This window comes from Bacillus sp. JZ39 (genome assembly GCF_053903145.1).
The window spans coordinates 2,452,912-2,509,659 of sequence record NZ_CP096389.1 but is presented as its reverse complement, the minus strand read 5'-3'; the positions used below and the strand labels follow the sequence as shown (position 1 = coordinate 2,509,659).

Annotated in this window: 64 protein-coding genes and 8 pseudogenes (1 of these 72 only partly in view); 53 read left to right on the top strand and 19 right to left on the bottom strand. The window is 39.1% G+C overall.

Features of this window, described 5'->3' with window-relative positions:
- Positions 1-48: 48 nt before the first annotated feature.
- The 4 genes from M1D65_RS12925 to M1D65_RS12910 form a co-directional block, all read right to left on the bottom strand.
- Entirely contained in the window at positions 49-750 is a 702-nt protein-coding gene (locus tag M1D65_RS12925) for a FadR/GntR family transcriptional regulator (RefSeq protein ID WP_038829685.1), read from the bottom strand.
- Positions 751-1,262: 512 nt separating this feature from the next.
- Positions 1,263-1,970 (bottom strand): YrpD family protein, encoded by a 708-nt coding sequence (locus M1D65_RS12920; RefSeq protein ID WP_032726255.1) that lies wholly within the window; start codon positions 1,968-1,970, stop codon positions 1,263-1,265.
- Positions 1,971-2,350: 380 nt separating this feature from the next.
- On the bottom strand, positions 2,351-3,148 hold the full coding sequence (gene murI, locus M1D65_RS12915; protein ID WP_124072919.1) for a glutamate racemase: 798 nt from the start codon (positions 3,146-3,148) through the stop codon (positions 2,351-2,353).
- Between the two features lie 344 nt (positions 3,149-3,492).
- Positions 3,493-4,536, bottom strand: a complete 1,044-nt coding sequence (locus tag M1D65_RS12910; protein WP_070547571.1) for a nitronate monooxygenase — start codon at positions 4,534-4,536, stop codon at positions 3,493-3,495.
- Positions 4,537-4,930: 394 nt separating this feature from the next.
- Here M1D65_RS12910 and aadK point away from each other — a divergent pair, with 394 nt between their 5' ends.
- Positions 4,931-5,785, top strand: a complete 855-nt coding sequence (aadK, locus tag M1D65_RS12905; RefSeq protein ID WP_046381214.1) for an aminoglycoside 6-adenylyltransferase AadK — start codon at positions 4,931-4,933, stop codon at positions 5,783-5,785.
- 219 nt (positions 5,786-6,004) lie between these two features.
- A complete protein-coding gene (locus tag M1D65_RS12900) occupies positions 6,005-6,508 on the top strand; it encodes a DinB family protein (protein ID WP_015251612.1) in 504 nt (167 codons plus the stop codon).
- A gap of 230 nt (positions 6,509-6,738) precedes the next feature.
- On the opposite strand, the pseudogene M1D65_RS12895 reads toward M1D65_RS12900, so the two are convergent.
- Positions 6,739-6,864, bottom strand: a pseudogene (locus tag M1D65_RS12895) (TetR-like C-terminal domain-containing protein); the annotation flags it as partial.
- Between the two features lie 475 nt (positions 6,865-7,339).
- On the opposite strand from M1D65_RS12895, the gene M1D65_RS12890 reads away from it, so the two are divergent.
- From M1D65_RS12890 to M1D65_RS12840, 11 genes and pseudogenes are all read left to right on the top strand, one after another.
- Positions 7,340-7,711 (top strand): YrdB family protein, encoded by a 372-nt coding sequence (locus M1D65_RS12890; protein WP_072174161.1) that lies wholly within the window; start codon positions 7,340-7,342, stop codon positions 7,709-7,711.
- A 228-nt stretch (positions 7,712-7,939) separates the two neighbouring features.
- A complete protein-coding gene (locus M1D65_RS12885) occupies positions 7,940-8,506 on the top strand; it encodes a cysteine hydrolase family protein (RefSeq protein WP_019712537.1) in 567 nt (188 codons plus the stop codon).
- Between the two features lie 663 nt (positions 8,507-9,169).
- A complete protein-coding gene (locus M1D65_RS12880; RefSeq protein WP_032726245.1) occupies positions 9,170-10,402 on the top strand; it encodes a cytochrome P450 family protein in 1,233 nt (410 codons plus the stop codon).
- 274 nt (positions 10,403-10,676) lie between these two features.
- Positions 10,677-10,952 (top strand): barstar family protein, encoded by a 276-nt coding sequence (locus tag M1D65_RS12875; protein WP_124072923.1) that lies wholly within the window; start codon positions 10,677-10,679, stop codon positions 10,950-10,952.
- A 333-nt stretch (positions 10,953-11,285) separates the two neighbouring features.
- On the top strand, positions 11,286-11,759 hold the full coding sequence (gene azlB / locus M1D65_RS12870; protein WP_021480168.1) for an azlBCD operon transcriptional regulator AzlB: 474 nt from the start codon (positions 11,286-11,288) through the stop codon (positions 11,757-11,759).
- 12 nt (positions 11,760-11,771) lie between these two features.
- A complete protein-coding gene (gene azlC / locus M1D65_RS12865) occupies positions 11,772-12,536 on the top strand; it encodes an azaleucine resistance protein AzlC (RefSeq protein ID WP_038829683.1) in 765 nt (254 codons plus the stop codon).
- Positions 12,533-12,865 carry a branched-chain amino acid transporter AzlD gene (azlD, locus tag M1D65_RS12860; RefSeq protein WP_003245988.1) on the top strand — a complete coding sequence of 111 codons (333 nt, stop codon included), beginning with the start codon at positions 12,533-12,535 and terminating at the stop codon, positions 12,863-12,865. The genes azlC and azlD overlap by 4 nt, the downstream gene beginning before the upstream one ends.
- A 164-nt stretch (positions 12,866-13,029) precedes the next feature.
- On the top strand, positions 13,030-14,352 hold the full coding sequence (gene brnQ, locus M1D65_RS12855; protein WP_456270589.1) for a branched-chain amino acid transport system II carrier protein: 1,323 nt from the start codon (positions 13,030-13,032) through the stop codon (positions 14,350-14,352).
- A 196-nt stretch (positions 14,353-14,548) separates the two neighbouring features.
- Positions 14,549-14,731: pseudogene (locus M1D65_RS12850) on the top strand (tautomerase family protein); the annotation flags it as partial.
- Between the two features lie 286 nt (positions 14,732-15,017).
- The gene (czcD, locus tag M1D65_RS12845) at positions 15,018-15,965 is read left to right on the top strand and encodes a CDF family zinc transporter CzcD (protein ID WP_021480165.1); all 948 of its coding nucleotides are present in this window, start codon (positions 15,018-15,020) and stop codon (positions 15,963-15,965) included.
- A gap of 87 nt (positions 15,966-16,052) precedes the next feature.
- Positions 16,053-17,090: a flavin-containing monooxygenase gene (locus M1D65_RS12840; protein ID WP_029318140.1), complete on the top strand. Its 1,038-nt coding sequence runs from the start codon at positions 16,053-16,055 to the stop codon at positions 17,088-17,090.
- Between the two features lie 119 nt (positions 17,091-17,209).
- Here M1D65_RS12840 and czcR read toward each other — a convergent pair whose 3' ends face one another.
- Entirely contained in the window at positions 17,210-18,076 is an 867-nt protein-coding gene (gene czcR / locus M1D65_RS12835; RefSeq protein WP_014480355.1) for a LysR family transcriptional regulator CzcR, read from the bottom strand.
- A 125-nt stretch (positions 18,077-18,201) separates the two neighbouring features.
- On the opposite strand from czcR, the gene M1D65_RS12830 reads away from it, so the two are divergent.
- From M1D65_RS12830 to M1D65_RS12820, 3 genes are all read left to right on the top strand, one after another.
- Positions 18,202-19,167 carry a DMT family transporter gene (locus M1D65_RS12830; RefSeq protein WP_038829688.1) on the top strand — a complete coding sequence of 322 codons (966 nt, stop codon included), beginning with the start codon at positions 18,202-18,204 and terminating at the stop codon, positions 19,165-19,167.
- Positions 19,168-19,184: 17 nt separating this feature from the next.
- On the top strand, positions 19,185-19,328 hold the full coding sequence (locus tag M1D65_RS12825) for a YrzO family protein (RefSeq protein ID WP_017697705.1): 144 nt from the start codon (positions 19,185-19,187) through the stop codon (positions 19,326-19,328).
- Positions 19,329-19,608: 280 nt separating this feature from the next.
- Positions 19,609-20,913 carry a hemolysin family protein gene (locus tag M1D65_RS12820; RefSeq protein ID WP_041850102.1) on the top strand — a complete coding sequence of 435 codons (1,305 nt, stop codon included), beginning with the start codon at positions 19,609-19,611 and terminating at the stop codon, positions 20,911-20,913.
- A gap of 156 nt (positions 20,914-21,069) precedes the next feature.
- On the opposite strand, the gene bltD is transcribed toward M1D65_RS12820, so the two are convergent.
- Both bltD and blt read right to left on the bottom strand, forming a co-directional pair.
- Positions 21,070-21,528, bottom strand: a complete 459-nt coding sequence (gene bltD, locus M1D65_RS12815; RefSeq protein WP_041850101.1) for a spermine/spermidine acetyltransferase — start codon at positions 21,526-21,528, stop codon at positions 21,070-21,072.
- A 199-nt stretch (positions 21,529-21,727) separates the two neighbouring features.
- Positions 21,728-22,930 carry a multidrug efflux MFS transporter Blt gene (gene blt, locus M1D65_RS12810; RefSeq protein ID WP_072174011.1) on the bottom strand — a complete coding sequence of 401 codons (1,203 nt, stop codon included), beginning with the start codon at positions 22,928-22,930 and terminating at the stop codon, positions 21,728-21,730.
- Positions 22,931-23,046: 116 nt separating this feature from the next.
- Here blt and bltR point away from each other — a divergent pair, with 116 nt between their 5' ends.
- The 14 genes and pseudogenes from bltR (at position 23,047) to M1D65_RS12740 (ending at position 31,744) form a co-directional block, all read left to right on the top strand.
- Positions 23,047-23,868 (top strand): multidrug efflux transcriptional regulator BltR, encoded by an 822-nt coding sequence (gene bltR / locus M1D65_RS12805; RefSeq protein ID WP_014480349.1) that lies wholly within the window; start codon positions 23,047-23,049, stop codon positions 23,866-23,868.
- Between the two features lie 82 nt (positions 23,869-23,950).
- Positions 23,951-24,061, top strand: a pseudogene (locus M1D65_RS12800) (N-acetylmuramoyl-L-alanine amidase); the annotation flags it as partial.
- Positions 24,042-24,187, top strand: a pseudogene (locus M1D65_RS12795) (hypothetical protein). The pseudogenes M1D65_RS12800 and M1D65_RS12795, both read left to right, overlap by 20 nt.
- 225 nt (positions 24,188-24,412) lie before the next feature.
- Positions 24,413-24,973, top strand: a complete 561-nt coding sequence (locus tag M1D65_RS12790; RefSeq protein ID WP_070547562.1) for a cupin domain-containing protein — start codon at positions 24,413-24,415, stop codon at positions 24,971-24,973.
- Positions 24,974-25,367: 394 nt separating this feature from the next.
- Positions 25,368-25,685 carry a sulfurtransferase gene (locus M1D65_RS12785; RefSeq protein WP_456270588.1) on the top strand — a complete coding sequence of 106 codons (318 nt, stop codon included), beginning with the start codon at positions 25,368-25,370 and terminating at the stop codon, positions 25,683-25,685.
- A gap of 21 nt (positions 25,686-25,706) precedes the next feature.
- The gene (locus M1D65_RS12780; protein WP_003237170.1) at positions 25,707-25,967 is read left to right on the top strand and encodes a metal-sensitive transcriptional regulator; all 261 of its coding nucleotides are present in this window, start codon (positions 25,707-25,709) and stop codon (positions 25,965-25,967) included.
- A gap of 146 nt (positions 25,968-26,113) precedes the next feature.
- Complete coding sequence (locus M1D65_RS12775) at positions 26,114-26,596, top strand: DsrE/DsrF/DrsH-like family protein (RefSeq protein ID WP_015251635.1); 483 nt, start codon at positions 26,114-26,116, stop codon at positions 26,594-26,596.
- 185 nt (positions 26,597-26,781) lie between these two features.
- Positions 26,782-27,339 carry a sulfurtransferase TusA family protein gene (locus M1D65_RS12770; RefSeq protein WP_124048081.1) on the top strand — a complete coding sequence of 186 codons (558 nt, stop codon included), beginning with the start codon at positions 26,782-26,784 and terminating at the stop codon, positions 27,337-27,339.
- Between the two features lie 20 nt (positions 27,340-27,359).
- A pseudogene (locus M1D65_RS12765) lies at positions 27,360-27,644 on the top strand (DsrE/DsrF/DrsH-like family protein).
- 29 nt (positions 27,645-27,673) lie between these two features.
- Positions 27,674-28,808: pseudogene (locus tag M1D65_RS12760) on the top strand (MBL fold metallo-hydrolase).
- Between the two features lie 33 nt (positions 28,809-28,841).
- Positions 28,842-29,069 (top strand): sulfurtransferase TusA family protein, encoded by a 228-nt coding sequence (locus M1D65_RS12755; protein ID WP_003156135.1) that lies wholly within the window; start codon positions 28,842-28,844, stop codon positions 29,067-29,069.
- Positions 29,070-29,128: 59 nt separating this feature from the next.
- Positions 29,129-29,914: a sulfite exporter TauE/SafE family protein gene (locus M1D65_RS12750; RefSeq protein ID WP_151870139.1), complete on the top strand. Its 786-nt coding sequence runs from the start codon at positions 29,129-29,131 to the stop codon at positions 29,912-29,914.
- Positions 29,915-30,496: 582 nt separating this feature from the next.
- Positions 30,497-30,973, top strand: a complete 477-nt coding sequence (locus M1D65_RS12745) for an HXXEE domain-containing protein (protein WP_004398792.1) — start codon at positions 30,497-30,499, stop codon at positions 30,971-30,973.
- A gap of 246 nt (positions 30,974-31,219) precedes the next feature.
- A complete protein-coding gene (locus M1D65_RS12740) occupies positions 31,220-31,744 on the top strand; it encodes an NAD(P)H-dependent oxidoreductase (RefSeq protein ID WP_003246192.1) in 525 nt (174 codons plus the stop codon).
- A 489-nt stretch (positions 31,745-32,233) separates the two neighbouring features.
- On the opposite strand, the gene M1D65_RS12735 is transcribed toward M1D65_RS12740, so the two are convergent.
- The 3 genes from M1D65_RS12735 to M1D65_RS12725 form a co-directional block, all read right to left on the bottom strand.
- Positions 32,234-32,791, bottom strand: coding sequence for a GNAT family N-acetyltransferase (locus tag M1D65_RS12735; protein ID WP_029318133.1), 558 nt, complete (start codon positions 32,789-32,791; stop codon positions 32,234-32,236).
- A 343-nt stretch (positions 32,792-33,134) separates the two neighbouring features.
- Positions 33,135-33,383, bottom strand: coding sequence for a hypothetical protein (locus M1D65_RS12730; RefSeq protein WP_154213107.1), 249 nt, complete (start codon positions 33,381-33,383; stop codon positions 33,135-33,137).
- Positions 33,302-34,519, bottom strand: coding sequence for a DUF418 domain-containing protein (locus tag M1D65_RS12725; RefSeq protein WP_038829696.1), 1,218 nt, complete (start codon positions 34,517-34,519; stop codon positions 33,302-33,304). The genes M1D65_RS12730 and M1D65_RS12725 overlap by 82 nt, the downstream gene beginning before the upstream one ends.
- A gap of 266 nt (positions 34,520-34,785) precedes the next feature.
- Between M1D65_RS12725 and yrkP the strand changes: the two genes are divergently transcribed.
- From yrkP to M1D65_RS12700, 5 genes and pseudogenes are all read left to right on the top strand, one after another.
- Positions 34,786-35,481 carry a two-component response regulator YrkP gene (yrkP, locus tag M1D65_RS12720; protein ID WP_021480140.1) on the top strand — a complete coding sequence of 232 codons (696 nt, stop codon included), beginning with the start codon at positions 34,786-34,788 and terminating at the stop codon, positions 35,479-35,481.
- Positions 35,468-36,766 carry a two-component system sensor histidine kinase YrkQ gene (yrkQ, locus tag M1D65_RS12715; protein ID WP_019712554.1) on the top strand — a complete coding sequence of 433 codons (1,299 nt, stop codon included), beginning with the start codon at positions 35,468-35,470 and terminating at the stop codon, positions 36,764-36,766. Before yrkP ends, yrkQ begins: the two co-directional genes overlap by 14 nt.
- Before the next feature lie 45 nt (positions 36,767-36,811).
- Positions 36,812-37,228, top strand: coding sequence for a phosphate-starvation-inducible protein PsiE (psiE, locus tag M1D65_RS12710; protein WP_003246154.1), 417 nt, complete (start codon positions 36,812-36,814; stop codon positions 37,226-37,228).
- 541 nt (positions 37,229-37,769) lie between these two features.
- Positions 37,770-37,948 (top strand): annotated as a pseudogene (locus M1D65_RS12705) (hypothetical protein).
- Positions 37,906-38,103, top strand: a pseudogene (locus M1D65_RS12700) (recombinase family protein); the annotation flags it as partial. The pseudogenes M1D65_RS12705 and M1D65_RS12700, both read left to right, overlap by 43 nt.
- Here the strand turns inward: M1D65_RS12700 and M1D65_RS12695 are convergent.
- Both M1D65_RS12695 and sigK read right to left on the bottom strand, forming a co-directional pair.
- Positions 38,069-38,185 carry a hypothetical protein gene (locus M1D65_RS12695; protein ID WP_041850087.1) on the bottom strand — a complete coding sequence of 39 codons (117 nt, stop codon included), beginning with the start codon at positions 38,183-38,185 and terminating at the stop codon, positions 38,069-38,071. The pseudogene M1D65_RS12700 and the gene M1D65_RS12695 overlap by 35 nt on opposite strands.
- Positions 38,185-38,913: an RNA polymerase sporulation sigma factor SigK gene (gene sigK / locus M1D65_RS12690; protein WP_013308023.1), complete on the bottom strand. Its 729-nt coding sequence runs from the start codon at positions 38,911-38,913 to the stop codon at positions 38,185-38,187. The genes M1D65_RS12695 and sigK overlap by 1 nt, the downstream gene beginning before the upstream one ends.
- 195 nt (positions 38,914-39,108) lie before the next feature.
- Here sigK and nucB point away from each other — a divergent pair, with 195 nt between their 5' ends.
- Positions 39,109-39,519: a sporulation-specific Dnase NucB gene (gene nucB, locus M1D65_RS12685; protein ID WP_009967785.1), complete on the top strand. Its 411-nt coding sequence runs from the start codon at positions 39,109-39,111 to the stop codon at positions 39,517-39,519.
- A 32-nt stretch (positions 39,520-39,551) separates the two neighbouring features.
- Here nucB and M1D65_RS12680 read toward each other — a convergent pair whose 3' ends face one another.
- A complete protein-coding gene (locus M1D65_RS12680) occupies positions 39,552-40,274 on the bottom strand; it encodes a YqeB family protein (protein ID WP_032726205.1) in 723 nt (240 codons plus the stop codon).
- Between the two features lie 251 nt (positions 40,275-40,525).
- On the opposite strand from M1D65_RS12680, the gene gnd reads away from it, so the two are divergent.
- Complete coding sequence (gene gnd, locus M1D65_RS12675; protein ID WP_046160611.1) at positions 40,526-41,419, top strand: phosphogluconate dehydrogenase (NAD(+)-dependent, decarboxylating); 894 nt, start codon at positions 40,526-40,528, stop codon at positions 41,417-41,419.
- Between the two features lie 19 nt (positions 41,420-41,438).
- Here the strand turns inward: gnd and M1D65_RS12670 are convergent, their stop codons facing one another.
- A complete protein-coding gene (locus tag M1D65_RS12670; RefSeq protein ID WP_103804079.1) occupies positions 41,439-42,065 on the bottom strand; it encodes a TVP38/TMEM64 family protein in 627 nt (208 codons plus the stop codon).
- Between the two features lie 186 nt (positions 42,066-42,251).
- Here M1D65_RS12670 and cwlH point away from each other — a divergent pair, with 186 nt between their 5' ends.
- Entirely contained in the window at positions 42,252-43,004 is a 753-nt protein-coding gene (gene cwlH / locus M1D65_RS12665; RefSeq protein WP_103804081.1) for an N-acetylmuramoyl-L-alanine amidase CwlH, read from the top strand.
- 251 nt (positions 43,005-43,255) lie between these two features.
- Positions 43,256-43,987: an SGNH/GDSL hydrolase family protein gene (locus tag M1D65_RS12660; protein WP_003229964.1), complete on the top strand. Its 732-nt coding sequence runs from the start codon at positions 43,256-43,258 to the stop codon at positions 43,985-43,987.
- A 305-nt stretch (positions 43,988-44,292) separates the two neighbouring features.
- Here the strand turns inward: M1D65_RS12660 and sda are convergent, their stop codons facing one another.
- Complete coding sequence (gene sda / locus M1D65_RS12655) at positions 44,293-44,433, bottom strand: sporulation histidine kinase inhibitor Sda (RefSeq protein WP_003226124.1); 141 nt, start codon at positions 44,431-44,433, stop codon at positions 44,293-44,295.
- Between the two features lie 361 nt (positions 44,434-44,794).
- Between sda and M1D65_RS12650 the strand changes: the two genes are divergently transcribed.
- The 8 genes from M1D65_RS12650 to M1D65_RS12615 are packed head-to-tail and all read left to right on the top strand — an operon-like array spanning position 44,795 to position 49,806.
- Positions 44,795-45,313, top strand: coding sequence for a YqeG family HAD IIIA-type phosphatase (locus M1D65_RS12650; protein ID WP_003226126.1), 519 nt, complete (start codon positions 44,795-44,797; stop codon positions 45,311-45,313).
- Between the two features lie 3 nt (positions 45,314-45,316).
- On the top strand, positions 45,317-46,417 hold the full coding sequence (gene yqeH / locus M1D65_RS12645; protein WP_003229966.1) for a ribosome biogenesis GTPase YqeH: 1,101 nt from the start codon (positions 45,317-45,319) through the stop codon (positions 46,415-46,417).
- 17 nt (positions 46,418-46,434) lie between these two features.
- Positions 46,435-47,277 carry a shikimate dehydrogenase gene (gene aroE, locus M1D65_RS12640; RefSeq protein ID WP_041850031.1) on the top strand — a complete coding sequence of 281 codons (843 nt, stop codon included), beginning with the start codon at positions 46,435-46,437 and terminating at the stop codon, positions 47,275-47,277.
- Positions 47,271-47,561, top strand: a complete 291-nt coding sequence (gene yhbY / locus M1D65_RS12635; RefSeq protein ID WP_003226133.1) for a ribosome assembly RNA-binding protein YhbY — start codon at positions 47,271-47,273, stop codon at positions 47,559-47,561. Before aroE ends, yhbY begins: the two co-directional genes overlap by 7 nt.
- An 11-nt stretch (positions 47,562-47,572) precedes the next feature.
- Positions 47,573-48,142: a nicotinate-nucleotide adenylyltransferase gene (locus tag M1D65_RS12630; RefSeq protein ID WP_004398676.1), complete on the top strand. Its 570-nt coding sequence runs from the start codon at positions 47,573-47,575 to the stop codon at positions 48,140-48,142.
- Positions 48,132-48,692, top strand: coding sequence for a bis(5'-nucleosyl)-tetraphosphatase (symmetrical) YqeK (yqeK, locus tag M1D65_RS12625; protein WP_014480316.1), 561 nt, complete (start codon positions 48,132-48,134; stop codon positions 48,690-48,692). The genes M1D65_RS12630 and yqeK overlap by 11 nt, the downstream gene beginning before the upstream one ends.
- A gap of 17 nt (positions 48,693-48,709) precedes the next feature.
- Complete coding sequence (rsfS, locus tag M1D65_RS12620; protein ID WP_014477391.1) at positions 48,710-49,066, top strand: ribosome silencing factor; 357 nt, start codon at positions 48,710-48,712, stop codon at positions 49,064-49,066.
- Positions 49,063-49,806, top strand: a complete 744-nt coding sequence (locus M1D65_RS12615; RefSeq protein ID WP_032726197.1) for a class I SAM-dependent DNA methyltransferase — start codon at positions 49,063-49,065, stop codon at positions 49,804-49,806. The genes rsfS and M1D65_RS12615 overlap by 4 nt, the downstream gene beginning before the upstream one ends.
- A gap of 65 nt (positions 49,807-49,871) precedes the next feature.
- Here the strand turns inward: M1D65_RS12615 and comER are convergent, their stop codons facing one another.
- On the bottom strand, positions 49,872-50,693 hold the full coding sequence (gene comER, locus M1D65_RS12610; RefSeq protein ID WP_032726195.1) for a late competence protein ComER: 822 nt from the start codon (positions 50,691-50,693) through the stop codon (positions 49,872-49,874).
- A gap of 83 nt (positions 50,694-50,776) precedes the next feature.
- Between comER and comEA the strand changes: the two genes are divergently transcribed.
- From comEA to M1D65_RS12595, 3 genes are all read left to right on the top strand, one after another.
- The gene (gene comEA / locus M1D65_RS12605; protein ID WP_103804084.1) at positions 50,777-51,394 is read left to right on the top strand and encodes a competence protein ComEA; all 618 of its coding nucleotides are present in this window, start codon (positions 50,777-50,779) and stop codon (positions 51,392-51,394) included.
- A 66-nt stretch (positions 51,395-51,460) separates the two neighbouring features.
- Positions 51,461-52,030, top strand: a complete 570-nt coding sequence (locus M1D65_RS12600) for a ComE operon protein 2 (RefSeq protein ID WP_003229978.1) — start codon at positions 51,461-51,463, stop codon at positions 52,028-52,030.
- Positions 52,031-52,033: 3 nt separating this feature from the next.
- Positions 52,034-54,364 carry a DNA internalization-related competence protein ComEC/Rec2 gene (locus tag M1D65_RS12595; RefSeq protein WP_103804087.1) on the top strand — a complete coding sequence of 777 codons (2,331 nt, stop codon included), beginning with the start codon at positions 52,034-52,036 and terminating at the stop codon, positions 54,362-54,364.
- 40 nt (positions 54,365-54,404) lie between these two features.
- On the opposite strand, the gene M1D65_RS12590 is transcribed toward M1D65_RS12595, so the two are convergent.
- Positions 54,405-54,539 (bottom strand): YqzM family protein, encoded by a 135-nt coding sequence (locus tag M1D65_RS12590; protein WP_003229983.1) that lies wholly within the window; start codon positions 54,537-54,539, stop codon positions 54,405-54,407.
- A gap of 76 nt (positions 54,540-54,615) precedes the next feature.
- Here M1D65_RS12590 and M1D65_RS12585 point away from each other — a divergent pair, with 76 nt between their 5' ends.
- Positions 54,616-54,729, top strand: a complete 114-nt coding sequence (locus M1D65_RS12585; protein WP_122060479.1) for a hypothetical protein — start codon at positions 54,616-54,618, stop codon at positions 54,727-54,729.
- Between the two features lie 39 nt (positions 54,730-54,768).
- Entirely contained in the window at positions 54,769-55,812 is a 1,044-nt protein-coding gene (gene holA, locus M1D65_RS12580) for a DNA polymerase III subunit delta (RefSeq protein WP_029317888.1), read from the top strand.
- A gap of 14 nt (positions 55,813-55,826) precedes the next feature.
- On the opposite strand, the gene rpsT is transcribed toward holA, so the two are convergent.
- On the bottom strand, positions 55,827-56,093 hold the full coding sequence (gene rpsT / locus M1D65_RS12575) for a 30S ribosomal protein S20 (RefSeq protein WP_003229989.1): 267 nt from the start codon (positions 56,091-56,093) through the stop codon (positions 55,827-55,829).
- 203 nt (positions 56,094-56,296) lie between these two features.
- Between rpsT and gpr the strand changes: the two genes are divergently transcribed.
- Positions 56,297-56,748, top strand: the 5' end (the start) of a protein-coding gene (gene gpr, locus M1D65_RS12570; protein ID WP_014480309.1) for a GPR endopeptidase. Its footprint extends 655 nt past the window's final position; the window shows 452 of its 1,107 coding nt (coding positions 1-452); the start codon lies at positions 56,297-56,299; the stop codon falls past the right edge of the window.

Here is a 56,748-nt window from a genome sequence, read left to right as displayed (position 1 = left end):
CCACTATACGCCAGATTTTTTTAAATAAAGGGCTTCTTCTAACAGAGTTTAGCTTTTCCAATATCGTTCATATAAGTTCTGCATGTGGGCAGTCATTCGCTCAACAGCTTCTTTTTCGTTACGGTCCTCAATTGCTTTAATAATCAGTTTATGTTCCTGAAAATTCACTTCGCGGTATTCTGAACGAGTAACGGTTCGGTCACGAATAAACCGCCACATTTCCTGCTGCTTCATAGCATTTGTGATAGCGGACATGAAGGTAATAAATAAATCATTATGTGATGCTTTCGCAATCCCCATATGCAATTGTTCGTCAGTTTCAGGAACGTACACACCAGACATCGTTTCTTCTTCCATTTTTTTTATTGTCTTCCTAAGCTCCTGAATATCATCGTCAGTCGCTCTCAAAGCCGCAAATTTTATAATTAAAGGCTCAATGTGCATTCTTGCCTCCACAATATCTTCCGGAGATGCTGACTCCATGGAAGCAGAAATCCCATTGGTTATTGTGGTATTCTTAACAAACACACCTTCTCCCTGGCGAGAATAAATGACCCCATTCATTTCCAAGGCACTCAAAGCCTGCCTAACCGGCGCGCGGCTGACACCAAACTGCTCACATAATTCCCTTTCTGAAGGCAGTTTATCACCTACTTTAAAAGAACCTAACTGAATTTCCGAAAGGATCTGATTATAAATTTGTATGTATAATTTTTTATTGGAAACAGGATTGAATTTAATAAAAATCATTCCTTTCAATTGTCATACAAGTATATTTATTATATACCTTTCAGATTTGAAGGGCAAAATAATTATTCCTCAAAATGTTTTTGTAATCGGGAACTAAAAGCCTCTGTGCTTACTAATCCTACGGAAATCAGAGGGGAATGAAAGCAAAAGAAGATTGATTAGAAGAGATGCCCGTCCAATGACTTTTATCCCTTAAGAGAGCGGTATGCATAGTAGACAACTGTAAAAAACAAATGAAGAGAATGTAAAGGGGAACCTTAATTTTTTCCGCGCTTATCACGTAGTATGTAGCTGAAAAGAAGGTGAACACAGACAAGTGATTCGTTTTAAAAAGAACCGCCTTCGACCATAATAAGTGTTAGCGGGTTTCCCGTACAATCAGCTGGCTGTCTAGCTGCCGGCAGGCTGCTTCTTAGACGGCATGAACCAAAGCTAACTGTTAAATCGAAATGAAAAAAGGGCCTTTTAAAGCCCCTTTTAAGCCAATTGCCGCACTGGTTGCTCAACATGTTTTAATTTTTCACAACGGACAAACTGACACTGTTGCCTGAGACTGTTACTTTAGCGAAGTCTTGTGTATCAATTACAGGTGTTATTGCTTTGTTGTCGATGGTGATGTTTGTAAAAGATGTTGAAAAATTTGATTTGATAGATTGGCGTGAACCTGTTGTTGCAACTGTAGCGAGCGCTTTCCATTTTGAGATGGAGCCGACATTTGTTTTGCTGATTTCTGAGATGAGACGGCCGTTGTATCCGGCATTGTTCGTGCCCCAGTATGTAGCGCGGGTATTGCCGTTAAGGTTTTTGTAGATGGTAAGTTGTACGGTGCTGCCGGGACGGAAGCCTTTCGTATTCGTGAATTGGCTTCCTCCTTCGAGGTACTGAACCTGATCCTGTCCTTTTGAACCAACTTTCATATATGGTTTCCATACATTATATTTATCACTGTACTGAAGCCCAATATCGGATTCTGTGCCTCCGCTAAAACCAGAGTAGATGTAGGCTGTCCCATTTGAAACCTGAGTGGAGCTAGGAAGCTGGATTTTCGTAACAAGAATGGCACCATTACTGTTCAAGTAAGCCCTCCCGCCGATTCCATCAGTTAGCTGTGATGCAGCTTCTGCGGTTTTTGGACTAATAATACCCGGTACATCTACTGCACATGTGCCAAAAAGCACGGTTGCCGTAAGCGCACCCGCAAGCAGACCTTTTTTCATCATCATTATTTCCCCCTATCATTATAATTAGAAAACGCTATCATCTTGTATTATAAAACATTATGAAAATAATTCCATAATAAACATGCACATAGATACAGAATTTACACATTATGACTTTGTGCATCTGGCAAACGGTCGATTCGCAATCGTGAAAAATCTCCTGTGAAGTGTAAATGTTACGATAACTTTTCAATCGAGACTTGTGTTTTATTGAAATAGAAAAGCTATAGAGAGGGGGGAGAAATAAGAGGGGAAAGAGAGAAAACACTGTAATCAGATATGTGTGTATAACTCAATTGTTTGTTAGAAAAAAAGTGGGCTTTTTAAGCCCGCTTCTTAGTTCATGTTTCTCTTCAGGAGATTGTCTTTTTCATTTACATTCAATGTCCAACATGACTCCTTTGAGTTTCATCTAATATTTCAAACAATCTTTTGTACTTTGATATGACTACTTGGTCCACAATTTTATGGCCAGAATTGAAAAAGGTGATTGAGCCCGATCCTTTACCAAGCTGGTTACGATCTGCAAGAACTTTTTTCAACTGTTTTGCAGTACCGACACTGCCTGAAATAATATCAACTTTTATCCCAAACAGTTTTTCAAAACTGTTTTTGAAAAACGGAAAATGAGTGCATCCTAACACAATCGTTCCATATTGTTTCAGATCAAAAGAAGATAGTTCGTTCTCTAGATATTTAATGATCTTGTCTTCACCAAAATCAAAGTTCTCAGCAAATTCAACTAGTCCTGGAAGAGCTAAGCAATCAACAAGGTCATGGTGATCAATTTCTTTAACTAGATTATGAAATTTCTCTTCTTTAAGGGTCAAATTAGTAGCAACTACCAGAACTCTTTTTCTTTCCTCTGTACATTTATTTATAGCAGGCTTTACAGCGGGTTCGATTCCGATTATCGGAAAGTCGAAATTTCTCCGAAGATCCTCTATCGCAATGCTAGTAGCTGTATTACACGCAATAACAAGAGCTTTGATATTTTGACTGGCCAGAAATTCAGCTGCATTGAAAATATATTCTTTAACTTTACCCTTTGATTTTTCACCGTATGGAACGTTTAACGTATCTGCATAAAAAATGTAATCTTCATAAGGAAGAACTTTTATGGCCTCATACAATACAGTCATGCCACCAATTCCAGAATCAAAAAATCCTATTTTCATCACTTCTCACGCTTTCTGTCTCATTCTTTTTTTTATCATATGACTTTATATCATCTAAATCAAACGAAAAAAAACCATTTTACTATTCGGATTTAATATGGGAGTTATCGATTATTCGAATAGGTAGCAAAACTTGAGAAGGGGAGATAAGATCGAAATGTTGGTGATGTATTGTGGTGAATTCATCAAGATCACACCAAATCAATGGGATGATTGATAACCCGAATCAATTAGCTTTGAAAATGTAGGAGTATTGAGATTTCCAGAGTCAGGGGATGAAATTACGAAAAAAAAAAGCAAACTGCCTGTCGAAGTTTGCTTTTTGCTCTATCAATGAGGTGCGCCTATATTTTTATATCCTCTTGGCAAAGCTGATTTAAAAGCTGCTTAACCGAAATTTCCTCAGTCAATGACCGTATCCCTTGACCTGCCCATAAAGACATCTGATCATGGTTATTTTGAAGTGAAGCCTTCTGTCTCATTGCCTTCGTTAGTGTATTTTGATAAGGGTACGGAAGGGTTTGTGTCTCAAACTGTTCTTTTTCTTCCATCCATTTATTTACGATTCCTCTGGCCTCTTTACCTGAAAATAATGTTGTAAGCTTTGTATCTGCTTCTTTTGCCTCTAGTATTTTCTGTTTATGTACTGGATGTGCGTTACTCTCGTGACAAATTAAAAAGGCAGAACCGATTTGAACGCCTTGGGCTCCAAGGGTTAAAGCTGCTTTTACTCCTCTGTGGTCTATCATTCCCCCAGCAGCTATGACAGGTACGCTCAGTGCATCTGCTGCTTGTGGAATCAGAGCCATTAAACCTACGGCAGATTCACCTTTGGAAGGTAAGAATGCTCCGCGATGTCCACCGGCTTCACTTCCTTGAAGGACTACTATATCCATTCCCCGTTCTTCCATTAACAATGCTTCTTCTACTGTTGAAGCGGTTCCTATTAAACAGCATCCAGCGGTTTTTAGCTCCTTTACTGCGTCTTCAGGCGGCAGATCAAAAGTGAATGAGCAAGCCTTAACCTTGTATTTTAAAATTAGATCAATTTTTTGATAGAAGTCATCCCACTCTTCTTGTACAGATGTGAATTGATTTACTTGATTAGCTAACGGTATGTTTTCTTTCCACTTTTTAATCTGATCTTTTGGTGGCATCTCTAGACCTAACGGAACAAACACATTAATTTGAAAAGGAGCGTCTGTCAGCTCAAACATTTCTTTTATTTGTTGTTCTAGGAGGTCTGGCGTAAGATACCCTGATGCTAAGCTGCCAAGAGCACCTTGATTCGAAACTGCAGATGCAAGTCGGGGCGTTGTAATACCGCCAGCCATTGGAGCTTGAATAATCGGTTTTGTTAAGGAAAACTTCTTCATAAATTCATTCATACCGAATCCCCCCGTTAAGACATGATTTTTGAAAAAAGTGTCATTTTAAAATTTGCTCAAAAACTCGTATTCGCTTAAATATATCGTTTTCCTTCTTTTTGTCAATCTCTCATACCAGTTAACATGACGATAAAGCAGGGGGGATTAAAGTGTATCAAAGATAGTGTCGTCCCATGGCGGCTCTACAAAAACTGAATATTCATGTAGTCCTTCATAGTTGATATCTGATATTGAGATGTCTTGCATCTTAATTTTGAATGATATATAGAAGGACTTCATGTAAAATAAAGCTTAGAAGAATACATCACATTCAAGAGTAAAAAAATCTATAAGACGTACAGATCAATATTCGGTTTTACAGTTAGATATTAAGGCTGAAACGGAGGAACATGCGATGCGAAGTGAGCAGGAAATGATGGACATTTTCTTGGACTTTGCTTTGAACGATGAGAGAATCCGATTGGTCACTTTGGAAGGGTCACGTACAAACAGAAATATCCCTCCTGACAACTTCCAAGATTATGACATCTCGTATTTTGTAACTGATGTAGAATCTTTTAAAGAAAATGATCAGTGGCTCGAAATCTTTGGGAAGCGCATTATGATGCAAAAACCAGAAGATATGGAGCTTTTTCCTCCCGAATTAGGTAATTGGTTTTCATACATCATTCTTTTTGAGGATGGCAACAAATTAGATCTAACCCTTATTCCAATTCGTGAAGCAGAAGATTATTTTGCTAATAACGATGGTTTGGTTAAGGTCTTGCTCGATAAGGATTCGTTCATCAACTATAAAGTGACCCCAAATGATCGCCAATACTGGATGAAAAAGCCGACTGCAAGGGAATTTGATGATTGCTGTAATGAGTTCTGGATGGTTTCGACTTACGTAGTAAAAGGACTAGCAAGAAATGAAATCCTTTTTGCCATTGACCATTTAAATGAAATTGTACGTCCTAATTTATTGAGAATGATGGCCTGGCATATCGCATCTCAGAAAGGGTATTCATTTAGTATGGGGAAGAACTATAAATTTATGAAGCGGTACCTTTCAAATAAAGAATGGGAGGAACTCATGTCTACATATTCTGTGAATGGGTATCAGGAAATGTGGAAGTCTTTATTTACTTGCTATGCATTATTTAGAAAGTATTCAAAAGCTGTATCAGAAAGTCTTGCATATAAGTATCCTGATTACGATGAAGGCATCACTAAGTATACGGAAGGTATTTATTGCTCAGTAAAGTGATAAGAATATAGGATTGTCTTCATATGATATTTGATTCTCGCTGACAATGGAGACCAAGGAGTCACCATGTTTGTAACAAGATGCGTAAATCGTTATGTTTAAGAATGTCTACGCATTTTACTATAATTATTCTTGTCCAAAATTTTTTGTTCTTTTTAACGAAACGAGGCATTATAATTAACCTATAGGCACATTGAAAAAACAAAAAGGAGGATTTTTGTGTTTCAAACCTTAGACCATTTTTTGAAATCTTGGGAGTTCGAAGCAGATGCTACACAGAAACTATTAAATAGTCTGACTGATGAATCACTTAAACAAGAAATAACTTCACAAAATTGGACTCTAGGCCGTATTGCTTGGCATACTGTTGCTGCCATTCGCATCATTACCTCAAACACAGACTTAACGTTCCATGCCCCAGCTGAAGATTATCCTGTTCCAACTTCGGCTCAGTTTATAGCTGACAGCTATCATCAAGCCAGTAATGCATTTGTACAGGCATTAAAAACCCAATGGACTGACCATACACTTCAAGAACGTATCAACTTTATCGGACAACAATTGCCTAACGGTTCACTTTTGATGTTTTTAATTCAACATCAAAACCACCATCGGGGACAAATGACTGTTCTTATGAGACAAGCAGGTTTAACTGTTCCAGGTATTTATGGTCCAGCAAAAGAAGAATGGGCAAAATTTGGTTTGGAAGCCCCGAAAATGTAATCAACCTTTTTATAAAAAGTTACGCTATGACAACATATAAGAAGATGTTTTGATCAATCTTTTTTCAAAACATGTTCTTTTTTTGTTCGTTTACCAATGATAAGAACATATTCGAATCATTTTTATTCCAAACCACTTCAAATGACAACGTTCTTCCGCTTTATTGTTGGCCTGTTCCCAACGATGTAAGTATAAATTTTAATGCTGTCAAATCTTCTAGATACACATGTCTATAGATTCCTCTCTAACAAAACTCCCGCTTTTTCTGCCATCACTCGAGGTGGGTAAGGCATTTCATTTTTCAACCACCATTCGACTACTCCTACGTATGCATTTGCAACAAATTCAGCAACGATCTATGGTTCAGAAATTCCAATCAAACATTCAGGTATTGCTCAATTTCGACTAGAAGCAGCTGCGCCAAAAGGAAGCCTATTGGAAGAGTCTAGCTAAGTTGCAACAAATGGATACAAGAGGGGAACGTTTTCTCAAAAGGGAAGGTAGTGTATTACTGTAATTCATACAATGAGTAAAGCCTCCCAGGTATAATCTTTACTTCGTTCGACAAATTCTGCAAATTGTAGACAACTTCCTGATTATTTGGATAATTAACTGGATAGGAGGGGAAAAGTTGTCATATTTCATTATACTTATCATCGTTCTATTATCGGAGCATTGGTAACAGCAGCAGTCGGTATCATCTCTTCAAAAGTAGAGGTAATCTCGCCGAAAAAAACAATAAAATCTAAAGAGGAAGAACAGAAAAGTTTTTATACGCTGAAATAAAGCAGAGAAAGAGCATCTCCTACGGGGGTGTTTTTTATAGAGGAGTTGGAAAAACTGAATCAGACTAATTTACTTTTAAGATTCACCCTTGAAATCGCTGCACTAATCTCCTTAGGGGTGTTTGCTTGGATAAGCTTTAATGGTTATTTTAAATATGTTTTAACTTGGGTTTTACCTATTGCAGTTATGATTGTCTGGTCTGTATTTGCAGTACCTAATGATCCTAGTCGAAGTGGACAAACTGTAATAGCTGTAAACGGGGTAACAAGGTTAGTTATTGAATTATTGATCTTTGCAATGGCTGTTGCAGCGCTTTATTTTAGTCATTTAAAACCAGTTGGTATTGTCTTTTTATGTCTAATAATACTCCACTACATCTTTTCAGCTGAGCGTATCAAATGGCTTCTAAATCAATAGTTTTTCATATCGGCACTCGTTATTAGAGTGCTTTTTATCATTCTCTGTAGAGCCAGTGATTCTCAGATTAGATTATTGAAGGTTAACGGCTTGGGCACAGTTGCAGTTTAGAACGCATTTTCCAATAAAGAAGGCGGTCAGTTGAAATTCATCATTAAACAATTGTACAAAAGTAAAATTTGTATTTAGAATGTAGTAATAAATAGAAATTCTATAGGAGGGTATCTTGTGGAAGAAAAGAAAAAAGCTTTAATCATTGTGGATGTACAAAAAGCCTTCGATGATAAAAAATGGGGAGAACGGAATAACGTAAAGGCGGAAGAAAACATTAGTAAAATACTAAAATTATGGAGAGAAAAAGGATGGACAGTCATATACATACAACACACTTCTGATAAACCTCATTCTTTATTCCATCCAAAGAATGAAGGGTTTGCGATAAAGGAAATAGTTAAGCCTATGGATGAAGAAGTCATTATAACCAAGACAGTAAATAGCAGCTTTATTGGTACGAATTTAGAAGAATTCTTAAAATTAAATGAAATAAACACTGTAGTCATAACTGGTTTAACCACGCCTCACTGTGTATCAACCACCACAAGAATGAGTGGTAATTTAGGGTTTGATACATACCTGATTTCAGATGCAACAGCAGCCTTCGGAATGAGAGACCAAAATGATACATATTATGATGCGGCGACTATTCATAATATATCTCTAGCTACATTGCATGATGAATTTGCCACAATATTGACAACTGATCAATTAATAAATGATTTTATAAAAACTCACTGATGAAAAACATTTTGGCACAGTAAAACGGCAGGCGCCTTTCCAATAGGAAGGGCGCTTTAATTCGATTTCCTGCTTTACTTGCTCAGAGGAGATGTATCAATGTTTCTTTATCGAATGAAGCAAAGTGGTAAAGCTATTCCATGAATCTTTCAATCAATATCCTTTTATGGATTTACTCGTAAAACGCGAAAAAAAGATCATTCATTTATTTTTGAAATGCATAAAGTACTGACAAGAGCATATTTTAAAAAGCATTTCTTTTTTGTTGACATTCAGAATGGTGAAATGGTTGTTGCTGCTCTATTAAAACATTGTGATAAACCAGACATTAACTTGATCGATTATATAGCAGCAGGGGGGATAACAAAATGGGGGATCCTCAGTATTGAACATGTTGGCGGTGACTAATGAGGCTGAAAAATCTTCCAAATCCTTATAAGAGTCGGCATGGTATTTAGAAGTATTAGGAGTTTCGCCATCTTATCAGGGAAAGAGTTTGGGCAGCAAAATGATTAATGACTGTCTCATATCTTTTATTTCAAAATGCGGGGCGGCATCTTGGCCCTTATCACGAATGCTGATCTCAATAGATCATTTTACAAATCGTATTGATTTTATATTTAAAGATTATCTTAACCTTTCATAAAGATGGAGGTCGAATGAATGTCTTCAAAAGAAAAAAATAGTGTAACCATTTTGACGGAAAGTCAATTGTCTTCGAGAGCATTTAAAGATGAAGCGTATGAATTTTATAAAGAAGTGCGAAAATCACAGCCTCTCTACCCATTATCTTTAGGAGCTCTGGGGAAAGGCTGGCTCATATCGAGATATGATGATGCAATATATTTATTAAAGAATGAAAAATTAAAGAAAAACTATGAAAATGTATTTACCGCAAAAGAAAAACGTCCTGCTCTATTGAAGAATGAAGAGTCTTTAACAAAACATATGCTTAATTCAGATCCCCCTGATCACAACCGCTTGCGAACTCTTGTTCAAAAAGCATTTACGCATCGGATGATTTTGCAGTTGGAAGACAAAATCCAGCATATCGCAGATTCTTTATTGGATAAAGTGCAGCCCAACAAATTCATGAACCTAGTAGACGATTATGCGTTTCCATTGCCGATTATCGTGATAAGTGAAATGCTCGGCATTCCCTTGGAAGATCGTCAAAAATTCAGAGTGTGGTCGCAAGCAATTATTGATTTTTCAGATGCCCCTGAAAGACTACAGGAGAATGACCACTTGTTAGGGGAGTTTGTTGAATATCTGGAATCCTTAGTTCGCAAAAAAAGGAGAGAACCTGCAGGAGATTTAATCAGTGCATTAATTCAAGCGGAAAGTGAAGGCACACAATTAAGTACAGAAGAATTGTACTCGATGATTATGCTGCTTATCGTTGCAGGTCATGAAACAACCGTAAACTTAATCACCAATATGACATATGCTCTGATGTGTCACGGTGATCAATTTGAAAAGCTCCGCCAGCAGCCAGACTTGATGAATTCAGCCATAGAAGAAGCATTGCGGTTTCACAGCCCTGTTGAACTAACGACAATTCGCTGGACGGCTGAACCGTTTATACTGCATGGGCAGGAGATTAAACGGAAAGATGTGATCATCATTTCTTTAGCATCAGCAAACCGTGATGAGAAGATATTTCCAAATGCCGACATATTTGATATTGAAAGAAAGAACAACCGCCATATTGCTTTTGGCCATGGCAATCATTTTTGCCTTGGTGCACAGTTAGCCCGCTTAGAAGCCAAGATTGCGATTTCCACCTTATTACGCCGCTGTCCAAATATACAGTTAAAAGGCGAAAAGGAACAAATGAAATGGAAAGGGAATTTTCTGATGAGAGCACTCGAAGAACTGCCGCTCAGTTTTTAATTTTTTTGGGGGATATGTGATTTTCAAACATATCTCGTTTTACTCCTCAATTAGATTAAACGATAGTAAAAGCTGTAACATAAAAATTTGATATGATAGCTTTTCAAAAACAAAATTTAGCATTATTTATGCCTACCGGGCATGAAAATGTCTTGCAAACACCAATAGTTTCATCCTATCGGTGTTTTTTATTTGTTTTCAGCCTCATTTGGACAAAAAGCTGTTACATAGTAAACGTTTGTTAAGATAAAATAAATGGAGGGCACAGTTTCTAATGAGAAAAATAATGATAGATGGAAGAGACTTTGAAAATATAGAAGTTTTACATGATGTTTTAAAAGATAAATTAGACTTCCCAAACTACTATGGGAGAAATTTAGACACTTTATGGGATTGCCTTACAGGGTGGGTGGATTTGCCGCTCACTTTAGTCTTGATAAATTTTGAGTTTAGTAAAAAGTTTTTAGGTTCATACGCTGATGATGTATTAGAAGTTTTACTAGAGGCTCAAGAGGAATTAGAGGACGAGTTTAAAATAATAATAGAGTAGACTTTCTGTTTTGTGAATTTTAACAATTTTCGTTCGCAGAAAAAGGCAATAGGGCACCACAAATTAAAATTTCGGTGAGACCGCAATAACTTTTTGGCTTCTGATAAGTTTCTTATGATGTTGGTATCAAGTCACACAAGTACATAACTCTCCCATGACTTCTTTCTGATGTAAGTTAATTTCATTATGAGTTAATCGCGAGGATAATTTCAATCTGTGAATAATACTTTAAAAGAATTTAAATTTAAATAATATTTAATTAACGAATAAAAATTCGTTATTATTTAAAATGGATGAAATATAATTCTGTTAAGTTGTATTGGGGGTTATCAAATGAGTATTATGCTTGACGAAACTGATAAGGCCATTTTAAGAGAATTGCAGGAAGATGCTTCAATATCAAATTTAAATTTATCTAAGAAAATTGGGCTTTCACCATCAGCTTGCCTTGCAAGAACAAAGAACCTAGTAGAAGCAGGTATAATTAAAAAGTTTACGACTATTGTTGATGAGAAAAAACTTGGAATCGAAGTCACAGCACTAGCTCTCATCAACTTATCACCCTTAAATAGGGAGACAATTCATTCATTTTTAGAGGATATAAACAAATTCCCACAGGTTCAAGAATGCTACACACTTACAGGAAGCCATGACTATATGCTTAAGATTGTGGCGAAGGACATGGAGAGTTATCGGAATTTTATCATTGATTCATTAATGCAGAACCCTGCTATTAGTGGAGTTGACACAAGCATAGTCATGAGTACAGAAAAAAGAACTGTCAGTGTGCCAATTGATGAAATGTAGGAGGTTGTTGATTTGAATAAAAATAAAGAATCGTTACATTTAAGCTCTCCTGCTATAAACACTCATATGAATAAGAGAGGTCAAATATGGGCTGCATTTCGTTCTGCATTCCCATATACAATTCCGATTTTTGCGGGGTTTTTATTTTTGGGGATAGCTTATGGAATCTTTATGCATTCTTTGGGATTTAGCGCAATCTATCCAATCATCATGAGTTTTATGATATTTGCGGGCTCAATGGAGTTTGTTGCAGCGAATTTTTTACTTGGTGCGTTCAACCCTATGAATGCTCTTTTTTTGACGTTAATGGTCAATGCCCGGCATTTGTTTTATGGAATTTCCATGTTGGATAAGTACAGAGGGACTGGAAAGAAAAAGCTCTATCTGATTTTCGGAATGTGCGATGAATCATTTTCTATCAATTATACCGCTAATGTTCCGGCGAATGTTGACAAGGGCTGGTTTATGTTTTTTGTGACACTGCTTAATCATTTATATTGGGTCGCGGGGGCAGCGATAGGAGGTATTTTTGGGTCGTACGTGAAATTTAATACCGAAGGGCTTGATTTTGTGATGACTGCTCTGTTTATTGTGATATTCATAGAACAATGGATGAAAGAAAAAAAGCATTACAGTGCTCTCACAGGACTTGGACTTTCAGTAGCCTGTCTTATCATTTTTGGCGGAAACCAATTTATTATTCCTGCTATGCTCGCCATTTTAGGGGTACTGACTGTTCTGAGAAAACCATTGGAGAAAGCTGAGGTTTCCGTATGACGATGACGATGACGCAGCAAATGATCACCATTGCAATGGTCGTGCTTGGAACAATGCTGACACGGTTCCTTCCATTCATGATTTTCCCGTCTGGCAAACCGACACCGAAATATGTACAGTATCTTGGTAAAGTGCTGCCATCAGCGGTAATCGGGCTTTTGGTCATTTATTGTTTAAAAGATGTGAGTCTGCTTTCTGGAAGTCATGGCATTCCTGAATTGGTTGGGGCAGCTGCAGTTGTACTGCTTCACTTGTGGAAGAAAAATATGCTTCTTTCCATAGCGGGGGGAACCGTTGTTTATATGGTTTTGGTGCAATTGGTTTTTTAACCGATATCGGAAACTATCAAAATGATCATGCTTTTATTGAACTTGATAAAAATATATAAAACTGACACAAACTTATTTTGGAATCAACACTGCGCCAGTGCAAATAGCATCTGTAATGTTTCCTGGCTATTCAAGAAGTGTCTACTTTAATCGGAGGCTATATAATGTCAAAAAAAGTGTCTGCTTCCTATATCATCATTATAGGATTAATGCTATTTGCATTGTTTTTTGGAGCAGGAAATCTCATTTTTCCGCCTATGCTTGGTCAAATGGCTGGAAAAAATGTATGGATCGCTAATGCAGGTTTCTTAGTGACCGGAGTTGGATTGCCATTACTGGCTATAACAGCATTTGTTTTTTCGGGTAAACAAAACTTACAGTCGTTAGCCAGCCGTGTTCACCCGGTGTTTGGCATTGTATTTACGACGATTCTCTATTTGGCAATCGGGCCTTTTTTCGCTATCCCGAGATCAGGAAACGTATCGTTTGAAATTGGGGTAAAACCTTTTTTATCAAATGATGCAGGCCCTGTCTCATTGATCATATTTACAATATTATTTTTCGGATTGGCATGCTTGTTATCACTTAATCCTTCAAAAATCATTGATATAGTTGGAAAATTTTTGACGCCAATTAAGCTGACATTTATCGGATTGCTTGTAGTGGTAGCTCTTATTCGCCCAATTGGAACCATTCAAGCACCATCAAAAGGGTACACATCACAAGCGTTTTTTAAAGGATTTCAGGAAGGATACCTTACTCTGGATGCCCTTGTAGCATTTGTTTTTGGAATTATCATCGTGAATGCATTGAAAGAACAAGGAGCTTCTACCAAAAAACAGCTGATGGGTATTTGTGCAAAAGCAGCCGCGATTGCAGCTGTACTCTTAGCAGTTATGTATACAGCCCTTTCCTATATGGGGGCTTCCAGCGTTGAAGAACTGGGGATTTTAGAAAATGGAGCAGAGGTCTTGGCTAAGGTTTCATCCTATTATTTTGGATCTTATGGTTCAATCTTATTGGGCTTAATGATTACAGTGGCGTGTCTGACGACAAGTGTCGGACTGATCACAGCGTGTTCTTCATTTTTTCATGAATTATTTCCGAACATTTCTTATAAAAAAATTGCTGTCGTTTTATCAGTGTTTAGTACACTTGTCGCAAATATAGGATTAACCCAGCTCATTAAGGTGTCAATGCCTGTCTTACTGACGATGTATCCTATCGCGATTTCCTTAATATTTTTAATGTTTTTGCATTCTGTATTTAAAGGGAAGACAGAAGTGTATCAAGGCAGTTTATTATTCGCATTCATCATCAGCTTATTTGACGGTTTGAAGGAGGCGGGAATAAAAATTGAAGTTGTGAATCATATTTTCTCTCAGATTCTTCCTATGTATAACATAGGGCTGGGGTGGCTCATTCCAGCTATTACAGGGGGAATATGCGGCTATATACTGAGTATATTCCGAACAAAAACAAGTTGATCAATCAACAGCAATATCACTCAGATCTGCAGGAAGGACAAAGTGCTTGTTCGCCGGTTGCATTGCTTATTAAATGTGTTCAACCAAATTTACAATCATCCTTCCTCTTGCTTCGCCTCTTCGTAAGGTAGGAAGAACATCCGGTAATTGATCAAGAGTTCCTTCATTCTGCACGAAATTTTCTAAATTTGCCGGCTTAAGTTCACTTTCAGTTACAAGTAAATCCCGACCGGAAGAGAAGAAACAAAAATTTTACAGGCTGTTAGCCGAAAGACTGGAATCTGAGTGTGGTATCGCAATTGTATCTATTGTTGAAAATGATAATGCTGACTGGAGTTTTGGACTTGGGGAGGCCCAATTTTTAACAGGTAAATTGTAGTTGAATACTACCCTCAAATGCTTGATTGAAGAAAAGGATAGAGAAACTAGGTTAGCGTAGCAAACCATGGGTTTGCTACGCTTTTTTATGTTTATAAGAGAATAATTAAGGAGGTATTGTGGATTTCTATAAAAATATTTTGACATTTCAGTAAAGAGTAGATATATTTATATATGAACACATGCTCATATATAAATATTATTTGCATCATGTTAGAATGCTTCATAACAGATTTGAAATAATAAATACATATGTATTAAAAACTTTAGTTAAGGAGGAGTTTTTTATGGGTCACAATCATAGTCACAATCATAATGAAGGAGCAAATAAAAAGGTTTTATTGATCTCTTTTATCATGATTACAGGTTATATGATTATAGAAGCTATAGGTGGATTTTTAACAAATAGTCTGGCGCTTTTATCTGATGCAGGCCATATGCTGAGTGATTCAATTTCATTAATGGTTGCCCTGATTGCTTTTACATTAGCTGAAAAAAAGGCAAATCACAATAAGACATTCGGCTATAAACGATTTGAGATTCTTGCAGCTGTGATAAACGGTGCTGCCTTAATTCTTATTTCTCTTTATATCATTTATGAAGCAATCGAACGCTTCTCTAATCCACCAGAAGTAGCAACAACCGGCATGCTTACAATTAGTATCATCGGGTTAGTTGTGAATCTATTGGTCGCTTGGATTATGATGAGTGGCGGAGATACAAAGAATAATCTGAATATAAGAGGAGCTTATTTACATGTAATAAGCGATATGCTCGGCTCTGTAGGTGCCATTTTAGCTGCCATACTTATCATCTTCTTTGGATGGGGCTGGGCAGATCCATTGGCTAGTATCATTGTGGCTATTCTTGTTCTAAGAAGCGGTTACAATGTGACTAAAGATTCCATTCACATCTTAATGGAAGGAACTCCAGAAAATATCGATGTCTCTGATATCATTCGTACAATTGAAGGGACAGAGGGAATTCAAAACATTCATGATTTACACATATGGTCTATCACAAGCGGATTGAATGCTCTTTCTTGCCATGCAGTTGTGGACGATCAACTGACCATTTCAGAAAGTGAAAATATTTTACGCAAAATTGAACATGAACTTGAGCATAAAGGCATTACGCACGTAACCATTCAAATGGAAACCGAAGCGCATAATCACGACAATGCGATCCTTTGTCAGCCCAAAATGGAGAAGCCGCGTGACCACCATCACCATTAAATTTTTTATCTAACTTTATAGTGAGGAGATCAACTAGCATTTTGCAGATTCTGTCTACTGACAATTTGAAATTGGCGGGGTGATAATGTGTACGACACTATAGTAATCGGGGCTGGTCAAGCAGGGATCTCGATAGGATATTATCTTAAGCAGTCCGATCAAAAGTTTATCATTTTGGATAAAAGTCATGAGGTGGGGGAGAGCTGGAAAGATCGGTATGACTCATTAGTTTTATTTACTTCTCGAATGTATAGCTCTTTGCCTGGAATGCATCTTGAAGGAGAAAAACATGGATTTCCTACAAAAAATGAAATTGTTGCTTATCTAAAGAAGTATGTTAAAAAATTTGAAATTCCAATCCAATTACGGACAGAAGTAATAAGTGTCCTAAAAATAAAGAATTATTTCTTAATAAAAACAAATCGGGAAGAATATCAAACGAAGAATCTTGTCATTGCTACAGGGCCTTTTCATACCCCTAGTATTCCATCAATATCAAAGGATTTAGCTGATCATATTAATCAACTACACTCATCACAATATAAGAATTCAAAACAATTGGCATATGGAAATGTACTAGTAGTTGGTGGTGGGAATAGTGGTGCTCAGATAGCTGTTGAATTATCCAAAGAAAGAGTTACATATTTAGCCTGTAGTAATAAACTAGTTTATTTCCCTTTAATGATCGGAAAAAGAAGCATCTTTTGGTGGTTTGATAAATTAGGAGTTTTACATGCAAGTCATACATCAATAGTAGGCAAATTCATTCAAAAGAAAGGTGATCCAGTATTTGGGCATGAATTAAAACATGCAATAAAACAGAAGGAGATCATCTTAAAAAAAAGAGTCATTGCCGCAAAGCAAAATGAAATCATTTTTAAAGATTCATCTACATTAGAAGTAAACAATATTATTTGGGCTACTGGTTTCAGGAATCCCTTATGTTGGATAAATATAAAAGGTGTTTTGGATCAAGAAGGTCGAATCATACATCATAGAGGTGTTTCACCTGTAGAAGGATTGTACTTTATAGGGTTGCCTTGGCAGCATAAGCGAGGTTCAGCGTTGCTTCAAGGCGTAGGAAATGATGCTGAATACATTGTAAAACAAATGAACGGTGGATAAACGAAGCAGAGCAGTAACTCACATGTTTACTGCTCTATTTTATTGTGAATAAGGGTAGCGAAGTGGAGATGCGCCTTCTCTTTTATTTAAGAAGTTAACATAGAAAGAGAAAAAGCACTTTAAGACATACTCATATTTTTATGTTCAACAATGGTCTTAAGGAGGCTGCGCATTGAATTTGTCAGGTACGCATCTTTATGGCGTATAAAGATTGTTGAGATACAGCTATCTTTCTCAGGTAATGGGTGACAATAAACCTTACCTTGTGCAGCTAGATGCATAACAGCAGATTCCGGTACCACTGTTATACCGAGTCCAAGTGCAACACTATTTAAGATTGTCTCCAGGATGTTAAATTCCATCATTCTGTTTGGGAGCACACCTTCATCTTTGAGCCATTGTTCAAGCCTAGACCGATACCCGCACCCCTGATTAAAAACAAGAATCGGAGTCGTTGAAAAATCCTCTATATTAAACGTTTTGTTACTGGTTACTAGAGTAAGTTTTTCAGTATAAACATCATACTGTTCCAGAATAGAATGTTTCAAAGGGCCTGAAATAAAAGCTCCGTCTAATTCGTGATTCATGACCTTTTTAATAAGTTCCTCTGTTAGACCAGCCTGCAATGATAAATCCACATTAGGATACTTTTTATAATAGGAAGCTATGATGGTCGGCAGTATCCTCACTGTTTCCACTGTACCGATTTTTAATATTCCAGATGGTATTTCAGTATCTAGAAAGACCTGCTCCAGTTCTTCAACATCTTTCAAAATTTTGTTAACGTATTCAATCATTTTTCGGCCCTCTGGGCTTAGTGAAACCCCTTTTTTATGGCGATTGAAAAGAGGTGTTTTGAGCTCATTCTCTAATTGCTTAATCCGCGCAGTTACATTAGATTGTACATAATTTAACTCTTTTGCAGCACCGGTAATACTCTTGTGATGGGCTACGCATTTGAAAATTTGTAAGTCTCGCAGTTCCATGAAGATCCCCCCTTCATTAAAGTATCATTATCAATGATGTTTTTCATCACTTTTGTTCATTTTACTTGATGCTTACTTCTTTTTATAATTCTCATTGTAATTTTAAAGAAAAGGAGGGGAATTCAATGAAAAAAAGTCAATTATTCATTGGTGCCCTTACATGTTTAGTGGCAAGTATGTCTTGGGGCGCGATGTTTCCAGTTGCAGATCATGCATTAGAATTTATTGATCCGTTTTATTTTTCATTTATTCGCTACGGTGTGGTAACAATTATGTTAGTGATTTTATTATTAGTGAGAGAAGGAAAAAAATCATTTCATTTAGAGGGTAAAGCAAAATGGATCATTTTATTTGGGGTGATGGCGTTTACTGTATACAATGTTCTTATTTTTTTAGGTCAAAGGTTGATGGGGAAGTCTGGAATTATGACAGCGTCCATTGCCGAGGCACTCATGCCGATGCTTTCAATTGTTATTCTATGGGGATATAAACATGTAAAACCTAAAAAATACACAATGATCAGTATATTGATTGCCTTTTTGGGGGCTTCGATGGTCATAACCAAAGGTAATATAAGTTTCTTTTTTTCATTAGGGGATCATCTATTCTCGCTACTCTTTATATTCATTGGTGTTTTAGGATGGGTTGTCTACACAATGGGGGGACAGTTATTCCAAGAGTGGTCCACACTTCGTTATTCAACATTGACATGTTTATTCGGCACAGCTATAACAGGAATCATGACAGCTATACTTACCGCGCAAGGTTACGTGTCGGTACCGAGTATTAAAGTAGTTGCAGCAATTAAGTATGATTTTTTATTTATGATTACTTTACCAGGTATCATAGCCCTCCTTAGTTGGAACTATGGCATTAAAATCCTATCATCCATTAACGGGATTTTATTTATTAACTTTGTCCCCATCACTACATTGTTAATCATGGTGATCAAAGGATATAACATAACTGCTTTTGATATAGTAGGAACACTGTTTGTCATTATTGGACTCATTTTAAATAACATATATCAGCGTAAGGAAGATTATAAGCAGGTATTGCAAAAAGAAAAAACACATTTGACTATCACTTAGACGGTGGGGGATTTAAAATGTTTGAAGGTTTATTGTTTTTCATTTCAGCTGGAATTGTCTGTGAACTTGCTGCAATTAATAGAAATGGCCGCAAAAATATAAAGCAACAGGCGGAATTGATTCAAATTTTAAGAGAAAACCTTAATAAAGACATCAAATAAATTAAGACGGTTGGGTATTATTGAACACACCAGAAAATTCAGGTGTGTTTTTATTTTGCTTTCTTTTTTAAGCCTTAAAACGTCACCAATCGCTAGTTAAATACTATGGGAACCACTCTTCATACGGAAAAAGATGATTATTTACATCATTCAGAGTTGATTTTAGGTTCTTTTGAACTTATAATGTTATATATACTGTTTTTTGTTTATTCAGAAAAAACGGGTTAGAAAAATAAATATTTATATCGGAGGTGTACGCCTTACTAAGTAAGGCAAATCATTGACAACCATTAACCTTATAATCTTTACTATTTTAATTGTCTTAACAGCATTTTTTGTTGCGACTGAATTTGCGATAGTAAAGATCAGGTCATCAAAAATTGACCAACTCATATTAGAGGGAAAAAAAGGTGCCGTATCAGCCAAAAAGGTCATTACTCATTTGGACGAATATTTGTCAGCTTGTCAATTAGGGATCACGGTTACAGCGTTGGGAATTGGCTGGGTTGGAGAATCGACTTTTGAAGTGATTTTGCACCCCTTATTTGCTCATTTTCATGTAAGTGAAACAGTCTCACATGTATTGATCTTAGTGATTGCTTTTGTGATTGCGACTTTTTTGCACGTTGTAGTTGGAGAACTTGCTCCTAAAACACTCGCTATCCAAAAAGCGGAAACCATCACTCTTTTGACTGCAAAGCCAATTATTTGGTTTTACCGCATCCTGTTCCCTTTTATATGGTTTTTAAATGGTTCAGCCCGGTTTATAGTAGGACTCTTCGGTTTGAAACCTGCATCAGAACATGAACTTGCTCATTCTGAAGAAGAACTGCGCATCTTACTGTCTGAAAGCTATAAGAGCGGTGAAATCAATAAAAATGAGTTGAAATATGTAAATAATATTTTTGAATTTGATGAAAGAATTGCCAAAGAAATTATGATTCCGAGAAGAGAGATCGTAGCGATTTCTAGTGAGGATTCTTATGAAACTATTGTTAAGACCATTAAGACAGAGAGTTATACAAGGTACCCAGTCCTAAATGGAGATAAAGATTCAATCATTGGTTTTATCAATGCTAAAGAATTCTTGTCAGCTTATATTGACACAGACCAGAAGATAAAAGAGGATTTCAAGTTAGAAAATCATATCACTCCTGTTATCCATGTTATTGAATCCGTTCCAATTCATGATTTATTGGTAAAAATGCAAAAAGAGCGAACACATATCGCTATTCTTGTGGATGAATATGGCGGCACTTCAGGTTTAGTCACTGTTGAAGATATTCTTGAAGAAATTGTTGGGGAAATCAGAGATGAATTTGATGAAGATGAAGTGCCTGATATTAGAAAAGTAAATGATAATCACTTTATCTTAGATTCGAAAGTGCTCATTGAGGATGTAAATGATTTATTGGGAACGACGTTAGCAAGTGACGAAGTGGATACGATAGGCGGCTGGTTTATGACTCAACAAATAGACGCTGCAGTTGGATCCGTTATAGAAGCCGATGGGTATATTTTTAAAGTACACAAAACAGTTGGCCGGCATATTAATTATTTAGAAATTGTCCGGAAAAAAGAATAACATCTGGATAAAGCACATGAGATTTTGACTAATAAGATGCTTAAAGCCTGAGATGAAATTTTCATCCAGGCTTTTTTAAACAATGATCTTGCAGTTTAAGCAGGTAATCATTATCGAAGTTCAAACGTTTCTCAGCAAACAAGGAGGCTTGGATATCTATAGCTCTTTTACCATTACCTTCTCACCATTAAAGTCGAGTTCACCATTAAATCGAAAACCAAACCTTTGATAAAGGCGTATAGCATGAATATTATTTTCAAATATACTTAAATAAATTCTCTTGCATTTATATAGCTCAGCAAGGTGCTGAATGAGGGCTTTAAGCATTTTCTTCCCTAATCCTTTTCCCTGATAGCGTTCGTCAATAAAAAATCGGTCAAGCCAGACTCGTCCGTTTTTATTATCTTCATCATACTCGGGAAACAATCCATACATTGCAAAACCGACTAGATCTCCATCATAGTAAAGCCCGACAGGTTTATAATAGTGACATTCTTTTGCATCCTCTAAACATACTTTTGTAGATTCAATATATGATAATTGATTCTGGCTGACATGCAGATCAAGAATTGCAGCACGATTATCATCAGTTACTGCTTTTATGTTTATACTCATACTACATTCTCCTTTTTTCTTATCCCGGTTAGGCTGCGGCTTAAGGTGATGGCAGATGAAATCCTGATATTGCTAAAACTCAGCATAAACTATTTTCACATCAAGCAACATGTAGCCTATCAAATTAAGTACCTTTTCTTATTGTGCCTAACCAGAGGCATTCCCTGCATCCAAATGACTTGACTTTATAGAAAATGAATTAATTCAAAGCTGCAGCATCATTCTTTTTTTCTTTCCAAACCATTGTAAGACCAAGGCCGACAATCATAACGAAACCTGCAAAAAGGAAAGGATAATGAATGTTAAGATCAAATAGTATACCGCCTAAAGCAGGTCCAAATATATTTCCCAGGCTGGTGTATGTGGAGTTCATGCCTGCTACGAAACCCTGCTGGTTACCGGCCATATTGGATAAATGAGCGGTTAAGGCCGGACGTAGCAAATCGAACGCTAGAAAAATAAAACAAGTTACAAGCAAAACAGTTAAAAATCCTGACATAACAGTAGACACGAAAGCCAAGATCGCACCGGTTATTAAGCACAGCTGAATCATTCTTTTCTCTCCAAGTTTGTTGACCAATTTCCCGAATAGTAAAACTTGAATAACTACCGCAACAATGGAGCTAATCGTAATAATGGCTGCAATATCTTTTGGTGTGAAGCCAAATTTATGATCAGAAAACAAGCTGAATACCGTTTCATAAGCTGATAAACCAAAAGCCATTACAAAGACGATAATAAATGCAATGAAATAGACAGGATGAATGGATCTCTTCAAGTCTTTAATAAAATTTGATTCCTTTGTATGAGATGAGAGTTGATGGCGTTCTTCTGTCGACAATGACTCTTTTAGTATAAAAACGGAAGTGACAGCTGCTATTAACGCGATGGCGGAGGCGAAGAAAAACGGCATGCGGATACCAAAGCCGGCAATAAATCCTCCCGCACCAGGCCCAATAATAAAGCCGGTGCTAATTGCAGCAGAAACATACCCCATAGCCTTTGACCTTTCCTTTAGGGTTGTAATATCAGCTACATATGCTGTTACCGCGGGCATGATAAAAGCCGCACTTATACCACCCAATATCCTCGAGAAATAAAATATTGAAACATGGGTCCCTAATCCGAAAATCAACTCAGATAAACTGAATATAAGCAACCCGAGAATAATCATTTTTTTTCTCCCGAAACGGTCAACCCACCTACCTGCAAAAGGTGAAGTAATTAACTGAGAAATGGCAAAAGCCGCAACAAGATAACCCATTGTGCTGCCGGATAAATGCATGATTTTCATAAAAGAAGGCATAACTGGAATGATTAAACCGATACCAAGAAATGCTACGAAGATGTTGCTTAATAGTATAATGAATATCGTTTTTTGCTCATTTATTGATTTTTTCATCTGAATTCCCCTTTTACTCAATTGAACCCTTTTTACCTATCCTTTTCGCTTGAAGCTTTTTTCAAGTACAATCAAATCATAAGGTATATGGTTACCGTATAGTCAAGGAGGTTTTTATGAGCGAAGATGTTAAGAAGTATTTCACAACAGGGGAGTTTTCGAAGCTCTGCCGTGTAAAAAAACAAACCTTATTTCATTATGATGAGATTGGTCTTTTCTCGCCGGAAATAAAAAAAGAAAATGGGTATAGATATTATTCCTATCATCAATTTGAGATTTTTCAAGTCATCAGTCTATTTAAAGAGCTTGGGGTTCCATTAAAAGAAATAAAGTGTCTAATAAAAGGAAAAACACCAGACAAGATCCTGCATGTTCTAAAAGAAAAGTCTATTGAGATTGATAAAAAAATAAATGAGCTTAAGCAGTTGCAAACGATCTTACAAACAAAAGTGACGCTTACAGAACAAGCACTTGAGACTGACTTTTCCTCAATTTCTTTTGAATATTTAAATGAAGAAACATTCATGTTAAGCCGAAAAACATTAAACTTACCGGAACGAAAATATGTGGCAGCCATTTCAGAACTCATTCATGAAGTTCAGCAATATGAATTAGATGAAGGATATCCGATAGGCGGAATCTTTGCACGGGAACAAATCTTAGAAAAAGACTTCTACAATTACAGTTACTTTTATATAAAAGTAAAAGATGGGGCAGAGAACATAAATTATCATGTACGGCCAAAAGGCCTGTATGCAGTTGGATATGAAATAGGCGGAAATACTGAAGAGGCATACCGGAGAATCATTGAGTTCATTGAAAGAAATGGAATGCAAATAGGGGAAAATGCATATGAGGAATATATGCTGGATGAGATGGTAGTTGACGGGTATGAAAATACATATGCCAAAATCCTCCTTCAAGTTAAAGAGGTGTAAGATTACGAGATTTTCATATGGAAAAATTGTTTCTGTTGTGTGCCCAAAAAGAATATAAACTGGTTTACTAAAAACGAGCCCACATACAGGTGACGGTACAAACGGCACTGGGAACCGCAAGTCTATCGGCGTTGAAATATGCTATAACGCTTCAGGAGGCGCTAAATACTACGCTGCTGAAAAGCTGGCCATCAAGGCGCATCCAAAGAGATAAATCTTAAAGAGCTGGGATAGGGGGGGGACAAACAACAGAATTCCGTATACTCTGTTGTTGTGCTATGTAAATGTTCAAAAGCCATTTAGGATCGTCGACCTTTGATAATCCATCATATAAAGGTGTCATTCGATGTCTTGTTAACAAAGGCTAGTGAAATTCAACATCCAGAAAACGATTACAAGGTCGGTGATAAATTATTCATCCGTGAATCAAACGGTGATCGAACATTCATTTTTGTGTTTAATCTGAATTTTCTTGATTTAGCACACTCCCTTAATAAATGCATAGGATACTATCACAAAAATTTATAATTGTGGGGATCAAAAAATGTACTATAACCCTTTTTCGCCTCAATGTTATTATTATGTGACTGTACCGATGTATAATGATGGAAGATCTGTTTATTGGACTATTCCAAATGAGATGGAGAACGTACACAGAGGTGCCGATTTGCGCTCTTCATATGAAGATAGAAACCTTCTTTTGAAGGATTATGGACCAAAACCATTTGTTGTAAATATCAATAGAGCCACAAAACAAAACAATACGTTCCGTACTGCTTTATGGACAGGAAAGCATTTTCAAGTTACTTTGATGAGTCTTGGTATTGGAGAAAACATTGGTTTGGAAATCCATCCTAACGTTGACCAGTTCTTACGGATTGAGCAGGGGCGTGGGATCGTCAAAATGGGAAAGAGCAAAGATCATTTGAACTTTCAAAGAAATGTTTATGATGATTCTGCCATTGTTGTACCTGCCGGCACTTGGCATAACGTGATTAATACAGGTAATACGCCATTAAAACTTTACTCCATTTATGCTCCTCCTAACCATCCATTTGGTACAGTTCATAAAACCAAAGCAGATGCAGTGGCTGCGGAAGATTAGCATAGTTATTCGCAGATTTCTGAGTAATTGGAGTCACATCCAGCATGAAACATGGGGAACCAGTACCTAAGAATTGTTTTTATGCAAATGAAACCCAATGTAATATCCAAGCAGTCTTGTGCTAATTTAAAAAGTAATTGATAAAATAAAGTCGATTTAAAATAAAATCGGCTTATTTCTTTATTCGAGTTCCTTTTAGCAGAATTGGCATTATCGAATGTAAGTATTTTTTCAATCCACGGATATCGAAATGAATCTATCAGCTCAAAGAAAGTAACTTTCACACTTGACTATATACCTATGGGGGTATATTATTGTTTTGTGAATAACAAAGAGTTAATAAGGTGGTGTAACTCGTATCAATTATTTAGTTATTGCATTCCTGCTTATTTTTGTGATTATCATTGCAACGTATAGACGTTATTATCCTATAGCCGGAATCTCTTGTATCCATAAAGATAAATTAGAGGCTATGGACATCACAATATTAGATATTCGTCATTATAACGATGTACCCAATTTTTCGGATAATATTATTTTAAACATCCCATATGCGTATCTAAAACGTTTTTATTTAGAGATTCCACGTGATAAAATACACATAATAGCTCGTGATCGGGTGGAATTAAATTTAGGAGTGCGTTTTCTAAAGCGCAAAGGTATCCATGTAAACAGTTATGAACTGGCAACATGTAAATGTAAAAATAAATGAAAGAAAGGATTTCATTGATATATGGAGTATGATCAAAAGATTAAAAACCGCTTACGACGGATTGAAGGACAAATTAAAGGTGTATTGACTATGATGGAACAAGGAAAAGATTGTAGAGAGGTTGTGACCCAATTAGCAGCTTCCCGTAATGCGATCGATCGAGCGATGGGTTTAATTGTGAGCACAAACCTTGAACATTGTGTTCGTGAAAGTTTAGAAAAAGGCGAAGACACACAAAATTTAGTAAAAGAAGCAGTTGACTTATTGGTAAAGAGCCGATAAAAATTCATCAACCTAAGGTTGACGAATTTTTATATGCGTCATATTATACCCCTACCGGTATTTAAAGAGTTGAATAATAGCAGATCTTTCGAAAAAATTTTTTGACTTTAATATACCCGCGGGGGTAATTAGTTAGGAGAATAAACATGACAGAACAAACAAAACGCACAACAATTGTTTTATTTAGCGGGGATTATGATAAAGCAATGGCAGCCTATATTATTGCAAATGGTGCAGCTGCCTACGATCATGAAGTGACGATCTTCCATACTTTTTGGGGATTAAACGCTTTACGTAAAGAAGAGCTGATTCCAGTGAAAAAAGGATTTCTTGAAAAAATGTTTGGAAAGATGATGCCTCGTGGTGCTGATAAGATGGGTTTATCTAAAATGAACTTTGCAGGTATGGGCCCTAAAATGATTAAAAATGTGATGAAAAAGCATAATGCACTTCCTTTGCCTCAGTTGATTGAGATGGCTCAAGAACAGGGGGTAAAGCTCGTAGCTTGTACGATGACAATGGATCTTCTTGGTTTACAGGAAAAAGAACTATTAGATGATATTGACTATGCTGGTGTAGCAGCTTATTTGGCAGATGCTGAGGAAGGCAGTGTCAACTTATTTATCTAATGTTACTCATTTACTCATTGCTAAGCGGAAGGAGAAGTTTAAAGGGAAGTAAAAATATTGAAGAAACAAGGATTTAAAGAGATCACAAATATAAAAGGGGCATGAATACATGGTATTAACTTCTAGTGAGAAACTTTTTGTATATTTATATACCCCCACCCCTATATGAGAAAAGGAGGAAAAAAATGATGAAAGCAACTATTGTACTAGACGCTAAAGGTTTGGCGTGTCCAATGCCTATCGTAAAAACGAAGAAGAGAATGAAGGATTTAAAAGCTGGTGAAGTATTGGAAATTCATGCGACAGATAAAGGTTCTACAGCAGATCTGGAAGCATGGGCAAAAAGTACAGGCCATGAATATCTCGGTACTGAAGCAGAGGGAGAAATACTTCGTCATTTTCTTCGAAAAGGAGGAGAGCATTCATCAGAAAATGCATCTTCAATTCCTGAGATTTCATTAGAAGCTTTCAAACAGAAAGTAGATAGTGACGAGTCTCTTAACATTTTAGATGTTCGAGAGATAGAGGAATATGAAAAAGCTCATATCCCAGGAGTTGTGCATATCCCTCTTGGTGAAGTGGAAAAGCGCTCTGACGAATTAAACGAAAATGATGAAATTTATATTATCTGCCATTCGGGAAGAAGGAGTGAAATGGCGGCCCGCACCATGAAAAAACAAGGTTTTAAAAAGGTTATTAATGTTGTCCCGGGTATGCGGGATTGGACAGGTAAAACCGAATAAATAAAAAGCATGATGAACAGATGAGTACAAGAGTAGCGATTATTGCGGCAAATAGCGGTCTGTTTGATGCTTATAAAGTCTGTAATATTGCGACAAGGAAAAGAGCATGTCGCAGAAGGTTGTAGGAACGCAAATGTGCCTTCTATTCTTAACTGATTGAAATGGGAGTTGCATGATTTGGTTGTCAAATAACGATGGACGTTATGGGTTTAACAAAAGATGATTTTATGGAAGGAATCGAAGTAGGCGGGGCTGTTACCTTTTTTGGTTTTGCTAAAGATGCTGATGTATCCTTAACGTTTTAGTCCCGCTAAAAGATTTGATATAGGAGGTATTGAAACATGACCGTAAAGGCAATGACCCCAAAAGAAGTGACAAAAAAAATCTTTAACAAAGAACCTTTATTTATTTTGGATGTGCGTAATGAAAATGATTTTAACGATTGGAAGATTGAAGGACATGACTTTGACCATTTAAATGTACCGTATTTCGATCTTTTAGATGGCGTAGAAGATATCTTGGAGAAAATTCCTTCTGATAAAGAAGTGCTGGTCGTTTGCGCAAAAGAAGGTTCATCCGTCATGGTATCCGAAATGCTTTCTGAAGCAGGTCATTCTGTATCCTACCTTAAGGGTGGAATGAAAGCATGGAGCGAACATTTAGAGCCGGTAAAAGTCGGGGATTTAAAAGATGGCGGTGAGATGTATCAGTTTGTTCGAATCGGTAAAGGCTGCTTGTCATACATGGTCATTTCCAATGGTGAAGCAGCAATTATTGATGCGACACGTATGGTGAATTTCTTTATAGATTTTGCGAAGGGGAAGGGTGCAACGATTACTCACGTATTTGATACACATCTTCACGCGGACCATATTTCAGGCGGCAGAGTCATTGCTGAAAAAACAAAAGCAACCTACTGGTTACCGCCTAAAGATGCTGAAGAAGTGGAATTCGATTATCAGCCGTTGGAAGAAGGAAATGACATGATCATTGGAAATACAACGATTAAAATTCAACCGATTTATTCTCCGGGGCACACGATTGGCTCCACTTCTTTCATCGTCGATGACCAGTATCTTCTTTCAGGTGATATCTTGTTTATTGATTCAATCGGCAGACCAGACTTAGCCGGTATGGCAGAAGATTGGGTAGGAGATTTAAGAAAAACGCTTTATAGCCGTTACAAAGCGTTATCAAAGGATTTAATTGTATTACCGGCACACTTTATGATCATTGACGAGCTAAATGAGAATGGAAGTGTTGGTAAAAAACTAAGTACATTATTTAGCGAGAACCATGGTTTGAACATTGCGGATGAAACAGAATTTAGACACCTAGTAACAGATCATTTGCCTCCGCAACCAAATGCATACCAAGAGATTCGAGAAACAAACATGGGGAAAATCAGCCCAGATGAAGAAAAACAGCGTGAAATGGAGATTGGCCCAAACCGCTGTGCAATACGGTAACACAAGTTTCTGCTGAAAAGAGGAGAGAAGAACATGAAATCAGATAAAGTATTAGACGCAAAAGGCTTGGCATGCCCAATGCCAATTGTCAGAACAAAGAAAGCGATGAATGAACTGGAATCAGGTCAAATATTAGAAGTGCATGCAACAGATAAGGGAGCTAAAAATGATCTTGCAGCCTGGTCTAAATCAGGCGGACATGACCTTTTAGAGCAAACTGATGAAGGTGATGTATTGAAATTCTGGATTAAAAAAGGCTAATAATGTGAAAGGGTATCGAATAAAAAGATACCCTTTTCCTTTGAAAGGAGGAAACCAAAGTGGATATTGCCTTTATCACAACTCTTTTCATTATAGGGTTTATTGGTGCCTTTATTTCCGGAATGATTGGTATTGGCGGAGCAGTTATTAATTATCCAATGCTATTGTACATTCCTTCTTTAGTGGGAGTGATGTCATTAACTGCCCATGAAGTTTCAGGGATAGGGGCTATTCAAGTTTTTTTTGCGACACTCGGCGGTGTTTGGGCTTATCGTAAGAGTGGTCTTCTAAATAAAGCATTAATGATTTACATGGGAAGCAGCATCCTTTTAGGGAGTGTATTGGGGAGTTACTTTTCTCATTATATATCTGAAAAAGGAATTAACTTTATATACGGAATTCTGGCTATTATAGCAGTTATTTTAATGTTTATACCTAAAAAAGGACAAAAAGGACAAGAACATAGCGAAGATAAGGAAGTGATATTTAATAAATGGTTGGCTTCTTCCTTAGCGTTTATCATTGGTGGCGTATCAGGTATTTTAGGAGCTGGCGGCGCCTTTATCCTAGTCCCCATTATGTTATCGATTTTAAATATTCCTGTTAGAGTCACAGTCGCTTCATCTCTTGCGATTACATTTCTTTCATCTATTGGCGCAACAGTTGGAAAAGTAATCACGGGCCAGGTTCTTTTTGTACCAGCTCTGGTTCTTATGATTGCTAGTTTAATTGCTTCTCCTATTGGTGCATCAGTTGGGCAAAAAGTAAACACAAAATTCCTGCAATGGATTTTAGCGCTATTAATAGGTGCGACAGCCATTAAAATTTGGTTAGAGCTCCTTTGATATGAGTCATCGGGTAAAATGAAAGATTAAAAGATTCATCACTTGTTGGTTTCTTATTAATGTTATGACACTTGGCCGCGTTCAATAAATATTTCAAGTGTTTGATGAAATTCTTTTTGATAATGGTGACTTGGACAAGTCTTGACTATAGTACCATGAAATGCATTTGACTTAGTGGTGTCCAGTGTTTTTTTGCATTAGGGCAGCGTTAAGAAAATAAAAAAGACCATAACGTCACCTTTGATCACCTTTTTTAAAACATTTTAATCCTGATTGGTTTAAGGGGTATGGTATGTGATGGGTATAATGAGTCAATATAAATTATGTCTATTTTGTGCCCAAAATAAATAGAGGGACTCGAACTAAAAAAGAGGATGCCAAACTATATAGGTATCTTTGTTTGCTTTAGAGTTATTATATTTGAATATGACATGCCACGTAACAACACGTTATTGCACATATAATTAAGAAGCAACTACTAAGGCAGATTCTTCTCTCTTTTAACACCATATCCAATCAGCCTCAAATGTAATATAATGTTGCCAAACCATATTGGTTGTGGCACCGAGGAGGAAATGATAGGTGGTTTATTTCGTAGCATTTTTTTGTTTTGCTATTACGCTGCATAATATTGAGGAAGCTATTTGGTTACCTGAGTGGTCACAACAATCTTCAAAGTTTCAAAAGCCAGTAACTTCAAATGAATTTCATTTTGCTGTCATTGTTATTACTATGTTGGCTTATTTATCTGCATTTGGTTTTTTATATATGCCAGAATCAGATATTGCAAAATGGATTTTCATTGGCTTTCTAGGTTCTATGGTTATCAACGCGATTTTTCCACATCTTATCGCAACTGTTGTAATGAAAAAGTATGCACCTGGACTTCTTACGGGCTTATTGCTTAACATTCCAGTAAACTCATTAGTTATTTATCAAATGTTTTTAAAGAATTTGATTGTATGGAAGGAGTTAATAATATCTACGTTGGTTGTAGGAATTATTTTATTAGCACTTATTCCATTATTATTTAAAGTTGGTGATAAAGTATCTCCTTAATGAGTTTAAATTGGTAAGGATTGAGGAAAAAGGTGGAAATTTTCTAAATGAGGGATTATTCTGTTATATCGTATTTCTACAAAACAATGTCTTAAGTCATCGTTGATTTTGGTGCCCAATTAGTTGCCCTGAATTCATGAAAAAGGATAAAATAGGTGTAAATAAAGTTGCTATTTTAAAATTAGAATCAATTCATTATCGTAAAAGCAATAATAACTATTTGGCAAAGAAAGGATAATCAGTCTAATGAAAACATTAGTTATCGTTATACATCCTAACTTGGAAACGTCTGTTGTCAACAAAACCTGGATGAATCGTTTAAAGCAAGAGAAAGACATTACGGTTCATGACCTGTACGGTGAATACCCTAATTTTATCATTGATGTAGAAAAAGAGCAGCAGCTCCTGTTAGATCATGAGCGTATCGTTTTTCAGTTCCCAATGTATTGGTACAGCAGTCCCGCGTTACTCAAACAATGGGAAGATGATGTGTTAACACATGGCTGGGCTTATGGAACTGGAGGAACTAAATTGCATGGAAAAGAACTACTCTTAGCTATCTCCTTAGGCGCACAGGAATCTGATTATCAAGCAGGCGGAGAATATAATATCACGATCAGCGAGCTTATCAGACCGTTTCAAGTCACTGCTAACTATATAGGAATGCGTTTTCTTCCTGCGTTTACACAATATGGGACACTTCATCTTTCAAAAGAAGATGTTAAGAACAGTGCGGAGAGATTGGTTGACTATCTTAAAGCCGAGCATTAATCCGGTATTCGCGAGGGAAGCTGAAACAAATGATGTGTTATGAAAATAAGGGTTTGTGACAGATTTTCATAAACTTAATTTCAAAGTTACATCGAATACTTAATTCAGGGGGGCATAGTGCGAGGGCTTAAAATTAATTAAAGCAGGGCAATGAGTACGTATTTCTTAATGAAATGTAGAGTTCCTTGGTCTCTAATAGGTACCCGATTAGTGTCCAGAATTCTGAAAAATGATGAAAATAAGTATAAATAAAGTAAACATATGCTTTGAATAAAAGCTTTTGTAACTCATGATATGTTTTTACTATGTTGAGGGACTAGTGGGCGTGGTATATGTCAGAAAAGAAACCGATGATTCAAAGGTGTTTTGACCCCTGTTTATGAGACAGGGATCAAAACACCTTTTAAACATCATTATTACCTTCCTCTGATAATGAAATATAAAAAAGTTACCAGCAACTCTCTGTGGCATCTCGCCGTGTTCAATTGTTTAGTCCTTTTTTTTCATAATCTTTACAAATCTGAAAAAGTCATCATCATTCAGTAGGGGCTTGTCATCTTCACGTCCATTGCGATGCATATGCGGATCAGAGTGATGTTCATTGTAGAACTCTACGATATGGAATCCACACTTATTCACATAGAAGTTGATATTTCGCTTTTCGAAATAAGGTGTCACGGTTTCCCAAAGCACAGTATCCGGATACTGTGCTTCAATGGCTTTCCAAGCAGAAAGACCAATCCCTTGGCTGTGATATTCTGGAGATACATAGAATAAATCTAGCGAATTATGATTTGTTTGGCTGTTGATACGTACTACTGCACCACCGACATTCTTACCATCCTGAAGAATATGATATACCACTGCTCCGGGAGCATTGAAAGACTCCTGAACATCATTGTCCGATGGAATCGGCCCATCTTCGCAATCACCGAACGTTTCAATCACGGCGATCGCAAAGGCTTCTTGTAATTTTTTTTGGAATTCTGGCAGATCAGATTCCTTTGCTAGTTCCAGAATAACTTTTGGTTCATTTTTAGTTTTCATGATTGTTCACTCCCTCAGTTGCTAAAATATAGAGTTCAGTCGTTCAGTAAAACATTCGAGATGCTCTGCGAAGTCTTTTCACAAAATGTGATTCCGTCGCTCTTTCTTCCGCGGTAAATTTGGCGTTAAAATACTTCAAAAGCTTTCTCCTGTCTTTTTGTATGATTCTTTTTCTTTGTTTCATTGGAAAACAAGCTGCATGTAACCCTAATTTACTATTGTTCACTACCGTATTAAGTGTCGTATGCGGGATTTGTCATCATTCTCGAATTTTTCCTGCGAAAAGTTACAAAAATAGTCGAATGAGGCGCCTTTGACTATGAACATGCGTAAAAGATTCAATTTAGATTCGATCATGAGCAATGCACATTGAGTAAACTCTGGTGGATTTATTAGCCCAAAGAAGCCTAAATGATATAAAAATAACTAGTCCATATATCAAATCTGTCCGTTTAATGCCCGCTTCATTCAACAACACTAATTTGAAGTCATGCAATCTGTGCAAGGGGGTTATTTCTGAATAGATTTTTCCGAATGCAGCGGAGTTGCTTTGGGACTTCCGTTTACTTTGCCGTACGTCAGCTTGCGCCATACTAATTCCATCGGACCGTACCTAAACCGTTTCAACCACAATGTACTAAAGCTCATAAGAACGAAGTACACGGCCAGACTGAACATGAACGTGCCGGCGGATTGAATATGATCCGCAAGCCCGAATCCGTACCTGAGGAACAGAACTGTTCCAATGATAGAGTGAAGCAGATAACAGGTCAATGACATTCGTCCGACTTTGGTGAATATCATCATAGGGCCTCGCAGCTGAGGAACGTATAGAAACAGCATTGCAAAAGTGCTCATATAAAACATACTTCCGGTTAAGCCGCCATTTTGACCCAAGACAGAGGAAATGTCCTTCCACAGCATATTCTCAGAAAGATTAAACATGTCTAGTAATATACTGCTTTGTGTTATTAGAAAAGCGATTGTGCTAATGATCCAGATACGCTTCCATATAGGCTTTTTCGCTTCCATGTCTTTGAAAAATTCCATCTTAACAAAGTACACGCCCAGCAGAAACATGAGAAACATGGAATAGATCATAGAGAAAGAGCCGGCAGCCATCGTGACCATATCTGTCCACCGAGTGCTGATAGATTCCATGTAGGTAAGGCTGCTGTGGCTAAACAAAGTAAACTCTGAAAAATTCGGGTTTTTTGACCCTGCAGTATTGATGACATTGTACAACATTGTGAAAACAGGAGTCAGGAATTGAAACACGATAAGTGCGATAATCCATCTAAGCACCGTTTTGGCCGTGCGTTTATAGAAGGCGAGTAACAGGAAGCCACTTACGGCGTAAAAGGCCAATATGTCACCGACCCAAACAAATGTGATGTGCAAAATGCCAAATCCCAACAGGATAGATAACCTGCGGGCAAACAGCTTGTTGGGACTCTCTACCTTCTGCGCGGCTCGATCCATAAAGATCATAAACCCGACTCCGAACAGGAAGGAGAATAACGTAACGAATTTCCCTTCGGCAAACCAGGAAACCAGCTTATGCAGTACGTCATCGGAGGCCATTTCGAATCCCTTTACTGAATCTACGATCAGAAAATAATTGACAATAATAATGCCAAGCAAGGCAAATCCTCGTACGATGTCCAGAAAATGAACCCGTTCCCGCAGACTCACCGGTTGCCCGCGTCCTTCTTTTTGTACAATCATATCAATACTCCTTTCCCATTTATCACGGCAATGTGTAGTGCGGATCTGAAAAACTTGAGCCTTACAATGGATAAATATAAAGACCGAATCTTAACAATTTATGAAGAGTCATCATTTTTTTAGAAAATGTGACAAATTTGTGGCGAGCATCAGCTTTCATAAATTGTTAAGATTTACGTAGTATCTTATAACGTACTTATTACTATGAACGATATATAGTAAGGACACACGAGAAATAACAACAAGAATCATGAGGTGAGAGAGACATGGCCTATCGAATATTAGTCGTAGAGGATGATGAGGATATTGGTGATCTTTTGGAGGAATCCCTTACACGTGCAGGTTACGAGGTGCTAAGAGCCAAGGATGGAAAGCGAGCATTGCAACTTGTGAATGACTCGCTTGATTTGGTTATTTTGGATATTATGATGCCAGGCATTTCGGGAATTGAAACATGTCAGCACATCAGGAAATCCTCTAACGTCCCGATTCTGTTTCTGACGGCCAGATCGAGTACACTCGATAAAACTGAGGGGTTACTCGCCGGCGGCGATGATTATATGACTAAACCATTCTCGGAAGAGGAACTTCACGCTAGAGTGATTGCTCAATTACGCAGATATACTATCTATCAGGAAAAGAAGGAACAGGAAGAAACATTTCTTATCGGGGGCAAACTAAGAGTGAGCGAAGAATTTAATGAGGTGTGGAAAGAGGAGAAGCAAATCAAGTTGTCAGATCTGGAGTATCGTATCCTGAAACTTCTGATGAGCAAACGCAACAAAATATTTTCTGCCCAAAATATATATGAGAGTGTGTGGGGACAGCCTTACTTTTACTGTTCCAACAATACGGTGATGGTGCATATACGGAAGCTGCGCTCCAAAATTGAGGATGATCCGGCACGTCCGGTTTATATAAAAACTGAATGGGGAAGAGGATATCGATTTGGCGCATCTTAAATTTACGCTAACCAAAAAACTGGCTTTGCTGATAATGGTTGCTGCGATTGTGAGTGGTGTGATCTTTCTGACGTTGCAAAAGATCACAGATGATCTGATCGAGGGATATCTGAGTTCGGAAGAGTATTATCACGAGGAGTCAGCAAGATACATTCAAAAATTCAGCAAGTACGTTTCAGAAAATGAGTTGTCTACATCAGATAGAAAAGCGTTTGGCGAGTGGGTCAAAAAAGAAAATTACATTAACCTCACCATATTCAAGGATCAGGAGCTGCAATATGATTCTATTTATTCCGAATCGGATTATGGAAAGGAAAAGCTGACTCAGTACGCTCAAAATCATTCACATCCTGTCAAGTTTAGCGATGGTGAAGGACGAGTCATTATCGACGGTTTCTACTCTTCCCGATATTATGATCTGGCCTTTGCATTGGATTTGCTCGGGGCAACCCTCATCTTTTTAATCATTGTTCTCTTCGGAATTCGCCAAAGTCTTCGCTACCTTAAAACGATTCATCAAGAGATTCATATTCTTGAAGGGGGCGAACTGGACTACGAGATGACGATAAAAGGGCATGATGAATTAGCGATGATTGCAAAGAGCATTGAGGATCTGCGGAAAGCTTTCCTGGATAAACTTAAAGCTATCGAGGAATTGCAAGCTGAGAGCCGCAGCCTGGTTACCGAAATGTCGCACGATATGCGCACACCGCTGACGTCGCTGATCATGAATCTGGAGTTTGCCAAAAAAGAGGGAGGCGAAGCGGGTGCCAGCAAAGATCGGTATGTAGCCAATGCTTATGGTAAAGCACTGCAATTAAAAAGCTTGTCTGACAATCTGTTTGCGTATTTCCTGCTGGACAAGGAATATGAGGCCGATCTGGAGACCGTTGCAGTGAAAGAAGTGATCTACGATCTAATATCAGATCAGATTGCTATCCTTCATCAGGAGCATTTTCGGGTTCATATTTCAGGCGAGCTGCCGGAAACCTATATTAACGTGAATTTGGAGGAGCTTGGTCGTGTATTTGATAATGTGATGTCAAACTTATTGAAATACGCAGATCCGGAAGAAAAAATCAGCATCACGTTTGTATCGGATCAAGAGATATTTGAGATCCATGTTAGCAATACGATTAAACTTGCAGATATAACACCGGAAAGCAACGGACTCGGTGAAAGAAGCATTGCGCGAATGATGTCCCGCATGCAGGGACAGTTTCACAGTATACAAAAGAATTCTAAGTACTACATTGTGCTACGATTTTGGAACACCAAGATGTAGGCTGAGAATAAAAACCACGAATATATTGAAATAGGAGACAACATGATGAGATTTTCTAACAAATTCAAAAAGGTGCCTTACCTGTTACAAGCGCTTCTCAACGTCTGTCTGTTCTTTCTGGCGTTAGCCTTAAGCGCACTTCTGATCAGCGAGACTTGGTACATTGTGCTATTCGTATACAAGTCACTGTTCAACAAAGTGGACAGCTATTATGAGATGCTTGGAGAACTGCTTATCTTCTTCATGTACTTTGAGTTCATTGCTTTGATTATCAAATACTTCAAATCAGACTTTCATTTTCCGCTTCGCTACTTCATTTATATTGGCATCACAGCTGTCATTCGTTTGATTATCATCGATCATGATCAGGCGATCTCAACGTTCTGGTGGGCGATGGCCATTCTTGCAATGATTTGTGGATTCTTTATTGCCAATAGACGAAATTCTGTTGTTGAACATTAATAAATTAGTTCGCATTATGCCGATACGCCGCCGAAATGTCCTAATTGTGAAAGGGAACTGGTACAGATTTTTATAAGTCTATCTGTTTAATGTCAGCAGAAATCTGTAGTGGATCAAATTGAATCGTGGTTGTAAGTGGATATCCGAATGTATTTATTGGCTACTTTAACAGACATGTCCCGATGAAATAGCATTAACTGTCTGGAGATGAAAATCGCTCTTTATTTTACAAGGAAGAGGTTAAAATTCTTAATAAATAAGATGAAAAAGTTAGGATGGACGTTTATTGGTTTTTTGTCACCATTTTTTACCATAATTGATATAAACGTATAGAAATGATAACAAATGAATATAGAGTGTGTAATGAAAATAAGCTTTCATAACCAATGAGCTAGATTTACTATATTGATGGCCCAGTGATATAGAAAACAGATCGATGGTTCAAACCATCGGTTTTTTTATTTGTTTTCATACTCATTGAAAATCACCTCATTAGGACAAACACTTATTACATAGCATTACCCAAGGGGTGATGCATTTTATGAAGGTAATAATCATCGAAGGAGCGCAAGCTGACAAATGCATGAACGATTGCTATCATTATTTAATAAAACTTTATAGGAAGGAGATCCAGGGTGATAGCAATATATGTAAGGGTATCGACCGAGGAACAAGCGATCAAGGGATCGAGCATCGACAGCCAGTTCGAGGCCTGTATAAAGAAAGCAGGGACTAAGGATGTGCTGAAGTATGCCGATGAAGGATTTTCTGGAGAGCTTTTAGAACGTCCGGCTTTGAATCGCCTGAGGGAGGATGCAAGCAAAGGACTTATAAGTCAAGTTATTTGTTATGATCCTGACCGTCTTTCTCGGAGAGCTTATCAGCGATGAAAAAAATGATTTTCATAACTCTTTCAAATAGAGAAAGCCGGAATATGAGATCCGGCCTCTTCTGCATTATTTCCCCTTCGCCTTCTTCCGCTTTTCCTTCTCAGCCCGATAAAACTCATGAAACATCTTCATCAGCGCCCTCTTTTCAATCCGCGATACATAGCTGCGCGAGATCCCGAGCTCTTTGGCAATCTCACGCTGCGTTTTTTCTTTCTTCAAATCAAGCCCAAACCGCCCGACAATCACTTCCTTCTCACGGTCATCTAAAATGTCAATGTATTGTTTCACTTTTTCAAGCTCCATATTGAGCTGGATCGTATCTATCACGTCTTCGTTTTCTGATTTCAAAACGTCAATCAGGCTTATTTCATTCCCTTCCTTATCCTGCCCGATCGGATCGTGAAGGGAGACGTCTTTTTTTGTTTTTTTCAATGCGCGCAAATGCATGAGGATTTCATTTTCAATACACCTCGCAGCATACGTCGCCAGCTTTGTCCCTTTACCAGCGGAATAGCTTTCAATTCCTTTTATCAGCCCGATCGTTCCGATGGAGATTAAGTCCTCTGCATCCTCACCTGTATTTTCGAACTTTTTCACAATATGGGCGACCAAGCGAAGATTATGCTCAATCAGCATGTTTCTGGCATGTTCATCCCCTTTAGCCATGAGCTCTAAGTATTTTTTTTCTTCGCTGCTTGAGAGCGGTTGTGGAAAGGCATTGTTTTTCACGTAAGATACTAAAAAGACAAGCTCTTTAACAACAAAGCCGAGCGCTGCGAAAACACCTGTCACCATCGTCACCTCCACAAAAGTATGTAGGCAAAAGCCTATATGTAAATGTATGTGACCGGGAGGCTGTCTGTGTCTGTACCGGGAAATTTCTCGCGGGGGAGTCCGGCTTTTGTAAGCAGCATACTAACTTCAAATGTTAAAAATAATCTTTATCAAGCGCCCATACATTGAAATGAACAAAGGTATGGGGGGATGGGAATGAAAAAATGGATGGCAGGCCTGTTTCTTGCTGCAGCAGTTCTTCTTTGTTTAATGGTTCCGCAACAGATCCAAGGCGCATCTTCGTATGACAAAGTGTTATATTTTCCGCTGTCTCGTTATCCGGAAACCGGCAGTCATATTAGAGATGCAATTGCAGAGGGACATCCAGATATTTGTACCATTGACAGAGATGGAGCAGACAAAAGGCGGGAGGAATCTTTAAAGGGAATCCCGACCAAGCCGGGCTATGACCGGGATGAGTGGCCGATGGCGGTCTGCGAGGAAGGCGGCGCAGGGGCTGATGTCCGATATGTGACGCCTTCTGATAATCGCGGCGCCGGCTCGTGGGTAGGGAATCAAATGAGCAGCTATCCTGACGGTACCAGAGTGCTGTTTATTGTGCAGTAGTAAAGAAGAGGCTCTTTCTTGAGCCTCTGTTGTTACAATCCTTCGCCGTGCTGAATTTTCGGGGGATAGGTTTCTGCTTTTCGCCAATATTGGCGTGTGCCTTCGTCCCGTACAACGATGCCCAGCTGTGCCAGTTCGAGACGGAATTCTTCAATATCGTCTTTTTCTTCGTCCTGCAGCGCTTTATGACGAGCTTTTAATAAGGCATGGGCGCCTTGCGATAGGTCTGGTGCATCAGGAATCCATCGGCGAAATTGATCTTTAAACGGATCACCATCTGTTGCCCATTCGTAATGATGCTGTCTAAAGGCCTTCTCAACGTTTACTGGTTTTTCATCAATTTCTTCCCGTACCAATTCATATCCGGCTGTTCCCAGGAGGACAAGCCGTTTGTGATCCATAAATACAAGAGCGATGTCATCGGAATGAATTGTTTGCACTTTTTTTCCTTTGATGAATTCCACTGTGTGATCTGTAATTTTGACAGACAGCAGCATTGCAATAACAGAATGAGCGAACCAAATCCCCGCACACATACCGAGAAGAGCAGTGATAAATGCAGCTGTAGATCCCTGAAAAGAGGTAATGAGCCGAAGCGGTCCTTCAAGAGGGATCCAGGGGAGGGATAATGCCCATTTCGCAATCTGCGGGATAAAATACCCGATTGCAAAACCGATGATTGCAAGTGCAGCGTATAAAAAGAATACAGCGGTTTTCGTAACTCCAATAAGAGTATGAGATTGATTCTGCAACATGTCACCTTCTTTTTACTGAAAATATCGAATTCCTTCCCATATTTTAACTTATGCTGATGGTAAATCAAGGATAAAGCGATAATTATGGATATAAAGAGATTCAGTAATAGAACTGGCAGGCGCCGTCGGTCATGAAAAATAAAATTTACATGCGCAGACGATGTAAGCCCCATTTGTTTTCTGCGTATCACAATACAATCCAAAGGGAACATAAAGAGTAAAGGCTTTTTAGACAATCAGGAGGAACAGATATGAAAATCGGATTAATCGGCTTAGGGAAAATGGGCATAAACATAGGAAAGCAATTCATTGACCGCAATCATCAAGCGGTAGGATATGATGTAAATCAAGCGGCTGTTGATGAACTGAAAGCATACGGGGCTGAGGGGACAACGAATCTTAAAGAGTTAATTTCTTTATTAGACCCGCCGCGTATCCTATGGGTTATGGTACCGCATAGCATTGTCGATGCTGTTTTGCGTGATGTATCACCTTTATTAAGTAAAGGCGATATGATTATCGAAGCTGGAAACTCTCATTATAAAGAATCAATTCGCCGCTACAATCAAATGAAAGAAGCGGGTATCCATTATCTCGATGCCGGAACGTCAGGCGGAATGGAAGGCGCACGGCATGGAGCCTGTTTTATGGTGGGGGGCGACCATGAAGCATGGGAGATTGTGGAACCGCTTTTTCGTGATACCGCCGTCGAAAATGGTTATCTATACGCTGGTGAAGCGGGAAGCGGACATTTTTTAAAAATGATCCATAATGGAATTGAGTATGGAATGATGGCCGCGATTGGTGAAGGATTTGAAGTGCTTGAAAACAGCCAATTTGATTTTGACTATGAGAAGGTTGCCAGAGTGTGGAATCATGGTTCTGTCATTCGTTCTTGGCTTATGGGACTGACTGAGCGAGCTTTCTCTAAGGATGCGAAACTGGATCAGATCAAGGGCATTATGCATTCCTCAGGTGAAGGAAAATGGACGGTGGAAACCGCGCTTGATCTGCAGACGGCAACTCCGGTCATCGCCATGTCACTGATGATGAGATACCGTTCTTTAACAGACGATACGTTTACAGGAAAGGTTGTCGCTGCGCTTCGAAATGAATTTGGAGGCCATGCGACAGAAAAAAAGTAAGGGGGCCAAACAAGCCTCCTTATTTTTTTGGCACCTTCAGAAGATGAGGGAACTTTTTATAAATGACCACCATGATGATCAGAATATATGTACCGTAAATGCTGATAGACAATAATTTATTGCTGGTGAAATTGGCACCTGCAATAGTGACAACAACAATATTGGGGATTTTCCCTATTAAAGACGCAAAGAAAAAAACATGCCAGCGAACTTGGCTCAGCCCGCAGATCACGTTCATTACAAGTGAAGGTATGACAGGTATCAGCCTTCCTAATAAAACAGCGGTAAAAGCGTTTTTGTTGAAGGAAGCCTCGTAGCTCTGTATGGCAGGATAGGCCTGAACTTTTTTTCTGGCCCAATCTCTAAAACTGTACCTGGCGAGAAAAAACAGCAATATAGTACCAAGCATTGAGCCGGTCAGTGTAATCCAAATTCCATTTGCAGTCCCGAACACTGCGCCATTTAAAGCAGCAACCAAAGCAAACGGCACTATTGGGAAAAAAACATCGGCAGCAATCAGCAGCATACTAAATAAAACGGAAAACATCCCTCCTGCTTTGATTGCATCAAGCCAAGCTTCTTTCTGAAAAAAAACGACTGCAATGATAGCGATAATCACAAGTATACCTATTACTTTTTTTAACATGTCTATGGTCACTCCCAACTTAGGTGATGTCAGGAGCCAAAACCTCCGTCATCTAAATTAGTATAACTGGTGCCATTTCAGCGGTTCAACTGAAAACCAGGTTGAGAACACAATTCTTTTTTACTTCATAAAAAAGGCTGTCCATCTCTCTGTTTTCTGCATTCTTAATAATAGGGAGGGATAGAAATGGTAACCATAAAAAAGGATTTTATACCGGTATCAAATGATAATCGTCCTGGCTATGCGATGGCGCCTGCTTATATTACGGTGCATAATACAGCGAATACAGCCAAAGGCGCTGATGCGAAAATGCACGCCAAGTTTGTGAAAAACCCGAACACATCCGAAAGCTGGCATTTTACAGTTGACGATTCAGTCATTTATCAGCATCTCCCGATAGATGAAAACGGCTGGCATGCGGGAGACGGTACAAACGGGACAGGAAACCGCAAATCGATCGGGATTGAAATCTGTGAAAATGCTGACGGCGATTTTGAAAAAGCAACATCAAATGCCCAGTGGCTGATCAGAAAGCTGATGAAGGAAAACAATATTCCGTTAAATCGTGTTGTTCCCCACAAAAAATGGTCCGGGAAAGAATGTCCGCGGAAACTCTTGGACCACTGGAACTCTTTTCTAAACGGAATTTCTTCCTCGGATACACCTCCAAAAGAAACTTCACCATCATATCCTCTGCCGTCTGGGGTTATAAAGCTCACTTCGCCTTATCGAAAGGGCACAAACATTCTCCAGCTGCAAAAGGCTTTAGCTGCACTTCACTTTTACCCTGATAAGGGAGCCAAAAACAATGGCATAGATGGAGTTTACGGACCGAAAACAGCGAATGCCGTCAAGCGTTTTCAACTCATGAACGGATTAACTGCAGACGGGATTTATGGGCCAAAAACAAAGGCCAAGCTTAAATCGAAGTTAAAGTAAATGCAGGATTTAACGGATAACCTGTTTCCAGTGCGGATTCAGGTTATTTTCTTTTCTTTGGTTTGTGTGTTTTTCAGATTGGAAAGAAGGGAATTTTAAAAAATCATCAGCTGCGCCGCAATGAAAGCAGAATGATATTCACTGAGGGGGACACGTTAACTATAGGAAAAAACAGTGATAGCGAAAAACTCTTCATTGAACGAAGAGAAACAGAGGTATAACATTAAAGTGAGGCTTTTGGGGGTGTAAAGATGAAACATTTTATCATCCTTTTCCTTCTGCTGTTCGTTACAGCAGGATGCGAGGGAAGGGGATACGAAGACGTTGTAGCATTTGGTGACAGTAATACGCGTGGCTCAAATTGGGATTATCGCGATTATCCAAAAGCACAGCAGTGGGTCAATATATTAAAAACAGCTGAGCGCGGTAACCTTGATATACTCAATGCGGGAATCGGCGGACAGACGACAGAGGATGCCCGTCTCCGATTTCAGACAGATGTGCTGGATCAAAAACCGAAGTATTTGTTTATTATGTTCGGCACCAATGACGCTGCCATACTGACTGAAGGGAAACCGAGAGTGTCGAAGCAGCGTTTTAGAGAAAATCTGGTTTATTTTATTGAAGAAAGCAGAAAACACGGGATCAAGCCTATCTTAATGACGTGTATCCCAATTATAGAAGGTAATGGGAAGCATCATCTGTTTTACTATTCCAGATACCAAGCAGCTGCTTTTGAACCAAAAGGCGGAGCAAGGAAATGGCACAACTCATATAACGATATTACAAGAGATGTGTCGAAGCGCCTGGATGTCCCTCTTGTAGATAACTGGAAGCATTTTATAGAAGCAGACGGCGGAAAAGCAACTGATGAAGCGCTTATCCAATCTGGTTTAATAGATCCTTCTGGAAATCATATGACACCTAAAGGGGCAAGGATCGTATATGAAGGAATACAAGATGGGCAGATCCTGCAGCGTTGAGCCGGACAACCGCCTAGTCCGATTTATTTCTCCTACATAGGCTGTTATAAAACCTTATTAAGGAGGCGCTTCACATGTATGGCGCAGGCAGAGCATATGGATACGCTTTTATTGTTGTTTTAGTTGTTGTTCTCCTGGTTGTGGGCGGGATATACTGGTTAGCATAATAACCGGCCCTTTAAAACACCTCTTTTTAGGGGTGTTTTTTGCTGAAAATAGTAGTAAAGCGCGCAGCCAAAGTGATATAATATCAGTCATCTGAGTAAAAAAAGGAAATACGCCCGGAAAAAATAGACAAATTCCTATTAAGAAGATACGGAAATAATATGTCCGAGCGATCTTCTTTTTATTTCGTTTTCAATTAACTCGATAAAGTCACGGTTTAAATTCATTTCGGTGGCTTTGAAATAAGATTCTATTAGTAATTCATCAGACAGTTTTCTCATGCTAGGAACCCAATTAATGGGAGAGGCACCTCCTTAAAAGTTGGAATCATTCATGATTTTAACGCATACAATGATAAGTTGCGTTCATCTGAGGTTGAAGTTATCTTTAATCTACCATGAAATGCATATAAGAACAATCGTTCTGTTATCCACACCAAAAAGTGGATAACTTGTGAGTATCGTGTTTATAATTTGTCTAAAGAGTGATGTAATAAGAGTGGATAGTGTGTGTAAATTTATCCACACCTGGTGAAGAAACCCAATTTTTGTCGAAATTTTTTTGCTCAGTTTTTCTTTAGGCGCAAGTTCGATTTTTTTCGACAATCATTTTGAAAGATAGAAAAAGGGAAGGGTGCGGGTTTTGTTAAAAAAGTTTTTTTTACCTGACGAGTTTGTAAAAAATATTTTTCATATTACACCTGAGAAATTAAAGGAACGAAATGTAAAAGGGATTATTACTGACCTGGATAATACGCTTGTTGAATGGGACAGACCGAATGCGACGCCGCGATTGATCGAGTGGTTTGAAGAAATGAAGGAACACGGCATTAAAGTGACAATTGTCTCTAATAATAACGAAAGAAGAGTGAAACTTTTCTCAGAACCGCTTGGAATCCCATTCATCTATAAAGCAAGAAAACCGATGGGTAAAGCCTTTAATAGAGCGGTGCGCAATATGGAGCTGAAAAAAGAGGACTGCGTTGTCATCGGAGACCAGCTGCTGACCGATGTACTCGGGGGAAACCGAAACGGCTACCATACGATTTTGGTCGTGCCAGTCGCTTCCTCTGACGGATTCATTACGCGCTTTAACCGCCAGGTCGAACGCAGAATACTGAGTGCTCTCAAACGAAAAGGGCACATTCAGTGGGAGGAGTAAGAAATGGAAAAGGTTGTTTGTATCGGGTGCGGAGTTACGATCCAAACCGAGGACAAAACAGGTTTGGGGTACGCGCCGCCTGCATCGCTTACGAAAGAAAATGTGATTTGCCAGCGTTGCTTCAGACTGAAAAACTATAATGAAATACAAGATGTCTCCTTAACTGATGATGATTTTTTGAACATTCTTCACGGTATTGGAGAAACGGACTCTCTTGTCGTAAAAATTGTTGATATTTTTGATTTTAACGGCAGCTGGATTAATGGGCTGCAGCGCTTGGTGGGGGGAAACCCTATCTTATTAGTTGGCAATAAAGCGGATATTTTGCCTAAGTCACTGAAAAGAGAGCGTCTGATCCAATGGATGAAGCGTGAAGCGAAAGAGCTTGGCTTAAAACCGGTTGACGTATTTTTGGTCAGTGCGGGACGCGGCCAGGGAATAAGAGAAGTAATTGACGCGATTGAGCATTACCGCAACGGAAAAGACGTCTATGTTGTCGGATGTACAAATGTAGGAAAGTCAACCTTTATTAACCGGATTATTAAAGAAGTGTCAGGTGAAGAAGATATTATTACAACATCCCAATTTCCTGGCACAACCCTTGATGCGATTGAAATCCCGCTGGATGACGGTTCATCGCTTTATGATACACCGGGAATTATCAACAACCATCAAATGGCGCATTATGTCAATAAAAAGGATCTGAAAATATTATCTCCTAAAAAGGAGCTGAAGCCTCGCACATTCCAGCTTAATGATCAGCAAACACTGTATTTTGGCGGACTTGCAAGGTTTGATTATGTGTCTGGGGAAAGATCTCCTTTTATTTGCTATATGCCGAATGAGCTGATGATTCATAGAACAAAACTTGAAAATGCAGACGCGCTTTATGAAAAGCATGCAGGGGAATTGCTCACACCTCCGGGTAAAGATGAAATGGATGAGTTTCCGGAATTGGTCGCCCATACGTTTACGATAAAAGACAAAAAGACAGATATTGTTTTCTCTGGGTTAGGCTGGGTTACTGTCCATGACGCCGATAAAAAGGTAACTGCATACGCGCCAAAAGGCGTTCATGTATTTGTTCGGCGTTCATTAATTTAAGAAAAGGGGAGAGGAGTATGAAAAAGCTGTACGGGGTTATCGGAAATCCGATTGGCCATTCTATGTCACCTGATATTCATAACGCATCATTGAAAGACCTCGGGCTTGACGGACATTATCATGCCTTCAAGGTAGAAGAGAATGATCTGGAGGATGCGGTAAAAGGAATAAGAGCTCTAGGCGTACAAGGAATCAATGTGACTGTTCCGCACAAGGTTTCCATTATGGATTATCTGGATCATATTGATGAGAGTGCAAAAGTGATCGGTGCCGTAAACACGGTCAGAAGAGAGGGAGATAAGCTTGTCGGATACAATACCGATGGGGAAGGCTTCGTGAAGTCATTAATGAAGGTATTAGACAAGCCCATCTCTGAACTGTCATTCTTAATGATCGGCGCTGGCGGAGCGGCGAGAGCCATTTTTACAACAATTGTCCGAAATACCCCGAAAAAATTTGACATTTGCAACCGGACGTTAGAAAAAGCAAAGCGGCTTACAGAAGCTACTCCCTCGTTTCACAATAAAGAAGTATTAAGCATAAAAGAAGCAGAAGAACGTCTTGAGCAGTATGATGTTATCATCCATACAACGTCTGTGGGCATGTATCCGAACGTGGACGATGTGCCGCTTTCATTACAGCGTGCCGCGAGCAGTGCCGTCGTATGTGATATCGTGTATAATCCAATACAGACGGCCCTTTTAAAGGAAGCAAGCCAAAAAGGCTTGAAAACACTCGACGGTGTGGGCATGTTTGTTGAACAGGCAGCATTGTCTTTCCAATTGTGGACTGGACAAGAGCCTGATATTGAAAAAATGAGATCCATTGTAATAGGAAAATTAGGAGGAACAGAATGTTAACAGGTAAACAAAAACGTTTTTTGCGTTCTAAAGCGCATCATTTAACGCCGATTTTTCAAGTAGGTAAAGGCGGAGTAAACGACAACATGATTAAACAAATTGCTGAGGCGCTTGAAGCGAGAGAGCTGATTAAAGTCAGCGTGCTTCAGAATTGCGAAGAGGATAAAAACGATGTAGCGGAAGCTCTTGTAAAAGGAAGCCGCTCTCAATTGGTGCAGACAATCGGCAATACGATTGTGTTATATAAGGAATCAAAGGAAAATAAACAAATCGAGCTTCCTTAAAGGTGGTTGAAATGAAGAAAATCGGAATTTTCGGAGGCACGTTTGACCCTCCGCATAATGGTCACCTCTTAATGGCGAATGAGGTGCTGTACCAGGCGGGGCTTGATGAAATTTGGTTTATGCCTAATCAAATTCCGCCGCATAAACAGAACGAAGACTATACCGACAGCTTTCATCGCGTGGAAATGCTAAAGCTTGCAATTCAATCTAATCCGTCCTTTAAGCTGGAGCTTGTTGAAATGGAAAGAGAAGGACCGTCATATACCTTTGATACCGTTTCTTTACTGAAGCAGCGTTATCCAAATGATCAGCTGTTCTTTATTATCGGCGCTGATATGATTGAATATTTGCCGAAATGGTATAAGCTGGACGAGCTGCTGAACCTCATTCAATTTATTGGAGTAAAGCGCCCCGGTTTTCATGTTGAAACCCCTTATCCGCTTCTCTTTGCAGACGTTCCGGAATTTGAGGTATCATCAACTATGATAAGGGAACGGTTTAAAAGCAAGAAGCCCACTGACTACTTAATCCCTGATAAAGTGAAGAAGTATGTAGAGGAGAATGGTTTATATGAATCGTGAGGAGGCACTTGCATGCGTGAAGCAGCAATTGACCGAACACCGATATATCCATACGGTTGGCGTGATGAACACGGCGATCGAACTTGCGGAGCGTTTTGGAGCCGATTCTAAAAAAGCGGAAACAGCGGCAATCTTTCATGATTACGCCAAATTCCGCCCGAAAGAAGAAATGAAACAAATTATTGCGCGAGAAAAAATGCCTGCGCATTTATTGGATCATAATCCGGAGCTCTGGCACGCTCCGGTCGGCGCTTATTTGGTCCAAAGAGAGGCAGGGGTTCAAGATGAAGACATTCTTGACGCCATTAGGTATCATACCTCAGGGCGCCCCGGCATGACACTTTTAGAAAAAGTCATTTACGTTGCCGATTACATTGAGCCAAATCGGGCATTTCCCGGTGTCGATGAGGTGCGTAAGCTTGCTGAGACAGATTTGAATCAAGCGCTGATTCAGTCCATTAAAAATACAATGGTTTTTCTTATGAAAAAAAATCAACCGGTTTTTCCAGACACATTTTTAACATATAACTGGCTTGTGTCTGGCAGCTGAACAGGAGGAATTTGTGAATGAACCAAAAGTCCATTTTAAAGATCGCAGCTGCGGCTTGCGACGATAAACGGGCAGAGGATATTTTAGCACTGGATATGGAAGGTATTTCTCTGGTTGCTGATTATTTTCTGATCTGCCACGGAAATTCAGATAAACAGGTACAGGCGATTGCCCGTGAAATCAAGGATCAAGCTGATGAAAACGGCATTCAAGTCAAAAAGATGGAAGGCTTTGATGAAGCAAGATGGGTTCTCGTTGATCTAGGCGATGTAATTGTCCATGTCTTCCACAAGGATGAAAGAAGCTACTACAACCTTGAAAAGCTGTGGGGAGACGCTCCGCTCGCAGATCTTGACTTTGGAATGAATCAATGATTTATCAAGGCTTTGCAAGCGTGTATGACGAGTTAATGTCACACGCGCCTTACGATCAATGGACAAAATGGATTGAAGCATCTCTCCCGGAAAAAGGCCGTATTCTCGATCTGGCATGCGGCACGGGGGAAATCTCCATCCGGCTTGCCGAAAAAGGCTTCGAGGTTACAGGCATCGATCTCAGCGAAGAGATGCTTTCTTTCGCCCAGCAAAAGGTATCGAGTAGCCAGCCTATTTTATTTCTTCAGCAGGATATGAGAGAGATTACCGGCTTTGACGGTCAGTTTGACGCTGTTGTGATATGCTGTGACTCATTAAATTATTTAAAAACAAAAAATGATGTGATCGAAACCTTTAACAGTGTTTTTCGGGTATTAAAGCCTGAAGGCATTCTGCTGTTTGATGTTCATTCATCTTTTAAAATTGCGGAAGTCTTTCCGGATAGCACATTTGCTGACCAGGACGAAGATATCAGCTATATTTGGCAGAGCTTTGCCGGAAGTGACGAGCTTTCTGTCATTCATGATATGTCGTTTTTTGTGTGGAACGGAGAAGCGTATGATCGTTTTGATGAGACACACGAGCAAAGAACGTTCCCGGTGGAAGAATACGAAGAAATGCTTAAGAACTGCGGCTTTCAGCTCCATCGCGTGACAGCTGATTTTACGGATACCGAGCCATCAGCACAATCAGAACGCCTCTTTTTCAAGGCGCAGAAATCAAAAACCATCGTTTCTTAAAACGATGGTTTTTTAAAATGCTTTTTTATGCTTTTGCAGTACAGACGAAAGTATGACATACTCGTCTACACATGAAACTGCTTTTTCACTGCAGAAATATCCTCCTCGTACTTCATATGAGTATTTTGAAATACCCGGTGAAACATATCCTGCACACCGCTTTCCAGCGCTTTAATGCCTTCTCCTGTTACACCGCCTTTAACGCAAACCTTTTCCTGTAATGCAGGCAGGGTATACAATTCGGTTTCTAACAGTTTTCCCATTCCGACAAGCATTTCCTTACACATCAAAATCGCGTCCTGTTTAGATACTGATGTTTCCGTGACAGCTGCATCTATAAACCGCTGAATCAGATAGCTCATAAAAGCGGGGCCGCAGCTTACGATGTCTGATGCAACCCTTGTGATGTCACTTTCAATTTGCAGCGGATGAGAGATATGCTGCATCAGCTCATTGATTTTCGTTTTTGCAGATTCGCCGCAGCTTGTGCCGAACGTGACGAGAGAAACACCTGCCAGCGCTCTGTTCGTAATACTTGGGATCACTCGCGCCACTTGACACGGCACATATTGTTCGAGCTGTTCGGTTTGAACGGGGCTTGTAATTGAAATGAGAATATGATCTTTTCTTAAATAAGGTAGCGCTCTTGCCAGTAAAGGATATATATCCAGCGGCTTAACACAAATAAAAATCATCTCATTTTCAGAAACGAGCTTTTCGAGGCTTTCGGTAACGTTGATGCTGTTGTAGCGGTTTTTTATGTGCAACGCTTTTTCAATTGTGCGGTTTGTGATTGTCATGTTTGAGGGATCGGCCGCTTTTGATTCAATAAATGATTCGATAAGGATCGTACCCATATTTCCTGTGCCGATAAAGCCTATCTTCAATGGTTTCCCCTCCTTTGAGCTATTATCCTCTAAACCATATGTGTTATGAAAATAAAATATGACGAAAGCGGGGAACATGCACGATGAATTGGTTGAATCAGCATAAGAAAGCAATTGTTTTAGCGGCTTCTGCGGCTGTTTTCACAGCGATTATGATCTTTCTGGCCACAGGGAAAAATAAAGAGCCGGTGAAGCAAGCTGTACCAACAGAGGCAGAAAATACAGTGGTAAAGCAGGAAGCAAACAACGACGAGTCAAGCGAAACAATTGTGATAGACATCAAAGGTGCTGTTCAGCATCCAGGCGTTTATGAAATGCGTACAGGGGACAGAGTATCTCAGGCAATTGAGAAAGCAGGCGGGACCAAAGAACAAGCAGACGAAGCGCAAGTAAATTTGGCGGAGATTCTGCAGGACGGGACAGTGGTGTACATCCCGAAAAAGGGAGAGGAAACAGCAGTGCAGCAAGGTGGCGGAGGGTCTGTCCAAAGCGTTGGAGGGAAGGGAGCGCTGGTGAATATCAATACAGCAACCTTAGAGGAGTTACAAGGCATCTCAGGGGTGGGGCCATCCAAAGCTGAAGCTATTATTGCATACCGGGAAGAAAACGGGCGTTTCCAAACAATTGAAGAAATCACTAAGGTTTCAGGAATAGGTGAAAAGTCATTTGAGAAAATAAAGTCTTCCATTACAGTAAAGTGATTTGACGGTCATGCATTATGATAGGTAAACTAAAGGTCAGGCAACACAACATTTGGAGGGAACAACGTGGAACGAATTTCATGGAATCAATACTTTATGGCTCAAAGCCATTTATTGGCGCTGCGCAGCACATGTCCGAGATTATCTGTCGGCGCTACTATAGTCAGAGACAAACGCATGATAGCAGGAGGCTACAACGGGTCAATCGCGGGCGGCGTACATTGTGCAGATGAAGGATGCTTAATGATAGATGATCATTGCGCAAGAACCATTCACGCTGAAATGAATGCGATTCTTCAATGCTCTAAGTTTGGGGTGCCGACTGATGGAGCGGAGATTTATGTGACGCATTATCCGTGCATTCAATGCTGCAAATCTATTATTCAAGCTGGTATCAAAACGGTTTATTATGCTGAGGATTACAAAACACATCCGTATGCGCAGGAATTATTTGAACAGGCGGGTGTAACTGTTGAACAGGTTGAACTCGATGAAATGATCGTTGATCTGAAAAACAGAGAAAAGCTTTCATTTGTAGCGGGTCTTATAGGGAAATTGGCCGATGCCGGTTTAGCGGAGGAAGAATTGAAAAAGATACATGAACAGGCGAATACACTTTTCACGAGCTACGTGTGATGAATGCGTAATTCGCGTTTGTTATTGCCTATGGCGGCAGCTTCGGCAACGGTTGGAATTACTGCCGCCGCTTATTTCCCCGCTATTTTTCTTTTCATCCTCCTTCTCCTCATCATTTTAATCAAAACGAGGCACGCTTTTCTTATTATTGTTTGTTTCTTCTCTTTTATATTGTTTTTTGTACTGTATGCAGTCACAGATTCTCAGAATGTCTCTTCCTATCGGCAGGGAACTTATCAATTCAAGGCAGTGATTGACACTATTCCCAAAATTGACGGCGACCGTATGTCTATGATGGTTGAGACACCTGATAAGGAAAAATGGGCTGCCGCGTATCGCATTCAGTCTGCTGGTGAAAAAGAACAGCTGTTATACATAGAACCAGGAATGTCATGTGAATTGACTGGTACATTGGAAGAACCGAAACACGCAACTGTGCCGGGTGCATTTGATTATAACGAGTATCTCTATCGGCAGCATATTCATTGGAACTACTCTGTCACGTCTATCCAAAACTGCAGCGAACCTGAAAATTTCAAGTACAAGGTGCTCAGTTTGAGAAAACATATCATATCATTCACAAACAGCCTTCTGCCTCCTGATTCGGCAGGGATTGTACAGGCACTTACAGTTGGTGACAGATTTTATGTGGAGGATGAAGTGCTTACCGCGTATCAAAAGCTTGGTGTTGTCCATCTCTTGGCAATATCAGGACTCCACGTGGGGATTTTGACAGCAGGTTTGTTTTATATCATGATTCGCCTTGGTATAACTAGAGAAAAGGCGTCAATTCTGTTGCTGTTATTTCTGCCGCTCTATGTGATGTTGACCGGCGCTGCTCCTTCAGTGCTACGCGCTGCTCTCATGGCGGGTGTTTACTTAGCTGGAAGCCTTGTCAAATGGCGTGTCCACTCTGCAACTGCAATTTGTCTTTCATACATCGTCCTTCTGCTCTTCAATCCTTATCATCTCTTTGAAGCCGGTTTTCAGCTATCGTTCGCCGTCAGTTTTTCTTTAATTCTATCCTCTTCTATTTTTCATCAGGTTAAAACCTCCTTGGGGCAGCTGACAATTGTATCACTCATCGCTCAGCTGGGCTCGCTTCCGATTCTCCTATATCATTTTCATCAGTTTTCTATCATCAGCGTACCGATGAATATGTTGATGGTACCATTTTATACCTTCTGTATTTTGCCGGGAGCTGTAGCAGGTGTTCTTCTATTAAGTCTTTCCGTTTCGTTTGGGAGATTGTTTTTCAGCTGGTTTGATTTATTGATAAGCTGGACCAATAGGCTAATCACAAACATTGCAGACGTTGAAGTGTTCACGATTATGATCGCACATCCTGCACCTGTTTTGCTTTTTTTATTCACGGTCACGATCATCCTATTGCTTATGGCGATTGAAAAACGCTCCTTGTCGCAGTTGATGGTAACCGGAGGCATTTGCTGCACGGTGATGTTTCTGCTCTTTATATATCCGTGTCTTAGTTCCGAAGGAGAAGTGGATATGATAGATATTGGACAGGGTGACAGCATGTTTGTAGGTGCTCCGCATCAGCGGGGTCGTGTCTTAATTGATACCGGCGGCACTTTGTCTTACTCGTCAGAGCCTTGGCGCGAAAAACAGCATCCGTTTTCACTGGGGGAAAAGGTGCTGATTCCGTTTTTAACTGCTAAGGGAATCAAGCAGCTTGACGCTTTAATTCTGACGCACGCTGACCAAGATCATATCGGAGAGGCGGAGATTCTGCTGAAGCATCATAAAGTAAAGCGCCTCGTGATTCCGAAAGGGTTCGTTTCTGAACCTAAAGATGAGAAAGTGCTGCAGGCAGCCAGGGAAGAGGGAGTGGCAATTGAAGAGGTGAAGCGAGGCGATGTGTTGCAAATAAAGGATTTGCAGTTCCATGTACTGTCACCGGAAGCACCTGATCCGGCAAGCAAAAATAATTCATCTCTCGTTCTTTGGATGGAGACGGGCGGTATGAGCTGGATCTTGACGGGTGATCTGGAGAAAGAAGGGGAACAAGAGGTGATGAACGTGTTTCCGAATATAAAAGCAGATGTGTTAAAGGTGGGGCACCATGGGAGCAAAGGCTCTACCGGTGAAGAATTCATCCAACAGCTTCAGCCGAAAACGGCCATTATCTCAGCCGGGAAAAACAATCGGTACCATCATCCTCATCAAGAAGTTCTGCAACTATTACAGAGACATTCTATCCGCGTGCTGCGAACAGACCAAAACGGAACGATCCAATATAGATATAAAAACAGAGTTGGAACCTTTTCTGTCTATCCTCCATATGATACATCAGATATAACAGAGACGAACTAAAAAAAGACTGCCGAGAAATCAGCAGCCCGGGCAGTCGCTGTTATGAACCAACTAGGTGAATAACCGTTGCCATGACAAACAAGAAGGCGAAAAATCCGAAGGACACAACAAAACCAACAGCTGAATCTACAGCATCATTTCGTTTGCTTTGAACGTTTTTTTCAAAATCATTCAACTTTATCCCTCCTGACTGATTTAAGTATAATCGAATCGTTTTGAAAAATCTAGAAGCTTAGGTAACGTTTTCTGTTCTGGTGATTATCGCCTTTTTACAAGCTGTCCCGGGGGCTTGCGAACAGGCGTTTAATATAAATGGGGAAGCAGCAGTCAGGCTTCCTCTTTACTATTTTGCAAACTCAATTTAGGATAGAGGGGGATGATGAAAGAGAGGAAGTCGTACAACAATGGTATTTGATGTGTGGAAAAGCCTAAAAAAAGGAGATGTCCATCCGGTTTATTGCTTATACGGAAAAGAGACATATCTGCTGCAAGAAACCGTCAGCAGGATCAGACAGACGGTCGTTGATCAGGAGACAAAGGATTTCAATCTATCCGTTTTTGATCTGGAAGAGGACCCGCTGGATCAAGCGATTGCAGATGCTGAAACGTTTCCGTTTATGGGAGAGCGGCGTCTTGTCATTGTGAAAAATCCATATTTTTTAACAGGTGAAAAGAAAAAAGAAAAAATTGAGCACAACGTCAGTGCGCTTGAATCATATATACAATCACCTGCGCCTTACACAGTCTTTGTCCTGCTTGCTCCGTATGAAAAGCTTGATGAGCGGAAAAAGCTGACGAAAGCGTTAAAGAAGCACGCGTTTATGATGGAGGCGAAGGAATTAAACGCAAAGGAAACGACAGACTTTACTGTCAACCTTGCAAAAACAGAGCAGAAAACAATCGGCACGGAAGCGGCGGAGCATTTGGTTCTGCTTGTGAACGGGCATCTGTCATCGATTTTTCAGGAGATTCAAAAGCTCTGCACGTTTATTGGAGATCGTGAAGAAATTACGCTGGATGATGTGAAAATGCTTGTTGCTAGAAGCCTTGAACAAAATATTTTTGAGCTGATCAATAAAATCGTCAACCGAAAACGAACTGAGAGTCTGCAAATTTTTTATGATTTGCTTAAACAAAATGAAGAACCGATCAAAATTATGGCGCTTATTTCGAACCAGTTCCGGCTGATTCTGCAGACAAAGTACTTCGCGGAACAGGGATACGGACAAAAACAAATCGCTTCTAATCTAAAAGTTCACCCATTTCGGGTAAAGCTGGCGATGGATCAAGCAAGGCTTTTTTCAGAGGAGGAGCTCCGTTCAATTATTGAACAGCTTGCCGTCATGGACTATGAGATGAAAACCGGAAAAAAGGACAAGCAGCTTCTGCTCGAACTGTTCCTTTTACAGCTGTTAAAAAGAAATGAAAAAAACGATCCCCATTATTGAGGATCGTTTTTATATTATGCAGAAAGTCCGTTCACTTTTTTCGCTAGTCTTGATTTGTATCGAGCTGCGGTATTTTTGTGTACAAGACCTGTTTTCACTGCTTTATCAATACGTTTAGCTGCTTCAGTAAGAGCAGTTTTCGCTTTGTCAGCTTCGTTGTTGGCAACAGAAGCTTCAACTTGTTTGATTGCAGTACGCATAGCAGATTTGATTGTCGCGTTATGAACGCGGCGTTCGTTGTTTGTTTTTGTACGTTTAATCGCTGATTTAATGTTTGGCATGTGTTTCACCTCCTAAGATACAACCTGTAGCACAGTGTCTTAAGGTTAAATCTTCTTCACAATAGAACAAATTGTATTCTATCAAACACACCTTTAGATTGCAATATAAATGTAAAGTATTTTTCATTGAAGGTTCTCTTTTTAGCATGATTCATTCAGCAAATGGCAACAATATAGGTACTTAATGTGAAGGAGGCCCCTGTATGAAAAAGAGTGAGCTGGATGTGAATCAGTATTTGATACGGACCGATTTGGCAGTGGAAACGAAGGAAGCAATGGCCAATCAGCAGGCTGTGCCGACAAAAGAAATTAAAGGCTTTATTGAAAAAGAGCGTGATCACGGCGGCATTAAAATCCGCACAGTTGATGTTACAAAGGAAGGCGCAGAGCTTTCGGGAAAAAAAGAAGGGCGCTATTTAACGCTTGAAGCACAGGGAATCAGGGAGAATGATTCGGAAATGCAGGAGAAGGTCTCTGCTGTCTTTGCGGAGGAATTCTCAGCTTTTCTTGAAAACCTTAATATCTCAAAAGATGCGAGCTGTTTGATCGTTGGGCTCGGCAACTGGAACGTGACACCTGATGCGCTTGGACCGATGGCAGTAGAAAATCTGTTGGTAACAAGGCACTTGTTTAAGCTTCAGCCGGAAAACGTACA

Bases quoted from the DNA above. Each gene is read 5' to 3' on its own strand.
- murI (WP_124072919.1), bottom strand. From the start codon at position 3,148: ATGAAAATAGGATTTTTTGATTCTGGAATTGGTGGCATGACTGTATTG.
- czcR (WP_014480355.1), bottom strand. From the start codon at position 18,076: ATGGAACTGCGAGACTTACAAATTTTCAAATGCGTAGCCCATCACAAG.
- aadK (WP_046381214.1), top strand. From the start codon at position 4,931: ATGCGAAGTGAGCAGGAAATGATGGACATTTTCTTGGACTTTGCTTTG.
- azlD (WP_003245988.1), top strand. From the start codon at position 12,533: ATGACGATGACGATGACGCAGCAAATGATCACCATTGCAATGGTCGTG.
- M1D65_RS12780 (WP_003237170.1), top strand. From the start codon at position 25,707: ATGGAGTATGATCAAAAGATTAAAAACCGCTTACGACGGATTGAAGGA.
- M1D65_RS12830 (WP_038829688.1), top strand. From the start codon at position 18,202: ATGAAAAAAAGTCAATTATTCATTGGTGCCCTTACATGTTTAGTGGCA.
- sda (WP_003226124.1), bottom strand. From the start codon at position 44,433: ATGAGAAAACTGTCTGATGAATTACTAATAGAATCTTATTTCAAAGCC.
- aroE (WP_041850031.1), top strand. From the start codon at position 46,435: ATGAAAAAGCTGTACGGGGTTATCGGAAATCCGATTGGCCATTCTATG.
- M1D65_RS12825 (WP_017697705.1), top strand. From the start codon at position 19,185: ATGTTTGAAGGTTTATTGTTTTTCATTTCAGCTGGAATTGTCTGTGAA.
- comEA (WP_103804084.1), top strand. From the start codon at position 50,777: ATGAATTGGTTGAATCAGCATAAGAAAGCAATTGTTTTAGCGGCTTCT.
- yqeH (WP_003229966.1), top strand. From the start codon at position 45,317: ATGGAAAAGGTTGTTTGTATCGGGTGCGGAGTTACGATCCAAACCGAG.
- brnQ (WP_456270589.1), top strand. From the start codon at position 13,030: ATGTCAAAAAAAGTGTCTGCTTCCTATATCATCATTATAGGATTAATG.
- M1D65_RS12660 (WP_003229964.1), top strand. From the start codon at position 43,256: ATGAAACATTTTATCATCCTTTTCCTTCTGCTGTTCGTTACAGCAGGA.
- M1D65_RS12725 (WP_038829696.1), bottom strand. From the start codon at position 34,519: ATGATTGTACAAAAAGAAGGACGCGGGCAACCGGTGAGTCTGCGGGAA.
- M1D65_RS12775 (WP_015251635.1), top strand. From the start codon at position 26,114: ATGACAGAACAAACAAAACGCACAACAATTGTTTTATTTAGCGGGGAT.
- M1D65_RS12680 (WP_032726205.1), bottom strand. From the start codon at position 40,274: ATGTTGCAGAATCAATCTCATACTCTTATTGGAGTTACGAAAACCGCT.
- M1D65_RS12615 (WP_032726197.1), top strand. From the start codon at position 49,063: ATGATTTATCAAGGCTTTGCAAGCGTGTATGACGAGTTAATGTCACAC.
- psiE (WP_003246154.1), top strand. From the start codon at position 36,812: ATGAGATTTTCTAACAAATTCAAAAAGGTGCCTTACCTGTTACAAGCG.
- yqeK (WP_014480316.1), top strand. From the start codon at position 48,132: ATGAATCGTGAGGAGGCACTTGCATGCGTGAAGCAGCAATTGACCGAA.
- M1D65_RS12595 (WP_103804087.1), top strand. From the start codon at position 52,034: ATGCGTAATTCGCGTTTGTTATTGCCTATGGCGGCAGCTTCGGCAACG.
- sigK (WP_013308023.1), bottom strand. From the start codon at position 38,913: ATGGTGACAGGTGTTTTCGCAGCGCTCGGCTTTGTTGTTAAAGAGCTT.
- blt (WP_072174011.1), bottom strand. From the start codon at position 22,930: ATGAAAAAATCAATAAATGAGCAAAAAACGATATTCATTATACTATTA.
- rpsT (WP_003229989.1), bottom strand. From the start codon at position 56,093: ATGCCAAACATTAAATCAGCGATTAAACGTACAAAAACAAACAACGAA.
- M1D65_RS12740 (WP_003246192.1), top strand. From the start codon at position 31,220: ATGAAAACATTAGTTATCGTTATACATCCTAACTTGGAAACGTCTGTT.
- cwlH (WP_103804081.1), top strand. From the start codon at position 42,252: ATGGTAACCATAAAAAAGGATTTTATACCGGTATCAAATGATAATCGT.
- M1D65_RS12790 (WP_070547562.1), top strand. From the start codon at position 24,413: ATGTACTATAACCCTTTTTCGCCTCAATGTTATTATTATGTGACTGTA.
- M1D65_RS12925 (WP_038829685.1), bottom strand. From the start codon at position 750: ATGATTTTTATTAAATTCAATCCTGTTTCCAATAAAAAATTATACATA.
- bltD (WP_041850101.1), bottom strand. From the start codon at position 21,528: ATGAGTATAAACATAAAAGCAGTAACTGATGATAATCGTGCTGCAATT.
- M1D65_RS12880 (WP_032726245.1), top strand. From the start codon at position 9,170: ATGTCTTCAAAAGAAAAAAATAGTGTAACCATTTTGACGGAAAGTCAA.
- gnd (WP_046160611.1), top strand. From the start codon at position 40,526: ATGAAAATCGGATTAATCGGCTTAGGGAAAATGGGCATAAACATAGGA.
- M1D65_RS12920 (WP_032726255.1), bottom strand. From the start codon at position 1,970: ATGATGAAAAAAGGTCTGCTTGCGGGTGCGCTTACGGCAACCGTGCTT.
- M1D65_RS12730 (WP_154213107.1), bottom strand. From the start codon at position 33,383: ATGGCGCAAGCTGACGTACGGCAAAGTAAACGGAAGTCCCAAAGCAAC.
- yhbY (WP_003226133.1), top strand. From the start codon at position 47,271: ATGTTAACAGGTAAACAAAAACGTTTTTTGCGTTCTAAAGCGCATCAT.
- M1D65_RS12770 (WP_124048081.1), top strand. From the start codon at position 26,782: ATGATGAAAGCAACTATTGTACTAGACGCTAAAGGTTTGGCGTGTCCA.
- czcD (WP_021480165.1), top strand. From the start codon at position 15,018: ATGGGTCACAATCATAGTCACAATCATAATGAAGGAGCAAATAAAAAG.
- M1D65_RS12910 (WP_070547571.1), bottom strand. From the start codon at position 4,536: ATGAATGAATTTATGAAGAAGTTTTCCTTAACAAAACCGATTATTCAA.
- M1D65_RS12695 (WP_041850087.1), bottom strand. From the start codon at position 38,185: ATGCAGAAGAGGCCGGATCTCATATTCCGGCTTTCTCTATTTGAAAGA.
- azlB (WP_021480168.1), top strand. From the start codon at position 11,286: ATGAGTATTATGCTTGACGAAACTGATAAGGCCATTTTAAGAGAATTG.
- nucB (WP_009967785.1), top strand. From the start codon at position 39,109: ATGAAAAAATGGATGGCAGGCCTGTTTCTTGCTGCAGCAGTTCTTCTT.
- holA (WP_029317888.1), top strand. From the start codon at position 54,769: ATGGTATTTGATGTGTGGAAAAGCCTAAAAAAAGGAGATGTCCATCCG.
- M1D65_RS12735 (WP_029318133.1), bottom strand. From the start codon at position 32,791: ATGAAAACTAAAAATGAACCAAAAGTTATTCTGGAACTAGCAAAGGAA.
- M1D65_RS12875 (WP_124072923.1), top strand. From the start codon at position 10,677: ATGAGAAAAATAATGATAGATGGAAGAGACTTTGAAAATATAGAAGTT.
- M1D65_RS12755 (WP_003156135.1), top strand. From the start codon at position 28,842: ATGAAATCAGATAAAGTATTAGACGCAAAAGGCTTGGCATGCCCAATG.
- rsfS (WP_014477391.1), top strand. From the start codon at position 48,710: ATGAACCAAAAGTCCATTTTAAAGATCGCAGCTGCGGCTTGCGACGAT.
- bltR (WP_014480349.1), top strand. From the start codon at position 23,047: ATGAGCGAAGATGTTAAGAAGTATTTCACAACAGGGGAGTTTTCGAAG.
- M1D65_RS12670 (WP_103804079.1), bottom strand. From the start codon at position 42,065: ATGTTAAAAAAAGTAATAGGTATACTTGTGATTATCGCTATCATTGCA.
- yrkP (WP_021480140.1), top strand. From the start codon at position 34,786: ATGGCCTATCGAATATTAGTCGTAGAGGATGATGAGGATATTGGTGAT.
- M1D65_RS12630 (WP_004398676.1), top strand. From the start codon at position 47,573: ATGAAGAAAATCGGAATTTTCGGAGGCACGTTTGACCCTCCGCATAAT.